At 70.8% G+C, this 56108-nt stretch carries 52 protein-coding genes (1 of these 52 running past the window's edge); 23 read left to right on the top strand and 29 right to left on the bottom strand.

Going from position 1 to position 56108, the window contains the following annotated elements; translation table 11 throughout:
* The 3 genes from CG719_RS30495 to CG719_RS30485 all read left to right on the top strand — a co-directional run.
* A protein-coding gene (locus tag CG719_RS30495) for a class II fumarate hydratase (RefSeq protein ID WP_100571955.1) crosses the window boundary here: on the top strand, positions 1-639 show its end. The gene continues 747 nt to the left of window position 1, outside the view; only the last 639 of its 1386 coding nucleotides appear in the window; the start codon falls outside the window, past its left edge; its stop codon occupies positions 637-639.
* Positions 640-711: 72 nt separating this feature from the next.
* A complete protein-coding gene (gene fomD, locus CG719_RS30490; protein ID WP_100571954.1) occupies positions 712-1404 on the top strand; it encodes a cytidylyl-2-hydroxypropylphosphonate hydrolase in 693 nt (230 codons plus the stop codon).
* 285 nt (positions 1405-1689) lie between these two features.
* The gene (locus CG719_RS30485) at positions 1690-3861 is read left to right on the top strand and encodes a SpoIIE family protein phosphatase (RefSeq protein WP_199836843.1); all 2172 of its coding nucleotides are present in this window, start codon (positions 1690-1692) and stop codon (positions 3859-3861) included.
* 140 nt (positions 3862-4001) lie between these two features.
* On the opposite strand, the gene CG719_RS30480 is transcribed toward CG719_RS30485, so the two are convergent.
* Positions 4002-6338, bottom strand: a complete 2337-nt coding sequence (locus tag CG719_RS30480) for a transglycosylase domain-containing protein (protein WP_100571952.1) — start codon at positions 6336-6338, stop codon at positions 4002-4004.
* A gap of 335 nt (positions 6339-6673) precedes the next feature.
* Here CG719_RS30480 and CG719_RS30475 point away from each other — a divergent pair, with 335 nt between their 5' ends.
* The 3 genes from CG719_RS30475 to CG719_RS30465 all read left to right on the top strand — a co-directional run bounded on the left by CG719_RS30475 (position 6674) and on the right by CG719_RS30465 (position 10256).
* Complete coding sequence (locus tag CG719_RS30475) at positions 6674-7198, top strand: PadR family transcriptional regulator (protein WP_100571951.1); 525 nt, start codon at positions 6674-6676, stop codon at positions 7196-7198.
* Positions 7195-7884, top strand: coding sequence for an ABC transporter ATP-binding protein (locus CG719_RS30470; protein ID WP_100571950.1), 690 nt, complete (start codon positions 7195-7197; stop codon positions 7882-7884). Before CG719_RS30475 ends, CG719_RS30470 begins: the two co-directional genes overlap by 4 nt.
* A gap of 68 nt (positions 7885-7952) precedes the next feature.
* Positions 7953-10256: an ABC transporter permease gene (locus tag CG719_RS30465; RefSeq protein ID WP_100571949.1), complete on the top strand. Its 2304-nt coding sequence runs from the start codon at positions 7953-7955 to the stop codon at positions 10254-10256.
* A gap of 42 nt (positions 10257-10298) precedes the next feature.
* On the opposite strand, the gene CG719_RS30460 is transcribed toward CG719_RS30465, so the two are convergent.
* The gene (locus CG719_RS30460; protein ID WP_100571948.1) at positions 10299-11258 is read right to left on the bottom strand and encodes a LysR substrate-binding domain-containing protein; all 960 of its coding nucleotides are present in this window, start codon (positions 11256-11258) and stop codon (positions 10299-10301) included.
* Between the two features lie 133 nt (positions 11259-11391).
* Here CG719_RS30460 and CG719_RS30455 point away from each other — a divergent pair, with 133 nt between their 5' ends.
* On the top strand, positions 11392-11946 hold the full coding sequence (locus CG719_RS30455; RefSeq protein WP_100571947.1) for a peroxiredoxin: 555 nt from the start codon (positions 11392-11394) through the stop codon (positions 11944-11946).
* 4 nt (positions 11947-11950) lie between these two features.
* The gene (locus CG719_RS30450) at positions 11951-12484 is read left to right on the top strand and encodes an alkyl hydroperoxide reductase (RefSeq protein ID WP_100571946.1); all 534 of its coding nucleotides are present in this window, start codon (positions 11951-11953) and stop codon (positions 12482-12484) included.
* A 57-nt stretch (positions 12485-12541) separates the two neighbouring features.
* Here CG719_RS30450 and CG719_RS30445 read toward each other — a convergent pair whose 3' ends face one another.
* From CG719_RS30445 to CG719_RS30420, 6 genes are all read right to left on the bottom strand, one after another.
* Positions 12542-13921: an AI-2E family transporter gene (locus tag CG719_RS30445; RefSeq protein ID WP_100571945.1), complete on the bottom strand. Its 1380-nt coding sequence runs from the start codon at positions 13919-13921 to the stop codon at positions 12542-12544.
* A gap of 132 nt (positions 13922-14053) precedes the next feature.
* Positions 14054-14767 (bottom strand): transglycosylase SLT domain-containing protein, encoded by a 714-nt coding sequence (locus CG719_RS30440; protein ID WP_100571944.1) that lies wholly within the window; start codon positions 14765-14767, stop codon positions 14054-14056.
* A gap of 433 nt (positions 14768-15200) precedes the next feature.
* Positions 15201-16526, bottom strand: coding sequence for a PhoH family protein (locus tag CG719_RS30435; RefSeq protein ID WP_100571943.1), 1326 nt, complete (start codon positions 16524-16526; stop codon positions 15201-15203).
* 340 nt (positions 16527-16866) lie between these two features.
* Positions 16867-17640, bottom strand: coding sequence for an isoprenyl transferase (locus CG719_RS30430; protein ID WP_100571942.1), 774 nt, complete (start codon positions 17638-17640; stop codon positions 16867-16869).
* Positions 17641-18388: 748 nt separating this feature from the next.
* Positions 18389-19183, bottom strand: a complete 795-nt coding sequence (locus tag CG719_RS30425; RefSeq protein WP_100571941.1) for a methyltransferase domain-containing protein — start codon at positions 19181-19183, stop codon at positions 18389-18391.
* A 91-nt stretch (positions 19184-19274) separates the two neighbouring features.
* A complete protein-coding gene (locus CG719_RS30420) occupies positions 19275-20021 on the bottom strand; it encodes a prepilin peptidase (protein ID WP_100571940.1) in 747 nt (248 codons plus the stop codon).
* A 137-nt stretch (positions 20022-20158) separates the two neighbouring features.
* Here CG719_RS30420 and CG719_RS30415 point away from each other — a divergent pair, with 137 nt between their 5' ends.
* Positions 20159-20542 carry a DUF192 domain-containing protein gene (locus CG719_RS30415; RefSeq protein ID WP_100571939.1) on the top strand — a complete coding sequence of 128 codons (384 nt, stop codon included), beginning with the start codon at positions 20159-20161 and terminating at the stop codon, positions 20540-20542.
* Between the two features lie 29 nt (positions 20543-20571).
* Here the strand turns inward: CG719_RS30415 and CG719_RS30410 are convergent, their stop codons facing one another.
* Positions 20572-21873, bottom strand: a complete 1302-nt coding sequence (locus CG719_RS30410; protein ID WP_100571938.1) for a hypothetical protein — start codon at positions 21871-21873, stop codon at positions 20572-20574.
* Complete coding sequence (locus tag CG719_RS30405) at positions 21863-24427, bottom strand: hypothetical protein (protein WP_159024984.1); 2565 nt, start codon at positions 24425-24427, stop codon at positions 21863-21865. The genes CG719_RS30410 and CG719_RS30405 overlap by 11 nt, the downstream gene beginning before the upstream one ends.
* Positions 24428-24621: 194 nt before the next feature.
* Here CG719_RS30405 and CG719_RS35555 point away from each other — a divergent pair, with 194 nt between their 5' ends.
* Positions 24622-25551, top strand: a complete 930-nt coding sequence (locus CG719_RS35555) for a type IV toxin-antitoxin system AbiEi family antitoxin domain-containing protein (protein ID WP_159024983.1) — start codon at positions 24622-24624, stop codon at positions 25549-25551.
* A 135-nt stretch (positions 25552-25686) separates the two neighbouring features.
* Here the strand turns inward: CG719_RS35555 and CG719_RS30390 are convergent, their stop codons facing one another.
* Positions 25687-26199 carry an ATP-binding protein gene (locus CG719_RS30390; protein WP_100571934.1) on the bottom strand — a complete coding sequence of 171 codons (513 nt, stop codon included), beginning with the start codon at positions 26197-26199 and terminating at the stop codon, positions 25687-25689.
* Positions 26200-26449: 250 nt separating this feature from the next.
* Between CG719_RS30390 and CG719_RS30385 the strand changes: the two genes are divergently transcribed.
* Positions 26450-27301, top strand: a complete 852-nt coding sequence (locus CG719_RS30385; protein ID WP_100571933.1) for a helix-turn-helix domain-containing protein — start codon at positions 26450-26452, stop codon at positions 27299-27301.
* A gap of 12 nt (positions 27302-27313) precedes the next feature.
* Positions 27314-27505: a hypothetical protein gene (locus CG719_RS30380; RefSeq protein ID WP_100571932.1), complete on the top strand. Its 192-nt coding sequence runs from the start codon at positions 27314-27316 to the stop codon at positions 27503-27505.
* A 71-nt stretch (positions 27506-27576) separates the two neighbouring features.
* Here CG719_RS30380 and CG719_RS30375 read toward each other — a convergent pair whose 3' ends face one another.
* The 14 genes from CG719_RS30375 to CG719_RS30315 form a co-directional block, all read right to left on the bottom strand.
* Entirely contained in the window at positions 27577-28203 is a 627-nt protein-coding gene (locus CG719_RS30375) for an OmpA family protein (protein ID WP_100571931.1), read from the bottom strand.
* Between the two features lie 7 nt (positions 28204-28210).
* Positions 28211-28783, bottom strand: coding sequence for a hypothetical protein (locus CG719_RS30370; protein ID WP_100571930.1), 573 nt, complete (start codon positions 28781-28783; stop codon positions 28211-28213).
* Positions 28784-28817: 34 nt separating this feature from the next.
* Complete coding sequence (locus CG719_RS36830) at positions 28818-29417, bottom strand: pilus assembly protein TadG-related protein (protein WP_234375833.1); 600 nt, start codon at positions 29415-29417, stop codon at positions 28818-28820.
* Complete coding sequence (locus CG719_RS36825; RefSeq protein ID WP_234375832.1) at positions 29414-29650, bottom strand: Flp family type IVb pilin; 237 nt, start codon at positions 29648-29650, stop codon at positions 29414-29416. Before CG719_RS36825 ends, CG719_RS36830 begins: the two co-directional genes overlap by 4 nt.
* 148 nt (positions 29651-29798) lie before the next feature.
* Positions 29799-30638 (bottom strand): response regulator, encoded by an 840-nt coding sequence (locus CG719_RS30360; RefSeq protein WP_234375831.1) that lies wholly within the window; start codon positions 30636-30638, stop codon positions 29799-29801.
* Positions 30639-30688: 50 nt separating this feature from the next.
* Positions 30689-32248, bottom strand: a complete 1560-nt coding sequence (locus CG719_RS30355) for a histidine kinase (RefSeq protein ID WP_100571928.1) — start codon at positions 32246-32248, stop codon at positions 30689-30691.
* A 16-nt stretch (positions 32249-32264) separates the two neighbouring features.
* Positions 32265-33158 carry a DUF5936 domain-containing protein gene (locus CG719_RS30350; RefSeq protein WP_100571927.1) on the bottom strand — a complete coding sequence of 298 codons (894 nt, stop codon included), beginning with the start codon at positions 33156-33158 and terminating at the stop codon, positions 32265-32267.
* A gap of 27 nt (positions 33159-33185) precedes the next feature.
* A complete protein-coding gene (locus tag CG719_RS30345; protein ID WP_100571926.1) occupies positions 33186-34127 on the bottom strand; it encodes a type II secretion system F family protein in 942 nt (313 codons plus the stop codon).
* A 19-nt stretch (positions 34128-34146) separates the two neighbouring features.
* Positions 34147-35484: a CpaF family protein gene (locus CG719_RS30340; RefSeq protein ID WP_100571925.1), complete on the bottom strand. Its 1338-nt coding sequence runs from the start codon at positions 35482-35484 to the stop codon at positions 34147-34149.
* Between the two features lie 117 nt (positions 35485-35601).
* Entirely contained in the window at positions 35602-35973 is a 372-nt protein-coding gene (locus CG719_RS30335) for a TadE/TadG family type IV pilus assembly protein (protein WP_100571924.1), read from the bottom strand.
* A 1-nt stretch (position 35974) separates the two neighbouring features.
* Positions 35975-36391, bottom strand: a complete 417-nt coding sequence (locus tag CG719_RS30330; protein WP_100571923.1) for a TadE/TadG family type IV pilus assembly protein — start codon at positions 36389-36391, stop codon at positions 35975-35977.
* The gene (locus CG719_RS30325; protein ID WP_100571922.1) at positions 36388-37641 is read right to left on the bottom strand and encodes an AAA family ATPase; all 1254 of its coding nucleotides are present in this window, start codon (positions 37639-37641) and stop codon (positions 36388-36390) included. Before CG719_RS30325 ends, CG719_RS30330 begins: the two co-directional genes overlap by 4 nt.
* 13 nt (positions 37642-37654) lie before the next feature.
* Entirely contained in the window at positions 37655-38362 is a 708-nt protein-coding gene (gene cpaB / locus CG719_RS30320; protein ID WP_100571921.1) for a Flp pilus assembly protein CpaB, read from the bottom strand.
* An 86-nt stretch (positions 38363-38448) separates the two neighbouring features.
* Entirely contained in the window at positions 38449-39258 is an 810-nt protein-coding gene (locus CG719_RS30315; protein WP_100572012.1) for a hypothetical protein, read from the bottom strand.
* 360 nt (positions 39259-39618) lie between these two features.
* On the opposite strand from CG719_RS30315, the gene CG719_RS30310 reads away from it, so the two are divergent.
* The 6 genes from CG719_RS30310 (at position 39619) to CG719_RS30285 (ending at position 46094) form a co-directional block, all read left to right on the top strand.
* Entirely contained in the window at positions 39619-41178 is a 1560-nt protein-coding gene (locus CG719_RS30310) for a hypothetical protein (protein ID WP_100571920.1), read from the top strand.
* Between the two features lie 28 nt (positions 41179-41206).
* Positions 41207-41770: a hypothetical protein gene (locus CG719_RS30305; RefSeq protein WP_100571919.1), complete on the top strand. Its 564-nt coding sequence runs from the start codon at positions 41207-41209 to the stop codon at positions 41768-41770.
* Positions 41771-41790: 20 nt separating this feature from the next.
* Positions 41791-42189: a hypothetical protein gene (locus tag CG719_RS30300; protein ID WP_234375830.1), complete on the top strand. Its 399-nt coding sequence runs from the start codon at positions 41791-41793 to the stop codon at positions 42187-42189.
* A 170-nt stretch (positions 42190-42359) separates the two neighbouring features.
* Positions 42360-44054, top strand: a complete 1695-nt coding sequence (locus CG719_RS30295) for a chitinase (protein WP_199836842.1) — start codon at positions 42360-42362, stop codon at positions 44052-44054.
* A 180-nt stretch (positions 44055-44234) separates the two neighbouring features.
* On the top strand, positions 44235-44759 hold the full coding sequence (locus tag CG719_RS30290) for a SigE family RNA polymerase sigma factor (RefSeq protein WP_100571917.1): 525 nt from the start codon (positions 44235-44237) through the stop codon (positions 44757-44759).
* A 54-nt stretch (positions 44760-44813) separates the two neighbouring features.
* On the top strand, positions 44814-46094 hold the full coding sequence (locus CG719_RS30285; RefSeq protein ID WP_100571916.1) for a hypothetical protein: 1281 nt from the start codon (positions 44814-44816) through the stop codon (positions 46092-46094).
* A gap of 66 nt (positions 46095-46160) precedes the next feature.
* Here the strand turns inward: CG719_RS30285 and CG719_RS30280 are convergent, their stop codons facing one another.
* The 3 genes from CG719_RS30280 to CG719_RS30270 form a co-directional block, all read right to left on the bottom strand.
* On the bottom strand, positions 46161-46844 hold the full coding sequence (locus tag CG719_RS30280; protein ID WP_100572010.1) for a hypothetical protein: 684 nt from the start codon (positions 46842-46844) through the stop codon (positions 46161-46163).
* A gap of 77 nt (positions 46845-46921) precedes the next feature.
* The gene (locus CG719_RS30275; protein ID WP_100571915.1) at positions 46922-47341 is read right to left on the bottom strand and encodes a RidA family protein; all 420 of its coding nucleotides are present in this window, start codon (positions 47339-47341) and stop codon (positions 46922-46924) included.
* Positions 47342-47374: 33 nt separating this feature from the next.
* A complete protein-coding gene (locus tag CG719_RS30270) occupies positions 47375-48136 on the bottom strand; it encodes an IclR family transcriptional regulator (protein WP_100571914.1) in 762 nt (253 codons plus the stop codon).
* Positions 48137-48327: 191 nt separating this feature from the next.
* On the opposite strand from CG719_RS30270, the gene CG719_RS30265 reads away from it, so the two are divergent.
* Positions 48328-49632: an amino acid deaminase gene (locus CG719_RS30265; RefSeq protein WP_100571913.1), complete on the top strand. Its 1305-nt coding sequence runs from the start codon at positions 48328-48330 to the stop codon at positions 49630-49632.
* 20 nt (positions 49633-49652) lie between these two features.
* Positions 49653-51296, top strand: coding sequence for an N-acyl-D-amino-acid deacylase family protein (locus CG719_RS30260; protein ID WP_100571912.1), 1644 nt, complete (start codon positions 49653-49655; stop codon positions 51294-51296).
* A gap of 46 nt (positions 51297-51342) precedes the next feature.
* On the opposite strand, the gene CG719_RS30255 is transcribed toward CG719_RS30260, so the two are convergent.
* Positions 51343-52188, bottom strand: a complete 846-nt coding sequence (locus tag CG719_RS30255) for a S1 family peptidase (protein WP_100571911.1) — start codon at positions 52186-52188, stop codon at positions 51343-51345.
* A 405-nt stretch (positions 52189-52593) separates the two neighbouring features.
* Here CG719_RS30255 and CG719_RS30250 point away from each other — a divergent pair, with 405 nt between their 5' ends.
* The 3 genes from CG719_RS30250 (at position 52594) to CG719_RS30240 (ending at position 55868) form a co-directional block, all read left to right on the top strand.
* Positions 52594-53976, top strand: a complete 1383-nt coding sequence (locus tag CG719_RS30250; RefSeq protein ID WP_234375829.1) for a DUF2079 domain-containing protein — start codon at positions 52594-52596, stop codon at positions 53974-53976.
* 140 nt (positions 53977-54116) lie between these two features.
* On the top strand, positions 54117-55328 hold the full coding sequence (locus CG719_RS30245; protein WP_100571909.1) for a pyridoxal phosphate-dependent aminotransferase: 1212 nt from the start codon (positions 54117-54119) through the stop codon (positions 55326-55328).
* A 102-nt stretch (positions 55329-55430) separates the two neighbouring features.
* Positions 55431-55868, top strand: a complete 438-nt coding sequence (locus tag CG719_RS30240; RefSeq protein ID WP_100571908.1) for an SCO4983 family protein — start codon at positions 55431-55433, stop codon at positions 55866-55868.
* The last annotated feature ends 240 nt before the right edge of the window (positions 55869-56108 follow it).

Genomic DNA, 56108 nt, shown 5'->3' with positions numbered 1-56108 from the left:
CTGCCGCTCACCGAGGCCCGCGACCACTTCGAGGCGCAGGGCGCCAGGGACGGCATCGTCGAGACCAGCGGCCAGCTGCGGACCATCGCCGTGGGGCTGACGAAGATCGCCAACGATCTGCGGTGGATGGCCTCCGGGCCCAGGACCGGGCTCGCCGAGATCTCTCTGCCCGACCTCCAGCCCGGCTCCTCGATCATGCCCGGCAAGGTCAACCCGGTCGTCCCCGAGGCCGTCCTCATGGTCTGCGCCCAGGTCGTCGGCAACGACGCCACCGTCGCCACCGCAGGCGCCGCCGGCAACTTCGAGCTCAACGTCATGCTCCCGGTCATCGCCAAGAACGTGCTGGAGTCGATCCGGCTGCTGGCCAACGTGTCCCGGCTGCTCGCCGACCGGACCGTCGACGGGATCGTCGCCCACCGCGAACGGGCCCGCGAGTACGCCGAGTCCTCGCCGTCCGTGGTCACCCCGCTCAACAAGTACCTGGGGTACGAGGAGGCGGCGAGGGTCGCCAAGAAGGCGCTGGCCGAGCAGAAGACGATCCGTCAGGTCGTCGTCGAGGGCGGCTACGTCGAGCGCGGACTGCTCACGACGGCACAACTCGACCAGGCGCTGGACGTCCTGCGGATGACGCACCCGTAACCACCTGCCACCCAAGCGTGAACGATGCCGTCCCGCACGGCGGAGGATGCCCCGGGCACCTAATATTTGGCCATGGCAGACGACGGAGCGACCGCACGCGCGACGACGGGCGGTGCGACGGCATCCTGGACCCCCGGCAGCCAGATCCTGTGGCGGTACCGGGAGAACGGCGGCGCGCGCTTCCACATCGTGCGGCCCGTGACCGTCGTGCGGGACGACCCGGAGCTGCTCGCCGTGTGGATGGCGCCCGGCACCGAATGTGTCAGACCCGTGCTCGCCGACGGCACACCCGTGCACCTGGAGCCGCTCGCGTCGCGCTACACCAAGCCGCGCACCGTGCGGCGCGACCGCTGGTCCGGCACGGGCGTGCTGAAGCTGGCCCGGCCCGGCGAGCCCTGGTCGGTGTGGCTGTTCTGGGAGCCCGGCTGGCGGTTCAAGAACTGGTACGTCAACCTGGAGGAACCGCTGGTCCGCTGGGTGGGCGGGGTCGACTCCGAGGACCACTTCCTTGACATCTCCGTCCACCCCGACCGCAGTTGGCGCTGGCTGGACGAGGACGAGTTCGCTCAGGCGCAGCAGGACGGGCTGGTGGACGCCGAACTCGCCGAGCGGATCCGGGCCTCGGGCCGCGAGGCCGTGGAGACGATCCGCGCCTGGCGGCCGCCGTTCAGCGAGTCCTGGCAGCAGTGGCGCCCGGATCCCGCCTGGGAGGTACCGTCACTGCCGGACGACTGGGACCGCACCCCCACGCGCGTGGCCTCATGAGACCCTTGATACGCCCCCGGGCGGGAACCGTAGGATCGTCCTCCGCAACAGGCGCAGGGCCGGTACCAACTCCCGGAGTGACAACCGGGACTGATCGAACGTCACCGAGGGGCGGCAGGACGTGAGCGAGGGGTACGAGGGCAACACCCGTGCGGGCCGCGGTCGGTCCGCCGGTGGCACAGCAACAGCCTCTGACCACGCCGGAAATCCGTTCCTGGGGCATGTATTCCGGGTATCGGGTCTTCGGCGGGACGAACTGCGCGCCCGGCGCGCAGCCCCGGACGGATGGATTCGACACGCGTGACGGAGCAGCCGACCTCCTTCGAACGCCCGCAGCCGGGCGCCGACCCCGCGGACGCCCGCGGGGCGCTTCTGCGTACCCCCTCCGCCCCGGCGGCCGCGGCCTTACCGCTTCAGTCCGGCCCGGCCGACGACGTGCCGCGTCCGGCCGCCGCGGCCGGGTCCGAGCACTCCCAGCCGGCGTCCGCCGAGCCCGACGCACACCGTCCGCGCCCCGCGCCGGACGGCATCCCCGCCCAGCCGGACGCGGCGGCCAGGGTCGCCGGGGGCAGGTCCGGCGACGGCGGCGCCCCCGACGGCGCCGGGTCCGGTCCGGCTGACGCCGAGGCGTCCCGCACGGCGGGCGGGCCCGGTGGCCAGGAGCGCCGGGCCGGGCGCGGTGCGCCTCCCGGCGGCCAGGAGCGCCGTACCGGGAAAGGGCTGCCGCCCGGGCGGACGCTGCCGATGCGGCGGGACGGGGACCGGCTGCGGTTCGTGGGTGCGGCCACCCGGCGCATCGCGCGCGGCCTGGACCTCGACGAGATCGTCCTCGGGTTGTGCCGGGCCACCGTGCCCACCTTCTCCGACGCCATCCTCGTGTATCTGCGCGAGCCTCTGCCGGTGGGCGACGAGCGGCCCGCCGGCCCGCTCGTCCTGCGGCTGCGCCGCACCGACCGGATACCGGCGGACCGCGACAACGAGCTGGGGTTCATGTCGGCGCCGGTTCCGGAGCAGCCGGCCGAGCTGTCGGCGGTGACCAACGAGCTGTGCGAGGTACGGCCCGGATCCGCGCTGGGCGAGGTGCTGCGCGGCGTGCGTCCGGTGTTCACGGACACCGCGGCCGCCCACCTGGCGCTGACGGAACTCCTCGGCGAGGACTCCGAGTTGGTCGTGCCCGACGGGCAGCGCACCATTCTCGCCCCGCTGCGCGGCCGGCGCCGGGTGATCGGCGCCGCGCTGTTCCTGCGCCGCCCGGAACGCCACGCGTTCCAGCCCGACGACCTGCTCGTCGCCGCGCAGCTCGCCACGCACAGCGCGCTGGGCATCGACAAGGCCGTGCTGTACGGCCGCGAGGCGTACATCGCCGACGAGTTGCAGCGCACCATGCTGCCGGAGACGCTGCCGCGCCCCACCGGCGTACGGCTGGCCTCCCGCTATCTGCCCGCCGCGGAGACCGCGCGGGTCGGCGGGGACTGGTACGACGCGATCCCGCTGCCCGGCAGCCGGGTCGCCCTCGTCGTCGGCGACGTCATGGGCCACTCCATGACCTCGGCCGCGATCATGGGCCAGCTGCGCACCACCGCGCAGACCCTGGCCGGGCTCGACCTGCCGCCGCAGGAGGTGCTGCACCACCTCGACGAGCAGGCACAGCGCCTGGGCTCCGACCGCATGGCGACCTGCCTGTACGCGGTCTACGACCCGGTCGCGCACCGCATCACCATCGCCAACGCCGGCCACCCGCCACCCGTCCTGCTGCACCTGGGCGGCCGGTCCGAGGTGCTGCGGGTGCCGCCGGGCGCGCCGATCGGCGTCGGCGGCGTCGACTTCGAGGCGGTGGAGCTGGACGCCCCGGCGGGCGCGACCCTGCTGCTCTACACCGACGGCCTCGTCGAGTCGCGGCTGCGGGACGTGTGGACGGGCATAGAGCAGCTGCGCGAGAAGCTCTCGGCGACCGCGCAGCTCACCGGCCCCGATCACCCGCCGCCGCTGGAGGCGCTGTGCGACGAGGTGCTCGACATGCTCGGCCCGGGCGACCGGGACGACGACATCGCGCTCCTCGCCGCCCGCTTCGACGGCATCGCGCCGAGCGACGTGGCGTACTGGACCCTGGACCCGGAGGTCGCCGCCCCCGGCCAGGCCCGCCGCCTGGCCCGCGGGGCGCTGTCCCGCTGGGGCCTGGAGGAGCTCACCGACTCCGTGGAGCTGCTGATCAGCGAGGTCGTCACCAACGCGGTGCGCTACGCCTCCCGCCCGGTCACCCTGCGCCTGCTGCGCACGGATGTGCTGCGCTGCGAGGTCGGCGACGACGTGCCGCAACTGCCGCGCCTGCGCCAGGCCCGCGCCACGGACGAGGGCGGACGCGGCCTGTACCTGGTGAACAAGCTGGCCCGACGCTGGGGCGCGACCCGGCTGAGCACGGGCAAGGTGGTCTGGTTCGAGGTCGCCACTCGGCCGTGAACGGCCAGGTCCGGAACCGGCGGCGGACACCGCGATGATCCGGGGCCGCTTTTCGGGGAAGCAACGAACAGCAAGGGGCGCCCGGCCTGGACCGGGCGCCCCTTCGTACTGCTCACCTCGCGGTGATCACCGCATGCCGCTCACTGATCGTTGGGAAGGAGCGGGTTGTCGCTGAGGTCGTCCGTCGGCTCTCTGCTCGACGACGTGTCGCTCGGCGACTGCGACGGTGTCTGGCTCGGCGTCTGCGACGGCGTCTCACTGGGCGTGTCGCTGGGCGACTCGGACACCGCCGGCGGGCTGCTCGAGGGCGTCTCGGACGGAGTCTCGCTCGGCGACTCGGAGACCGTCGGGGACGTGGACGGCTCCACGGCGGCACCCTGCTTGGTGTCCAGGTCGAACTTGCTGACGTCGCCCATCACGCCGAAGGTGTACTCGGCCCAGATCCTCGCGGGGGGCCCACCGCCGTTCACGCGCGGCTCGCCGATAGCCCCGTACAACGGAACGTGCTCGCCGTTCTTGGACACGTCCTCGCCGAACAGGCCGACCGAGGTGACCAGACCCGGCGTGTAACCGGTGAACCAGGCCGACTTGTTCTTGTCGGACGTACCCGTCTTGCCCGCGACCTGCTGGCCGTTGCGCTGCGGATTGTCCCGCACCGACGTCTTGGCCGTACCGTCGTCGACCACGCCGGTCAGCACGGAGGTGACCGTGTCGGCGGCCTCGCGGCTGATGACCTGCTCGCCGATCGGGTCGGCCATCTTGATCGTACGGTCCTTCTGCTCGGCCGACTTGACGATGGTCGGGGTGACCTTCCTGCCGTGGTTGTCGAGGGTGGCGTAGATCCCGGCCATCTCCAGCGGGCTGGCGCCCATGGAGCCCAGCGTCTGGGCCGGTACCGACTGCATGCCCTTGGTGTCCATGCCGAGCTTGCGGGCGACGTCCATCACGTTGTCCATGCCCACGTCGACGCCCATCTGCGCGAAGACGGAGTTGACGGACGCGTTCATGGCCCTCTGGACCGTGACGTTCCCGTAGTTCTGGTCGTCCTCGTTGGGCGGGCCGAAGCCGACCTTGGTGCCGTGGTCCACGACCTGGCGGCCGCTGGTGCCGTCGTAGACGGTGTTCGCAGCGATCGGCCGGCCGTCCTGGGTCCTGGAGTCCTCGTCCAGCGCCGCGGCCAGGATCACCGGCTTGAAGGTGGAGGCCGGCTGGTAGTCCCGCCGGGTCGCGTTGCTGAAGTAGTGCTTCAGGTAGTCCTCGCCGCCGTACAGGGCGACGACGTACCCGGTCTTCGGGTCGACGGAGACGGCGCCGGCCTGGACGTGCTTGTCCACCGACCGCTTCTTCGGTTCGAGCTTGCTGGTGAGCTGGGCCTTGACCGCCTCCTCCAGCGCGGCCTGCTTCTTCTTGTCGATGTTCAGGGTGATGTTCCAGCCCTGGCCCTCGACCAGTCGCTCCGCCTGGGCCTGCGTCAGGTCCTGGTCCTTCATCAGCTGCTGTTCGAGCTGGTGGTTGGCCAGCGCGATCAGGTAGCCCTTCTGGCCGTCCCGTCCGGGCGCGGGCCGGGGCTCCTTGGGGACGGGGAACTTCATGGCCTGCCGCTTGCCGGCGTTCAGCCAGTCCTGCTTGACCATGTTGTCCAGCACGTAGTTCCAGCGCTGCTGCGCGAGCCGCTTGCCGGTGTCGCTCGCGACGGCCCAGTCGTACTGGCTCGGCGCCTGCATCAGGGCGGCGAGGTAGGCCCCCTGCTGGACGGTGAGGTCCTTGGCGTCGACGCGGTAGTAGGCCTGTGCGGCGGCCTGGATGCCGTAGGCGCCCCGGCCGTAGTAGCTGGTGTTGATGTACCCGGCGAGGATGTCGTCCTTCGACATCCGCTGGTCCACCTTCAGCGAGATGACCAGTTCCTTCAGCTTGCGCGTGACGGTCTGGTCCTGGTTGAGGTAGAAGTTCTTGACGTACTGCTGGGTGATCGTCGATCCGCCCTGCGCGCCCTTGCCGCTCAGCGTGTTGAGCAGACCGCGGGCGGTGCCCCTCAGGTCCACGCCGTTGTCGCTGTAGAAGGTCTTGTTCTCGGCCGCGACGAAGCAGTGCTGGACGGCCTTGGGCACCTTGGACAGGTCCACCATCTCGCGGTTGACCTCGCCGGTACGGGCCAGGACCGAGCCGTCGCTGTACTTGTAGACGTTGCTCTGGAGCTGCGCGTCGGGGTTGCCCTCGGGTACGTCCACCACCAGGTACAGCACGATGAAGGAACCTATGCCCAGCAGGCAGACGCCGAGGAAGGCGCCGAGGATCTTCTTCCAGGTGAACAGGCGGCGTATGCCGCCCTTCCCCTTGGCGGGCCGGGCGGCCCTGCGTGCCGCGGCCCTGCCGCCGCCCTCGGGTCCTATGCCGGCCGCCGGTGTCCCGGACGGGCGCTGGGGCGCCGCGCGGCCGCCACCGCGCTGTCGCGCTCGTCTCTCTTCCGCTCGCCCCATGGGTCCGTACGCTCCGCTTCCGTCTCGGCTGTCACTCAGATGCGTGGTCCAGGTCAGCTCAGAAAACTAACACCGCTGCCTATGACAAAGGCCCGCTGATCCGCCCCATTACGGACGTGACAATCAGCACCTGTCCCACTGGATCCGACGTTCCAAGAGCGCCGAGGGTTGCCATCGGGCGATGAAGTGTTGCCACCCGGATGGACAGAGGCGGCCGACTGTCTCGTAGCAGAACCGTGACAAACGCCCCCCCACCTGCGCGATCGCCCCTTCCGTCACGCCGTGGACACGCGGTGTATACATCTCGCGTATACACACTGTGTACAGTCCTTGGCATGTCCATCGGTCACACCCTCCTGGGACTCCTTGAGTCCGGCCCGCGTCACGGTTACGACCTGAAGCGGGCCTTCGACGAGAAGTTCGGTCACGACCGGCCGCTGCACTACGGCCAGGTCTACTCGACGATGTCCCGCCTGCTGAAGAACGGACTCGTCGAGGTCGACGGAATCGAGGCGGGCGACGGCCCCGAGCGCAAGCGGTACGCGATCACCGAGGCCGGCGTCACCGACGTCGAGCAGTGGCTCGCCACTCCGGAGAAGCCGGAGCTGTACCTGCAGTCGACGCTCTACACCAAGGTCGTCCTTGCGCTGCTCACCCACCGCGATGCCGCCGACGTCCTCGACACCCAGCGCGCCGAGCACCTGCGCAGCATGCGGATCCTGACCGAGCGCAAGCGCAACGGGGATCTCGCCGACCAGCTCATCTGCGACCACGCCCTGTTCCACCTCGAGGCCGACCTGCGCTGGCTGGAGCTGACCGCGGCCCGTCTCGACAAGCTCCGTGAGGCGGTGGCCCGATGACCCCTCCCCCCGGCTCCCTGCTGACCGCCGAGAATCTGCACAAGGCCTACGGCCCGACCACCGCCCTGGACGGTGCCGGGTTCTCCATCCACGCCGGCGAGGTCGTCGCCGTGATGGGCCCCTCCGGCTCGGGCAAGTCCACGCTGCTGCACTGCCTCGCCGGGATCGTCACCCCCGACTCGGGTTCGATCACCTACGACGGCCGTGAGCTGTCGACCATGAACGACGCCCAGCGCAGTGCGCTCAGGCGCTCCGAGTTCGGCTTCGTCTTCCAGTTCGGCCAGCTGGTGCCCGAGCTGACCTGCGTGGAGAACGTGGCCCTGCCGCTCCGGCTGAACGGCACCTCCCGCAAGGAGGCCGAGCGGGCGGCACTGGAGTGGATGCGCCGACTGGAGGTCGACGACCTGCGCAAGAAACGCCCCGGCGAGGTCTCCGGCGGCCAGGGCCAGCGCGTCGCGGTGGCCCGGGCCCTGGTCACCGACCCGCGCGTCCTGTTCGCCGACGAACCGACCGGCGCACTGGACTCGCTCAACGGCGAGCGCGTGATGGAACTGCTCACGGAGGCCGCCCGGTCGTCCAACGCGGCCGTCGTCCTCGTCACGCACGAAGCACGGGTCGCCGCGTACTCCGACCGCGAGATCGTCGTACGGGACGGCAAGTCCCGGGACATGGAGCGCGTCGTATGAGCGTGCGATGGGGGCACCTCCCTGCTCGAGCGCAGTCGAGAGCTTGGGGGAGGGCTCGCGACCTGAGCATGGGGGCCAGGTTCGCGTTCACGGGGGGACGCGAGGGATGGCTCCGGGTCGTGCTCACGGCGGTCGGCGTCGGGCTCGGCGTGGCACTGCTGCTGCTCACGACCGCGATACCGAGCGCGCTGTCGGTACGGCACGAGCGGAGCGAGGCCCGCGAGGACTACACCTACATCCAGAACCCCCCGCCGAAGGCCGACGACACCCTGGTGATCGCGGACGTCGACACGACGTACCACGACAAGGAGGTGCGCGGACGTCTGGTGGAGCCCGAGGGGCCGCGGGCTCCGCTTCCCCCGGGAGTGGCCGCGTACCCGAAGCCGGGCGAGATGGTGGTCTCCCCCGCGCTCGAGGAACTGCTCGACTCCGGCTCCGCAAGGCTGCTGCGGGAGCGGCTGCCGTACCGAGTGACCGGCACGATCGCCGAGAGCGGACTCATCGGCTCCCGCGAACTGGCCTACTACGCGGGCGTGGAGAACCTGGCGGCGCGCATCAACGGCTGGCAGGTGGCCCGGATCACCGAGTTCGGCAGTCCGCAGCGGACGGAGCGCTCGGACCCGGTTCTGCTGCTGCTCGTGATGGTCGTCTTCGTGGCGCTGCTGATGCCGGTCGCCGTGTTCATCGCCGCGGCGGTGCGGTTCGGCGGCGAGCAGCGCGACCGCAGGCTCGCCGCGCTCCGGCTGGTCGGCTCCGACGGCCGGATGACCCGACGCATCGCGGCCGGCGAGGCGATGGCGGGCGCGTTGCTCGGGCTGGTCTTCGGTACGGTCTTCTTCCTGATCGGGCGCCAGGTGGCCGGGTCCGTCGAGGTCGTCGGCATCAGCGTCTTCCCCAGCTACCTCAACCCGTCCCCCTGGCTGGCCGCGCTGGTCGCGGTCGCGGTGCCGGCCGCGGCGGTGCTGGTCACCCTGCTGGCGCTGCGCGGAGTGGTCATCGAGCCGCTGGGCGTGGTGCGCACGGCGAAGCCCGCGCGGCGCAGGCTGTGGTGGCGGCTGTTGCTTCCCGTCGTGGGGCTGGGGATGCTCTACCCGATGTTCGGCCAGGGCCGCGGCAACGGGGACTTCAACCAGTATCTGGTGATCGGCGGCGTGACCCTGCTGCTGATCGGGGTGACCGCGCTGCTGCCGTGGGTCGTGGAGACGGTCGTCGCCCGGCTCGGCGGCGGTGGAGTGGCCTGGCAACTGGCGGTACGGCGGCTCCAGTTGAGCAGCGGCACGGCGGCACGGCTGGTCAGCGGCATCGCGGTCGCGGTGGCCGGGGCGATCGCGCTCCAGATGCTCTTCGCCGGGATCCAGGGCGACTACACCAAGGACTCCGGAAAGAACCTCTACCGGGCCCAGATGGAGGTGAGCGCGCCGCAGGGCATCTCGCTCACCGGGGCCGGCGAGAAGTTCTCGGCCACGAAGGGCGTGCGGAAGGCCACGGTGCTGTCCCAGGGATCGGTCGGTGACAAGTCCTGGAAGAGCGAGGAGGAGGATCGTGTCTCGGCCACGGCGACGATCGGCGACTGCGCCTCCCTGCGCGAGCTGGCGCGCATGTCCTCCTGCCGCGACGGGGACGTCTTCGCCCTCAGCGGCAGTGAGTTCGACGCCGACACCGTGAAGCTGGCCAAGCCCGGCCGCGAGCTGTACTTCGACATGTCCTACCGTGCGGAGCAGGACGAAGTTCCGTGGACCGTCCCGGCCACCGTGAAGCCCGCCCGCTCGATCGAGGACCCCAGGGGAGAAAGGCACAGCGGCCTGCTGATGACGCCGGCCGCGGCGCCCCCGGGGACGGCCACGAAGGTCTGGGGACAGATCTACCTGTCGATCGACCAGTCGGTCCCGAACGTGCACGAGTACGTGCGCAACACGGCGGCGGCGATCGACCCGATGACGGGCGCGCACGTGTGGGCCGCCGCCGAGGAGTCGAAGAAGTTCGCCTCCATCCGCACCGGCCTGTTCGTCGGCGCGACCTGTGTGCTGCTGCTGATCGGGGCGAGTCTGCTGGTGTCGCAGCTGGAGCAACTGCGGGAGCGGAAGAAGCTGCTGTCGGCGCTGGTCGCCTTCGGCACGCGGCGGCGCACGCTGAGCCTGTCGGTGCTGTGGCAGACGGCGATCCCGGTCATGCTCGGACTGCTGCTGGCCGCGGCGGTGGGGATGACGCTGGGAGCGGTGCTGCTGAAGATGACGGGCACGACGGTGGCCGTGCACTGGCCGAGCGTGCTGGCGATGACCGGCATGGGCGCGGGTGTCGTTCTCACGGTCACCCTGCTCAGCCTTCCGCCGCTGCTGCGCCTGATGCGCCCCGAGGGCCTGCGCACGGAGTGATCAAGCGGGGGTGATCCGGGATCGGGCCCCCGCACCCGGGGCTCAGTCCCGGTCGCCGTCCAGCACCCGCACCGGGAGGAGTCGCAGGTCCGCGCGCAGGGCGGCGGCCAGTTCCCGGTACTCGGCGGCGCGGGCCGCGCCGCCGCGCATGGCCAGGGCGATGCGGCGGGAGGGGGCGGGGTCGGCGAAGCGGCCGGTGAGGAGCCGGCTGTTGCGGGAGGTCTCGACCGTGAGGGCGGTGCGGGGCAGCAGGGTGCAGCCGAGACCGCCGGCGACGAGCTGGACGAGGGTGGACAGGCCCGCGGCGGTCGTCGACACCGGCGCGTTCTCGCGCCCGGCCTCGCGGCAGATGTCGAGCGCCTGGTCGCGCAGGCAGTGCCCCTCGTCGAGCAGCAGCAGATTGAGCTCCTTCAGGGCTTCGCGCGGTATGCCCGCTCGGCCGCCGAGCCGGTGGCCGAGCGGGGTCACCAGGACGAAGTCCTCGTCGAACAGGGGGAGTTCGACGACGCCGGGCACGGCGAGAGGTACGGCGAGGAGCAGCAGGTCGAGCCGCCCGGCGGCGAGCCCGTCCAGCAGGCTGGCGGTCTGCTCCTCGTGGACCTGGAGGTCGAGGTCGGGGTAGCGGTCGTGGACGAGCCGCAGCACGGTGGGCAGCAGATAGGGCGCGACGGTGGGGATCACACCGAGCCGCAGCACGCCGGTGAAGGGCGCCCGGACGGCCTCGGCCTCCTCCAGCAGGGCGCCGATGCCGTCGAGCACGACCCTGGTCCGCACGGCGAGCCGCTCTCCGGCCGGTGAGAGCAGCACCTTGCGCGTCGTACGCTCCAGCAGCGTGACACCGAGTGCCTCCTCCAGCGAGGAGACGGCCCCGGAGAGGGCCGGCTGGCTCATGCCGATCGCCGCGGCGGCGTCCCGGAAGTGCAGATGCTCCGCGACGGCGGCGAAGGCGCGCAACTGGGAGAGGGTAGGCTGCCTGCGCTTTCCGGGATTACCCACGGTCACTGATAACTACCTCCGATCAACCCGACCGAGTGTAGCTATTTCTGTAATCAATGCACCGTGTGCCAACATCAGCATCGTCCAACCCATGGGAAACGCCAGCAAGACCGGTGTTTCCTCGCTGCAAGGAGAGCACGTGCTCACTGTCGGTGACAAGTTCCCCGAGTTCGAACTGGCTGCCTGCGTCTCGCTGGAGAAGGGCAAGGAGTTCGAGACGATCGACCACAAGACCTATGAGGGCAAGTGGAAGGTCGTCTTCGCCTGGCCCAAGGACTTCACCTTCGTGTGCCCCACCGAGATCGCCGCCTTCGGGAAGCTGAACGACGAGTTCGCCGACCGTGACGCCCAGGTCCTCGGCTTCTCCGGCGACTCCGAGTTCGTGCACCACGCCTGGCGCAAGGACCACGACGACCTGCGTGACCTGCCGTTCCCGATGATGGCGGACTCCAAGCACGAGCTGATGCGCGACCTCGGCATCGAGGGTGAGGACGGCTTCGCCAAGCGCGCGGTCTTCATCGTCGACCAGAACAACGAGATCCAGTTCTCCATGGTGACGGCGGGCTCGGTCGGCCGTAACCCCAAGGAGGTCCTGCGGGTCCTGGACGCCCTCCAGACGGACGAGCTGTGCCCCTGCAACTGGACCAAGGGCGACGAGACCCTCGACCCGGTCGCTCTGCTGGCGGGTGAGTGACCCCATGTCCCTGGACTCCCTGAAGTCCGCCGTCCCGGACTACGCCAAGGACCTGAAGCTCAACCTGGGCTCGGTCATCGGCAACAGCGACCTGCCCGCGCAGCAGCTGTGGGGCACGGTGCTGGCGACGGCGATCGCCTCGCGCTCGCCGATCGTCCTGCGTGAGCTGGAGCCGGAGGCGAAGGCGAACCTGTCGCCGGAGGCGTACACCGCGGCGAAGGCCGCGGCGGCCGTCATGGCGATGAACAACGTCTTCTACCGCACCCGCCACCTCCTGTCCGACCAGGAGTACGGCACCCTGCGGGCCGGTCTGCGGATGAACGTCATCGGCAACCCCGGCGTCGACAAGGTCGACTTCGAGCTGTGGTCCTTCGCCGTCTCCGCCATCAACGGCTGCGGCATGTGCCTCGACTCCCACGAGCAGGTCCTGCGCAAGGCCGGCGTGGAGCGCGAGGTCGTCCAGGAGGCGTTCAAGATCGCCGCGGTGGTCCAGGCCGTCGCGACGACCCTCGACGCGGAAGCGGCCCTCGCGCAGTAACGGGCACCGCACGGCCGAACCCCGTCCACCCCTGAGGGTGGACGGGGTTCGCCTGTTTCAGCTCGGTTCGGAACCGCCCGGATCGTGACTCCCCGAGCCGGACGCCACGGTGGCCGGCTGCGCGGGAGCCGCCGCGGGCACCCGTGCCTGACGCCGCTCCTGTTCCCGCGCGTAGGCCCGCAGATACCCGACCACCGTGTTCGTCACCGCGACCAGCGGCACCGCCACCACCGCGCCGCCGATCCCTGCGATCAGCCCACCCGCGGCGACCGAGAGGACCACCGCCAGCGGGTGGACCCGCACGGCGCGGCCGAGGATGAACGGCTGCAGCACATGGCCCTCGAGCTGCTGCACCAGCAGCACCACCACCAGGACCATCACCGCGGTGAAGACCCCCTGGGTGACCAGGGCCACGACCACCGCCAGCGCGCCCGACATCACGGCGCCCACCAGCGGGATGAAGGCGAACAGGAAGATGAAGACGGCCAGCGGCACCGCCATCGGCACATTGAGGAAGTAGATCCCGAGGCCGATGAAGATCGCGTCGATCAGCGCCACGATCACCGTGCCGCGCACGTACGCGGTCAGTGTGCGCCAGGCCTGCGGGCCGGCACCGGCCACGCCCGGACGCGCCGCCGCCGGCACCAGCTTCAGCGTCCACTCCCAGATGCGCCTGCCGTCGTACAGCAGGAACAGTGTGGAGAAGACCGTCAGCAGGATCCCGGTCAGCGCCTCCACGATCACCGTCACGCCCTGGAGGCCGGCCGAGGTGATCTGGTCGGTGTTGGCACCGACCGCGTCCCGCAGGTTCTTCGCTATCTGGTTGATCTGCTTGTCGGTGACATGGAAGGGGCTGTCCAGCAGCCACTTGCGGAGCTGGTCGATGCCGTCCTGGATCTGGTTGGAGAGCGTGTCGATGTTCTCCATGACCTGCCAGGTCACGAACCACCCGATCAGCCCCATGATGACGAAGCCGAGGATCGCGGTGAGCGCGGTGGCCGGCCCGCGCGGCAGTCCGTGCCGCCTCAGCCAGGCCACCGCCGGCTGGAGCAGCGCCGTGATGAGCAGTGCGGTCACGAACGCCAGCACCACCAACTGGATGGCGCTGATAGCGCGCATCAGCACCCACACGGTGCCCGCGAGCACCAGCACCCGCCAGCCGGCCTCCGCGGCCACCCGCACGCCCCACGGCACCGCCTGGGCGGGATCGGGCCGGGCGGCGCCGGCGGTCGTCGTGTCCGGCACGGGCTGGACGTCCACGTCCATGCCCACGTCCACGCCCACGTCCGGCTCCGGCCGGGCGTGATCGGTGGCGTCCATGGGGTCGGGGGGGCCGGCGTGGACCTTCTCCACCTCGGCGCGGCGTTCGTCCAACCGCTCACCCATTTCGGTGAGTCCGGCGCCCAGCCTGCCGAGCCACCCTGGCACTCGCGACATGATCCGTCCTCTTCCCCCGTCTCTCCCCACCACTCCCCCCTGGAGTCGTCCGGTCCGACCGTACAGGGCAACAGCCCCTCCCCCTAAGACGGGGAGGGGCTGCGCGGAGGTTGAGTGCGGCGGTGATCCGGCTCAGTACCAGTGGTTGGCCTGCCAGAAGTTCCACGCGTCGCAGGGGCTGCCGTAGCGGCCGTCCATGTAGCTGAGGCCCCACTTGATCTGGGTGGCCGGGTTGGTCTGCCAGTCGGCGCCCACGGAGGACATCTTGGAGCCGGGCAGCGCCTGGAACAGGCCGTACGCGCCGGAGGAGGGGTTGACCGCCCGGTAGTTCCAGCTCGACTCGTGGTTCACGATGTTGCTGAAGCACTGGAACTGGCCGGCGGGCACCATGGAGCTCGCCATCGCCTGGATCTGCGCGACCGTGTACGAGCTCTGCACCGCGAAGCTGGAGGCGTCACGGGTCGCGGCACGGCTGGCCGCCGCCTTGAGCTCCTCACGCTCCTTGGCTTCCTTCTCGGCCTTCTCCGCCTCCGCCTTCTTGGCGATCGCCGTCTGGGCGGCGGCCTTGCGGGCGGCCTGCTCGGCCTCCTTCTTGGCGCTCGCGTCCGCGGCGATGGCCTGGGCGTCGGCCTGCTGCACCAGGGAGGCGGTCTGTACCTGGGCCTGCTGGCCTACGGGTATGTCCGCGAGAAGCGTCGCGTCGGCTGCCATCGCCTCGGCGTCGTTGTTCTGCGCGGTGCTGCCCGTGGCAACGCCGACGACGCTTCCGACAGCGGTGACCGCGGTGGCGGAGGCCACTGCGAATCCCCGGACCGAGATCCGGCTCACACGGTTTCCTTCCAGCATCGCCCGCTTCGGTGACCCTGGCGGACGCAATCGTGCCCCTGGCACTGGCCTCCCAACTGCGGGGTCACGGGAGGCACGGGCCCGGTGGGCAACTCCCGCGAGGGGAGCGCCGCGTGGTGCTCGGGCGGCATACGACGACGCTATGGAGTTGAAAGCGTGTTGTTTCAGGTGTCCCATACCTCCCCCAGGGCTTGACGCCTTGGCGGTTCCCCCAGGGGGTACGGATGTGTCGTATGCGGGGCCTGACAGGAGTGAGACTCTGCCGTAATCCAACGCCGCAGGGCAATTCCGAGTTGCGTGTGAAAGCTCACACCTCGTTCGGCTCAGGGGATTTCCCCGAACGCCCGCGAACGCGGACGCCGCCCGGCTAGGCTCAGGCCTTTGCCGGACGGCGCCAACTCCCGCACCACCCCTCCTGAGTGGGCGAATTGGATCAGATGTGCCCGTCCTCCAGCATTTCGGTCACAAGGGCCGCAATCTGGGACCTCTCGGACCGGGTCAGCGTCACGTGCGCGAAGAGCGGATGACCCTTCAGCTTCTCCACGACGGCGACGACACCGTCGTAGCGGCCGACCCGCAGATTGTCCCGCTGCGCCACGTCATGGGTCAGAACCACCCGCGAATTGGCCCCGATCCGGGACAGAACGGTCAGCAGGACGTTCCGTTCCAGCGACTGCGCCTCGTCCACGATCACGAACGCGTCGTGCAGCGAGCGGCCGCGGATGTGGGTGAGCGGCAGCACCTCCAGCATCCCGCGCGCGGTGACCTCCTCGATGACGTCCCGGGACGTGACCGCCGACAGCGTGTCGAAGACCGCCTGCGCCCACGGGCTCATCTTCTCCGCCTCGGTGCCCGGCAGATAGCCGAGCTCCTGGCCGCCGACGGCGTACAGCGGACGGAAGACCATCACCTTCTGGTGCTGACGGCGCTCCAGGACCGCCTCCAGACCCGCGCACAGCGCCAGCGCCGACTTGCCGGTACCGGCCCGGCCGCCCATCGACACGATCCCGACGTCCGGGTCGAGCAGCAGGTCCAGGGCGATCCGCTGCTCCGCGCTGCGCCCCTTGATGCCGAACGCCTCCCGGTCGCCGCGCACCAGGCGCACCCCGCCCTCGGGCGTGACGCGGCCGAGGGCCCTGCCCCGCTCGGACTGGATCGTCAGTCCGGTGTGCACGGGCAGTTCGGCCGCCTCCGGCACGTGGAGGTGCCCCTCCTCGAAGAGAACGTCCACCTGCTCACCCGGCAGGGTGAGTTCGGACATTCCGGTCCAGCCGGAGGAGTCGGTGATGGCGAGTTCCGCGCGGTACTCCTCGGCCAGCAGGCCCACGGAGGACGCCTTGATGCGCAGCGGCAGGTCCTTCGAGACGACGGTGACGTCGTAGCCCTCCGCCTGGAGATTGCGGGCGACCGCGAGGATGCGGGAGTCGTTGTCCCCCAGGCGGTAGCCGGTGGGCAGCACGCTGGGGTCCGAGTGGTTGAGCTCGACCCGGATCGTTCCGCCGAGGTCCCCGATCGGGATGGGGGCGTCGAGGCGGCCGTGCCGGACCCGGTAGTCGTCCAGCAGGCGCAGGGCCTGCCGGGCGAAGTAGCCGAGTTCGGGATGGTGCCGCTTGGCCTCCAGTTCCGTGACCACGACGATGGGGAGCACGACCTCGTGCTCGTCGAAACGGGTCAGGGCGTTCGGGTCCGCCAGCAGGACGCTGGTGTCGAGGACGTAGGTGCGCCGGTCTGGCTTGTGGCGCTTTGTGCTGGTCACCACGGAAGGACGTACCCCCTCGGATGAGGTCGGGGAGCGACGAGGTGGAGGCCCTGCTGGGCGGGCGGGAACAAGCCGGCCGGCCGGCGGCCCCCGCACACGACGGGCCGTGAACCGGCCCTCCAGGTCTTCGTCCGTGCTGTGACCATACGGTCGGGCTCGTACAAAGGGCCTCCCGGGCGGACGGCCCCGAGCCGCCCGCTGAGATCCGACACCCGTGGTTCGGGTGTCGACCTGTTTGCCTTATGCCCTCGAAGATGCGCCGCCATGCAAATAAGCGGAACGACGCACGAATGAACTCCTCGTGAAGAGGGGGCACCCGGGCGACCGGAGAGGTGTGTCCTCAGCCGCCGTAGCGGCGGCCCCGGGCCGCGTAGTCGCGCAGCGCGCGCAGGAAGTCGACCTTGCGGAAGGCCGGCCAGAAGACGTCGCAGAAGTAGTACTCGGAGTGGGCCGTCTGCCAGATCATGAATCCGGACAGCCGCTGCTCCCCGCTGGTGCGGATCACCAGGTCCGGGTCGGGCTGGGCCTTGGTGTACAGGTGGCGGCCGATCATGTCGATGTCGACGGATTCGGCGAGGTCCTCCATGGAGGTGCCCCGGTCCTGGGCGTCGAGGATCATGGAGCGCACGGCGTCGGCGATCTCCTGCCGGCCGCCGTAGCCGATGGCGACGTTGACGACTATTCCGTCGACGTGCGCGGTGGCCTCCGCGGCCTCCTTGAGAGTGGCCTGCATGACCGGCGGCAACAGGTCCATGGTGCCCACGTGATGGACGCGCCAGCGGCCGTCGGAGGCCAGGGTGCGCACGACGTCCTCGATGATGCCGAGGAGCGGGACGAGCTCTTCCTGGGGCCGGTCGAAGTTGTCCGTGGAGAGCAGCCAGAGCGTGACGACCCCGACGTCCGTCTCACTGCACCAGCCGAGGAACTCCTCGATCTTGTCCGCCCCGGCCCGGTGGCCCTGGGCGGTGGTCGAGCCGGCGGCCTTCGCCCAGCGCCGGTTGCCGTCCATGATGACGCCGATGTGCTTGGGCACCTGAGCGGGGTCCAGGTGGCCCTCCACCCGGCGTGCGTACAGCCTGACCAGCAGGCCACGCAGCTTGTCGCGCAGGTTCACGTGTTCGTCAGCCCCTCCGTATGGACGGACAGGCGCGGCCGGGGGCGTTCCCTGTCCGTGCGGCGGCCTGGTCCGTATGGCGGTCCCCGGGGGCGAAGCCTACCCCCGGCGATCCCAGCGTCCCTCAACAGGGCGCTGTGCGCGCCCTGGTGCGTCGGACACGCCACAGCGGGCGCGTGCGCGGGACGCGCGCATCGGACGCGGCGGACGCGGTGGACGCTGGGGGCAAAGAAAACGGGCCGGTCCGTGGGGGGGAGACGGACCGGCCCGAGGGGGGGTTTCCACCATAACCCTTCGTAAGGGCTGCCGTGTGCCCAGACGCGACAAAACTACTCTCCGAAGTCATGCGGCGACGCATGGAGAGCGTGCGGGAACCCTGGAATCCGTCATTCCGCCCCTGGTCATGACCGGATCCCGACGGAATCGACGACAAAAAGGTCAGGCTCCGATGAGAAGCGAAGAAGCTCCGCCCTTCGGGGGCCGCACGGCGTGTTGCCCCGAATCCCTCCCAGGGGCGACCCGCCCGCGAACGCCCGCTTGACGCCGGCGGCACCGCCCCGCACCGACCCCCCGGGCCGGGCGGATACCGCCATCAGGGGCCGCGCGCCGCGCAGTCCCCTCCACCACGCGGCACCGACCGCGTGACTTTGCTCACGCGAATTCCCTTGGTCTGAACTTTACGTGCGCTGAAAGGGTGACGCGAGGGGCAGGCGGTAACGATGTGAAAACAGGCGCCCCGGTCGCGCGTTCACCCCAACCTGCGGGCCTCGAAGAGGTGACGCGTGCTGTGTGCCACGAACGGTCCGCGCGACTCGATCCGTTCGTGCAGCGCCCGCAACCGGGGCTCGTACGCCTCGACCGTGAACCCGGGGACCATCCAGACCACTTTGCGCAGGAAATGCACGACGGCGCCGATGTCGTGGAACTCCACGCGGAGCCGTTCGGCGCGCAGGTCGACGACCTCAAGACCGGCCGCCCGCGCGTCGGCGCGCTCGTGGTCGGGGTGGCGGCCCTCGCGCGACTTTTCCGGTTGGGGCCCGAGGAAGTACTCGACGAGTTCGAAGACGCTGCCGGGTCCGACGTGCTGCGCGAAGTAGGTCCCGCCGGGTTTGAGGACGCGGGCGAGCTCGCCCCAGTGGGGGCGTACGGGGTGCCGGCTGACGACGAGGTCGAAGGCCGCGTCGGCGAACGGCAGCGGCGCGTCCTCCGGCGAGTCGACGACCACGACGCCACGCGGGCGGAGCAGTGCGGTCGCCCCGGCCACGTTCGGCAGCCAGCCCTCGGTGGCGGCGAGCAAAGCGGGCGCGGCCGCGGCCCGTCCGAGCGCGAAGTCGAGGACCTCCCCACCGCCGGTCTGCACGTCGAGCACGGCGCGGGCCCCGGCCAGCCGGGCGGCCATCGAGACGGCGTACCCCCAGGAGGGCCGCTGTTCCGTGGCCCGGCCCGCGAACCACGAGAAGTCCCAGCCCTCGGTGGGAACGGCGGCACCCTCGGCGACGAGTTCCTCGAAGGAACGGCCGGAACGGTGCGGATGGTCCGTCATGCGGGTGATCCTGCCGGAAGACGGTCATCCGCCGCCTCCCCATTACGGGCCGGGCCGGTCCGGCCGGCTGAAGGACCGTCCCTCCCTGCCCTCACGTCGCCGCGAACGCGCCCAGCAGTACCCCCGTCAGGGCCCCGGCGAGCATGAACGGCCCCAGTGCGATGGACGACTTGCGGCCGGCCCGGCGCAGTACCACCAGACCCAGGCCGTAGCCGGCGCCGTAGAGCAGACCGGCGAAGGCGCCGACGACGAGGACCGGCCAGCCGTACCAGCCGAGGGCCGCGCCGAGCGCCAGGGCGAGCTTGACGTCGCCGAAGCCCATGCCGGCCGGGTTGACCAGGAACAGCACGAAGTACGCGGCGCCCAGGGCGAGTCCGCCGAGCAGGGCGGTGGGCCAGGAGCCCGCGGCGGCGGGCAGTACGGCGGCGGCTCCGAGCAGGGCGGCGGTCGCGGCGGCCAGCGGCAGCGTCAGCACGTCCGGGAGCCGGTGCACACGGAGGTCGACGAGCGCCAGCAGCACGCCGACCGGCGCGGCGAGCAGCCAGACCGCCACCTCGGGGCGGGGCCCGGTGGCGGCGGCGAGCGCGGCGCAGACGAGCGCGGTCACGGCGGCGGTCACCCGGGCGCTCGGCCCGTACGCTCCACATCCGGCCTCCGCGCCCGTGCAGCGGGCCCGGCCCACCCAGCCGCCGAACGCGCCGGTGATCGGATGCCCGCCCGGGCACCGGGCGCTCCACGGCTCCCCGGCGCCGACCGACAGCCGGTGGGCGGCCCGGGGCAGCAGCAGCCCGGTCCCCGCGCCCCACAGCGCGGCCACGACGGTCACAAGTACGCGCACCCCGGGACCCTAACCGCGGCGGGCGCGCGGGGCATGGGTCCGTGGACCCATGCGGGGCCCACCGCCCCGCCGATACGGTCGGTCGGCAGCGCGCAGGACGCACGGGACGTAGAGGACTCAGGGGAGGGCGGCTCGGCATGGGACGACGCTGGCGCGACGGGCGGGGCAGGCTGATCGTGCACGGTGCGGCGCCGGTGACGGTCCCGCTGGAGCTGGCGACCTCCTACCGGGCCCGCACCAAGGGCCTGCTGGGCCGTGACGCGGTTGACGGCGCGATCCTGCTCTCCCCCGCCAACAACGTGCACACCTTCCGCATGCGCATCCCGATCGACGTCGCCTACCTCGACCGCGACCTGCGCGTCCTCACCGTCGTCACCATGAGTCCGAACCGGCTCGGCCTGCTCCGCCCGCGCTCCCGCCATGTACTGGAGGCGGAGGCCGGGGCGATGGCGGGGTGGGGGGTGCGGGCGGGGGTGCTGGTGACGGTGGAGGCCGAACAGAGGCCGATGGAGGGCGAGTAGGGGCGGCATCCGGGGCGTGGCGCGAGTGGTCACCGTGCGGCCTGGCGCCGCACCCTCCCCGGCAGCGTCTCGTCGGCCGCCGTGCGGTCGAGTGCCTCGCGGGCGTACGCCACGGCGCCGTGCCGGTGCAGCAACGCCATGGCCGGGTCCACGGCGACACCGCACCGGGCGTACCGCTCGGCGAGCTCGAACGCCCACGGGGTGAGGAGGGCGTTGTCGTCGACGTACGTGCCCAGCCAGGCGAAGACCGCGTCGGCGACCAAGCCGCCGATCCAGGTCACCCATCGCGTCAGGAACCGCGCCGCCTCCTCGCCGCCCGGATCCCGCGGTACGCCGGGGATGCCCAGCAGCGCGCACTCGCGCATCGCCTCGGTCATCCGTTCCCTGGTGACCAGACGCGCGTAGGGCATCAGGTCCGCCATGACCTGCCGGACGTCCAGCCAGGCGGGCCGCTCCTCGTCCGCGTCGCCGGTCCAGGCCGGGCCGGGGACGGGTTCGGGCACCGGCCCGGTCGGCGCGCAGGCCAGGAGAACCGCCCGCGCGCGGGCGGTGTTCTCCGCGTCCCGCGGAAGGCCGGCCGGCCACTGGAAGCCCGCGCCCCAGCTGTACGGCAGCTCCCGCACGGCAGAGGGCAGCAAGGGTTCCTCTCCGCGCGCCGGCTGCCTTCCCCGGGCTTCGTAGCCGGGGCGGCGCAGCACCAGGAGCCGGGAGCGGACGTAGGGACGGAAGTCCCGGACCTCGTCGTCGGTCACGAGTTCCAGCAGTGCCGCCTCCCCGCGCGGCCGGCCGAGGGCCAGGAGCAGGCGGACGGCCGGTTCCACCGCCAGACCGACGCGGACGTAGGCCTGGGCGAGCCGGACCGTGTCGTCCTCGTGCCCGGCGGGGGCGCCGCGTTCGAGGAGGAGGGCGAAGGCGTCGGAGGCCAGGTCCTGCCGTACCGTGGTCGCCCATTCCGCGGCCGTGGTGCGGATCTGTTCCGGCGTCGGCGGCGCGGACACCGTGGGGATGCCAAGGCGGGACCACTCCGCCAGGACCCGCGCCACGCCTTCCCGGGTGACGTCGGCGGTGGCCGGCATCAGCCGGGTCAGCCAGGCGTCCGCCTCGTCCAGGGTGTGGTCGTCCCGGTCGTCGTAGGCCTCCCGCAGCGCCTCGTCCCAGTCGTGCACGCTGTGCCGGTGCGGGGGCAGGGCCGCCCGCAGGACCTCCAGCGCCTGCTCCGCGCCGGAGGCCGGGAGTTCCGCCAGCGCGAGGGCCCGGCGGTGGGTCAGGTCGTTCCAGGGCGGCGGCAGCTCCCGCATCGCGGCGGGCAGCAGGTGATCGTCACGAGACACCCAGGTACTCCATCGCTTCCTTCGGGGTCGCCATCCTCGACCATTCCATCGTGCCCGCCGCCCTGCGCGCGTCGATCTCGGCCTGCATCCTGGCGAGCTGGCCCGGGGAGATGTCCTGTCCGGCGATCCGGACCGGAACGTTGTTCTTGGCCAGTGTGCTCGCCGGAGTGCCAGGCGGCCTGTATTTCACACCGTCGCGCTTGCCGCTCTTGTAACCGCTGAAGATGTTGCTCCACTTCTCGTCGGTGGCGATGTCGACCCGGACCGCGCGGCCCGCGCCGTCCTTGCCCTGCCACCTGGCCATGTCCTCGACCTGCCGCTCGAAGTCGGCCTTGATGGTGGCGTTGCCGGTGTTCTTGACCTCCACGACGTGGACCTTGCCGTCCTTCCCCTTGTAGAGCGTGTCGGCGTCATGGACGTCGGAGATGTCGACGCTCTCGCCGTTGCCGAGGTCGACCTCGGTCTTGCCGAAGTCCTTGCCGACCGCGGTGTGGACCGTGGTACCGGCCGCGGCCTCGGCGTCGGCCGCGTGCTGGACGGCGTTGAGTTCGGCCCGGGCCTGGGCGAGTTCGTCCGTGTTCTTCGCGTTGAGGATCTTGCTGGTGAGCGTCGACCTCGCCTCCTTGGAGACGTTCGGCGTCTTCGCCAGCTTCTCGATCTCGTCCAGCGCCCTGGTCGCGTCCTTGGTGCCGATCTCCTTCTTGTCCGGATCGGGGTTGTCCTTGGCACGGTCGGCGAAGTCGTCGGCGTTCTTCTTCGAGTACGGCACGCCCTCGTCGTCGAGGGCCTTCTTCGCGGCGTCCTTGCTGTGCGCCAGGTCGGCGCCGTTCGCCGCCTGATCCGCCTCGTCCGCCTTCTTACGGGCCTCGGCGGCCTCCTTCTTCGCGTCCTCGTCACAGCCTTCCTGGGCGAGGACCACGTAGCGGGGGCCGCCCGCGGCGAGGACGGTGGTTCCGGTGCCGGCGCCGCCCCCGGGTCCGCCGCCGCCCCCGTACGGGATCCGGCGGGCGGGCGCGGCGATGGAGCAGCCGGACTCGCGCGCCTTCTTCTCGGCCTCGTCGGCCGCCTCGTCCGCCTTCTTCGCGGCCCGCTCGGCGCCCTCGACGTCACCCGCCTTGGCCGCCTTCTTGGCGTCCTCGGCCGCCTCGGTGGCCTTCTCCGCGAGCTTGCCCAGCTTGCCGATCTTCCCGATCTTGCCGAGGTCGCCCACCTTCTCGGCGACCTTGCCGACGTCGTAGCCGGGGATGAAGAGGGAGCCGATGTTCCAGACGACGTGGGAGACGGCGCGGGTCTTCTCGCCGTTCTTCCAGTCCTCGGCCACGTCGTCGCCGATGAACATGTCCCACAGGACCGTCCCGCCGGTGTCGAGAGAGGCCCCTCCCCAGTCCCAGAGGGCCCCGAAGTAGTCGCCGTCCGACCACTTCTTCCCGGCGTCCTTGGAGTCCTCCATCCAGTCGTGCCCGAGTTGCTTGCCGTAGTCGGCGATCCCGCTGAGGGTGTCTCCCGGGTTCGTGACCATGTCCCAGATCCCGGTGACGTCCCCCCAGATCCCGTCGACGAAGACGCCCTCACCGACCTGCTTGAGCTGATCACCGGCACACCCGAAGAAGGCACCGAACCCGGAGAAACAGCCGTCGTCCTTCTTCTCGTCGGGGGCGGCGGTGTTGTCGGTGTCGGTGTCGTTGTCGTCGGATTCGGTGGTGGGAGTGTCTTCGGTGGTCTGGTCGCCGCTGTCGGTGGTGGTGCCGCCGGCCGCGGTACCACCGGTCGTACTGCCGCCGGTCGCGGAGCCACCACCAGTGCTGTCCGCGCCGCCACCGGACGTGCCACCACCGGTGCTGTCACCGCCACCGCTGGTGCCGCCACTGCTGTCGGTACCGCCGACGGTCGTGCCGCCACCACTGTCGGTACCGCCACCGCTCGTGGCGCCGCTGGTGTCGCCGGAGGCGTGGGTGTCGGTCCCGTCCCCGTTGCCCGTCGGCGCGGCGCAGCCCATCCCCGCGACCTTGCAGACCTGGGCCTCGATGCTCGTGAGGATCTGCGTGCCGAGACCGCTGACCACCAGCGCGAGCACGATGGCGACGACGATCGCGACCAGGCCGGCGTACTCGACCGCGGTCTGCCCCTCGTCCCTCCCCCGCCACCGGATCATCCGGGCGAGCGAGAAGGGACGGCGCTCGGCCCGTGCCGGCACGGGGAGTTCGAACCACTGCCGCGTCTCGGACTGGAGCAGGAAGTAGAGGATGAGAACCGGCAGGAAGAGCTGGATGCCGCCACGGGCCGAACCCGCGGTGAGGTTGGCGAGTCCCCCGAGGATCAGCCACACCTGCACGCCGACCAGCGCCCACCGGATCCGGCCCCCGCCCTGCCAGCTCCGCCGGGCGAGCCACCAGCCGAGCACTCCGGGCGCGGCGGCGTAGGCGACGAGGGCGACGACACCGCCGTCGAGGGCGCCGTACGACCCGGCCGTCAGCAGCAGACCGATCCCACCGAGCACGGTGGCGACGAACAGTGTGTGCACGAGCACCAACGCCGCCGACAACGACCGTGGCATGTGCCCTCCCCCCGGTTGGCGCACGACTCCAACCGAGGTTAGGAAACAGCCGGCCGCCCAGGATGGGTCCGCGGGCCCAAAACCGCACCCAGTTCCCGGAAGGCGGGAAGAGCGGGAACCGGAGCGGGAGCAGGGGGCGGGTGAGTTTTCCACAGCCCCGGACGCCCCATCAGGGCCCTGCGTCATAGTGCGGCATGACGATCAGTAGCGAGATCCTCCGACGGGTCCGCGCCACTGCCTCGCTGCAGGACTGGGTGGTGACGGCCCCGCAACTCAGGGCTGCCGGCGCCGACTGGAACACCGTGCGGCGAATGACCAGGTCCGGCCAGTGGGTTCCGCTGACCCGGGGCAGCTACTGGGTGGGGCGGGACGACCATGGACCGTCACTGCGTTCCCGGGTACGCGGCGCCCTCCTCACCTGCGGCCCACACGTGGTGGCCGCAGGCCCCACAGCCGCACGCCTCCTGGGTATCCAGGGCCTCCCCAGGGACGACGGCACCCTGCATCTGGCCACCCCACCCGGCGGGGAGATCCGCAGCCGCCCAGGCATCCGCGTCCACCGGACCCCCCTCTGCCCCACCGCCCGCACGGCACTGCACGGCATCCCCCTGACCACCCCAACCCGCACCTGCGCGGACCTCCTGCTCCAACTGCCGCGCGTGGAGGCGGTGAGCGTGCTGGACTCGGCCCTCCACCAGGGCCTGCTGTCCCAGGGCGACCTCCTCGCCATCCCGGCCCACCTGTCCGGCCGCCCCCACGCACCCAGGGCCCGGGCCTGGCTGCGCCTGGCCGATGGCCGGGCCGAATCCCCCCTGGAGACCCGGGTACGCCTCATCTGCCTGGACGACGGCCTCCCCCCGCCCCTCCTCCAGTGGCACATCCCGGACCCGCAGCAAGGCCGCTCCTACCGCATCGACCTGGGCTGGCCCACCCACCTGGTGGGCGTGGAGGCGGACGGCAAAGCCCCCCACAGCCTGCCCCAGGCCCTCTACCAGGACCGCCTGCGCCAGAACCGCCTGACCACCCTCCTCCCCGGCCTGACCCTCCTCCGCTTCACCTGGTCCGACACCCACCACCCCCCGTCCATCCTCCGCCCGCTCCGCCAGGCCCTGGGGTGCCCATGATCCCGACGGGTGCGACGCCAGGACCACTTTCGGCACCTTGAGACGGCCACAGCGTCACAGCGAACTGGGCAGGAACCGTCACCGAACTGCTTTGGCGGGCGAGGCCGCTCCGCCCGGCCGGCTTTCGGGCTGCCCTCACTCATTCGTGTGGCCATCGGTGATGTACGCGCTGGCACCCTCCCTCGGCAGGACCGCCCACATCCGCGTACCGCCGCCGGGCTCGCGGGCGTCACCGAAGCCCCAGTCACCGCCGCACGCCCGGACCACACAGGCTGGCAGGCGCAGCGCCGAGCGGCGGCGGGCGTCGCAGGCGGCGGCGAGGCGGGGGTGCTGGTGCCGGGGGTGCGCGTCGTAGAGGACCACGCGGAGCGCGTCCTCGCCGTAGCGGAGGCATACGTACACCTCAGGAGAGGTGGTGAAACGGCAGGCACAGGCGACGAGTTCGCTCGCCACCTGTACGACCGCGTCGGCCATGTCGGCGAGGCCGTGTGCGTCGAGGACCGTGCGGATCGTCGCCCTGACGATCGCCGGGCTCTGCGGTGCGGCCGGGAGGGTGAGGCTGTACGTGAGGGATTCCAGGGCGGGCGGGACGGGCGGCAGGTCCGTGGGCGTGTAGGGCAGGCAGGCGGAGGTCGTAGCGACAGGCATGACAACTCCTTTGATCGGTGGAGTGGTTGTTCCTCGCCTCGCGCACGGTGGCCTGTCACCCGGGCCTGGCATGGCATAGGCGATGCACTTCCGCGCGGCAGCGGGGGGTCGTGGTCGACCTGTCACAGACGGTAGAACATCGCGGAGTACACGTACTACCAACTTGCCGAAATCGACCCCCATCGAGTGGACCGGCCGCCGATCCCGGGGGCAGACTGACTCCCGTCAGGCAACGGGGCAGGAGGGGAGCATGGCGCCCAGAAGCGCACCAACGGCACGTCAACGGCGCTTGGGCCTGGAGCTTCGCAAACTGCGGGTCGCGGCTGGGATGACGACCGAGGCCGCCGCCGGGTTGCTGAGCGTCCCGCGAACGAACGTGCCCAACATGGAGTCCGGCCGCTCAGGCATCAGCCCTGAACGCGTACGCACGCTGGCGAGCAACTACGGGTGTTCGGATCAAGCCCTTGTCGAGGCTCTGGCCGCCATGGCCGCCGACAGAGACAAGGGGTGGTGGGAGTCCTATCGCGGTCAACTGCCCAATGCCTTCCTGGACATCGCCGAGATGGAGTGGCACGCCGTACGCGTACGCATGTCAGTAAGCGTGCACCTGCCGGGACTGCTGCAGACCGAGGAACACGCCCGCGCTGTCTTCCAAGCGGTGATCCCCGCCTTGTCACCGGCGGATGTAGAGGTCCGCGTCTCGCAACGCCTGGACCGGCAGCAGGTGCTCGACCACCCGACGCCACCCGAACTTGACGTCATCCTCCACGAGGCAGCTCTGCGCATGGCGTTCGGAGGATCTGCCGTGGCCCGGCAGCAGCTGGCGCACCTGCTGACCATGTCCGAGCGCGAGGCCGTAACGCTGTGGGTCATTCCCTTCAAAGCGGGTGGCTTCCCCGGAGCGGGCCAGTCGGTCCTGTACGCCGAGTCGTCCGTGCCTCAACTCGACACCGTGGAACTCGACAGCACTCACGGGCCGGAGTTCATCGACTCGGAGACCCAACTCGCCAAGTACCGGGCCATGCTCGCCGCCGCAAAGGCAGCGGCACTCGCCCCAGGGCCCTCACGCGACTTCATTCGCGGCCTTGTCAGCGAACTCTAAGGAGCCACCACCATGCCGGCCATCACCTGGGAAGATCCCTTCTGCGGAGAAGGCGCCAACTGCTTCCGCATAGGGACCGACGTCGAAGGCAACGCCTACATCGCCGTCGCCGGGCAGGAGGACCACCCCCTGACCGACAGCCGCGAAGCCCTCCGCACCCTTATCCGGGAGATCAAGGCGGGGAGGGCCGATCACCTGCTGTAGAGCCGGCCGATCGGCGTTACACCGGCACGGGCCAAGCTGTGCGGCGAGAAGGTCCACGCTGTGGTCGCAAGTCAGTTCTGGGTGCGGGGGAACGTGACCTCCACTCGGCGGTTCTTCTTGCGGCCGTCCTCCGTGGAGTTGTCCGCGATGGGGTACTGCTCGGCGTAACCGCGCACGTCGAAGGTGATGTTCGAGTCGTTCAACTCCTGGGAGAGGATGTCCTGGACGGCGTTGGCGCGCTGCTTGGACAGGACCACGCCGTGCGCGTGGGTGCCGAGGTTGTCCGTGAAGCCGAAGACACGGACCTGGTCCGGCTTCTGCTTCTTGATCTCCTGCGCGATCCTGTCGATGCGGGCCTTCGCCTGACTGCTCAGTTTCGCACTGTCCTTGGCGAACAGCACCTCGGCCTGGAGGGCGAACGTCACGTCCGTGTTGGTGTCCTCACGGCGTTCCTCACCGCCCTGCTCCTCGACCACCGACTTGATGTCCAGCACCTTGGGCTCGGCGAGGGTGGCCCCCTCGGGCAGCTTGAGGTCGGGATCGCTCGGGTCGACCTTCACGGGGGCGGAGGCGGACGGCTCGGTGCCTGGGGGCACGCTGGGACCACTGTCGGCACGGGCGGCCACAGCACCGTAGAGGTTCGCGGCGACCATGACACCGGCGGCGGTGAGGGCCAGGGTGAGACGGGTGGGGGTCATCGGGGCCTCACCCGGAGATCTTGATGGTGGCTTCGGCGAACGTCGGGAGCTGGAAGCTGACCTCGTCCGTGCTGGCTGGCGGCGCCGGGAACTGCAGGAAGATGGGGATGGTGTCGCCGGACTTGATCGTCTGCACACCGGTCGTGGTGAGCGGTCGCCCATCGGTGTCCCGCAGCACGTAGTAGCGCTTCTTCTCCTTGGAGTCCACGAGAGTGGCACCGCCGAAGGACCTACCGTTCTTCATAATCTCGGTCTCATTGCCCGTGAGCTGGGATGAGAGCACCGCCGTCTTGCTCCCGTCGTTCTTGAGATCGGCGTTGATCGTGACGAACCCCCCAGAGTCACGTTTGGCAGCTGTGATTTTCAGGATCAGGCCGCTCGGTCCCCTGAGTTCGGCAAGGGGCGCGTCGTCCTGTCCTTCCTGAGTACTCGGCTTGGATCCACCACCTTTGGTGGCGGATGCCGACGCATCCGGCTTCTTGTCGTCGCCGCCGCAACCGGCCGCACCGAGGGCCAAGCCGGCCGCCACGGTCAAAGCGACCAACCCCCTACGGGCCTTCGCAGTGAACCGAATGCTCATCACTCTGCTTCCTTCGTCACTCGTCGTTCGCTTGTCAGTCGGCCAGGTGGACGTCGAAGAGGTCCTCGGGGCGCGGCAGGTCCGTGAGATGGTGCGGATCGAGGTCCCAGTACCTGTTGTTCTTGCAGGTGAGTCGCGGGAGTACGTCCTTGTCCTCGGAATCACCAAGGGGAGGGTTGAACGAGCAGAGCGGCTCGATGACGGCTCTGGCATGCGCCTTGGAGTGCTCGCCCTCGGTGCCGGGGACAATCGACTCCCCTACCGACTTGTCGGCCTGGACGAACACCGTGTACCTCAACAACGACGGCTGACAGCGGTCCACATGGGCTTCGTTCTGCTGCGCGAGCTGGTACGCACGCCAGCAACCGTCCATGTGCGCCGCCCTGCCATCAAGGAGGTCCTGCCACTTGGTGGGATCGAGCACGATGTCGGCCCACTTGCCCGCCAGCTGGTCCCGGGTGTCCTGTGCCGCCGCCAGGGCCGCCGCGTCGGCCGCCGTCTGCGCCCCGTTTCGGTTGGCCGCCGCCTGGCCGACCGCCAGGTATGCGAACGCGAGAAAGAGCAGGCCCCCCACCACCGTGATGTAGATGGGGAAGGCCTGCCCTGCGTCGCCGTACCTGCGCGGCCGCGTCACCCGCCGGTGACCTCGGAGATCTTGGTCGTAATCGCATCGAAGATCGACTTTCCGATGTCCGTCCCCGTGATCGCCAGCACGATCGCCACCACCACCGCGATGATGCCCAGGTACTCGACCGCGGTCTGCCCCCGGTCGTCGGCGCGGCGGCGCAGCGACTCGGCCGTGGTGTTCTTCCAGCCGTTCACGCGGACCTTGGTCGCGACCGCGGTCTTCAGCATCAGGTCGGTCATGGTGTTCCCCTCCGGGTTCGGTCTCGGTGCCGCTTGCGACACCGGAAACGTATGCCGGAACACCCCGTCCGTCAGAGGGTCCCCGGACCCAATCCCGGGCCCAAAGCAGGACCCGGGCCCGCCTCCCCCGCACCGTCGTCATCACGCCTCACCCCAGCCCTCGTGACGAACCCGGTGCCGTGCCGAGCCACTTGGCGGCGGCCTCGGAGCGGCTGGTGCTGTGGAGCTTGGCGAAGATGCGGTTGATGTGGTTCTTGACGGTCTTCTCGCTGATGAAGCAGGTGGCGGCGATCTGCTGGTTGGTCATGCCGGACGCGATGAGGTCCATGATCTCCGCCTCCCTCGCGCTGAGTTGGAACCTCGACCTGTCGACGGCGGCCGGACGGCCACCTGTCCATCCAGACGAAGACTGTCCCACAGATGGTTGCAGATGCGAAAGAGTTTTCGCAGGAAGTCCTGTTTCTTGCGACGTTAGGAAAGTGTGATCGTGTGCAATCGCATCTTCTGGCGGCTGGTCGCGGCGTAGTCGGGCCACCAGCGCACCCGCCGCCGTAGGGGTGAAGTGGGCCCTGCCCTCCTTGACGTCACGTACGGCGGTGACGAGTTGGCCGGCCGTGAACTCGCCGTGGACCAGGTAGCCGCCCGCGCCCAGGCGCAGGGCCTCCTGGACGATTTCCGACTCGCTGCTGTAGGTCAGCATCATCACCGGGGCGATCCGGACCAGGTACGGCAGGGCGGAGAGGCCGTCCACGCCGGGCATGCGGACGTCGAGCAGGACGACGTCGGGGCGGTGCTGCTGGGCGGCCTCCCAGGCGGCGCGGCCGTCGGCGGCCTCCGCGACCACCGTGATGTCCGCGCGGCCGGAGAGCAGCGCCGTCAGGCCGGCGCGGACCACGGGGTTGTCGTCGGCCACGACGACGCGCAGGGGCACGGCCTGCGCGGGTTGCGGAAAACCCTCGAAGGGGTTGGGAGTCGTCTGGTCCGGCACGGCGGCGGCCTCCTCTCTGGGTCGTGGAGCAGGGATGGTTCGTCGGACGGTCATACGGTCGGTGTCGTCAGGGCTCCCAGGGGCAGTTCGAGGCGGACCTCCGTTCCCTTGGGGTGGGCGCCGCGGCCGATACGGATGCGGGCGCCGACCGAGGCCGCCCGCTCGACCATGCCGACCAGGCCGAAGTGGCCTGCCCGGCGGAGCTGTTCGAGGCTGGTGCCGGGCGGCAGGCCGCGGCCGTCGTCGTACACGCTGATCCGCAGCAGGTCGCCGTGGACTCCCGCGCACACCTCCACGTGCGTGGGCGCCGCGTGCCGGTGGGCGTTCTCCATCGCCTCCGACGCGATGGTCAGGAGCTGACGGGCCACGGCCGGCGGCACCGGCGGCACGCCCGGCTCGCCGATCGGACGGTAGGCGGCGGTCAGTCCGGTTCGGGAGGCGAAGTCACGGGTGCGGGCGACGAGTTCGGCGAGTACGTCGGTGCCGTGGTCCGGGTCGTTCTCGCGGCGCAGGTCGGTCAGCAGCTCGCGCGCCTCGGCGGCCGCCCGGCGGGCCGAGCGGGCCACCAGTTCCGCCTGCTGCTTCACCAGAGCCGCGTCCATGCGGTCGGCGCCCGCCGAGCCCGCGAGACCGTCGGCGGCCATGGCCACGCCGTGCAGGGTCTTCGCCACCGAGTCGTGCATCTCGCGGGCCAGGCGGGCCCGTTCGGCACCGACCGCCTCCGTGACGGCGAGACGGGCCTGGACCGTGGTCAGCGCCCGGGTGGCCTCGCCGAAGCGGAGGAGCAGGTTGCGCACGGTGACTCCGGCCGCGCCCGCGATGACGCACAGGCCGGGGAGGAGGGCGGCCTGGGCCAGGTCCGGGGACAGTTCCCTGGAGCTGGTGGAGACGACGAGCAGGATCAGCGACTGGAGCGAGGCGAACAGGGCCGCGCCGCGCCAGCCGTACACGAGTCCGGCGAGGAGCGGGGTGCAGACGCTGACGTAGGCCAGCGTGCTGTCCGGGCCCGCCGCGATCAGGAGGAGGGCGCCGAAGAGGGTGTCCAGGGCGAGGAGCGTGGGGTGCCGCAGGAGCAGGGGGCCGAAGCGTTCCCAGTCCCTGAACAGGACGTAGGAGCCCATGAAGGTGACGACCACCGCGGCGCTGACCAGGCGGGTGGCCAGTCCGGGGGCCGCGTTCACCAGGGCCACGGGGGCGGCGAGAGCGATCATCGCGAGGCGGAAGGCGAAGACGTGGCGGCACATCGCCTGCAGTGCGCTGATCTGCAGTTTTTCTGGCTCGGGTGCCGATGGCTCCGCGGGTGCGGGTCGCGTGGTGGGCACCCGGTCCTCGGGCGGGTCCGGGTTCCCGCCCACGCCACTCGTGCGGCCGTCGTCGCCGGTCGCGGGTGGCCCCTGTGGGGCCCGTTCGCCGTCGGCGGCGGAAGGTCCCTGCGACGGCTTCACCGGCTCCCACCCCGGCGGCAGCTCCGGCGTCACCGACGTCACTGGGATGTCCGGCGCGCCCGTGCGGACGTGGGCCGGCAGGACCGTGCCCGCCGGAGGGGTGGTGATCTCGGGGATTCTCGGGCGGCGGCGCAGCAGCCCGGTGCGTTCCTCCGTCGTCGCCATGTCCTCGCCCGCCCCCCTACTTGCCCGTACCCGTGAGGGAGCCGAAGTCCACGCCCGAGCCGAGGATCAGACCCGCGCCCAGGAGGATCATCGTGGCCGGGACCATGAACGTGGTGATCATCATGGTGGCCTTGGGCACCGCGCGGGCGGCCTTGCGGCGGGCGTTCTGCGCGTCGGTGCGGCGCATGTCCTTGGCCAGGGCCACCAGTGTGTCGACGATGGGCGCGCCCAGTTCCTCGCCCTGCTGGAGCGCGGTGACGAACATGGCGACCTGTTCGGAGTCGTTCCTGCGGCGCAGCTCCGCGAAGGCCTGTCGGCGGCTCATGCCGAGGTCCATCTGGCGCAGGGTGATGCGCAGTTCGTCCGCCCAGGGGCCCGCGTACTTGTCGGCGACGCGGTCCAGGGCCTGGCGGAAGCCGAGGCCCGCGCTCACCACGACCGCGAGCACGTCGAGGAAGTCCGGCAGCGTCCGCTCGATCACGTCCTTGCGGATGCGGATCGCCGACCAGATGCCGACCTCGGTCCAGAAGGCGCCGAAGGCGAACAGGAGCAGGGCCATGAAGAGCTGGCCCCGCAGGAGGAACACGAGTCCGCCGAGGCCCCCCAGGCACCCGTAGACCGCGCGCCGGGCCGCGTAGCGGTCGATCGTGAGGCCGCCGGGGTTGCCCGCCAGGTCGATCCTGCGGCGGTACTTCGCCACCCTCTTGGGGCCCATCAGACGCAGCACGGCGGGGGCGTAGCGCATGCCGAGGCGGTCGACGAGGGAGTCGACCGCGCCGGTGCGGGTGGCGCCGACCTCCAGGGCCAGTGCCAGGTCGCCGGGCAGCCGGGCCTCGGCGCGGTACATGCGGATGCCGGCGAAGACACCCCAGACGCCGAGGCCCATCACGAGTGCGAGCAGCAGTGCCATCCCTCTTCCCTCCTTCCGGGAACCCGGCTAGACGTCGATGCGGGACATGCGGCGGATGAGGACGAAGCCGACGGCGTAGAGCGCGAAGGCGACGATCACCGCGCCCTGGCCGATCGGGGAGGCGGTCATGCGCTCCAGGGCGCCGGCCTTGACACCGTTCATGAGGAACAGCGCGCCGATCCCCAGTACCGGGACCGCGTAGGAGGTCATGTTGACCTGGGAGAGCTGGGTGCGGACCTCGCGGCGGGTCTCCTTGCGCTCCTCCAGGGTCTCGGTGAGGTTGCGCAGGGCGCTCACCACCTGACCGCCGGCCCGGTTGGACAGGACCAGGGTGGTGACGAGGACGACCAGTTCCCGTGAGGGGAGCCGGTCCGCGAGCTCGGCCAGCGCGTCGTCCATCGAGGCGCCCAGCGCCAACTGGTGTGCGACTTTGGCCAGTTCCTCGCCCGCCGGGGCCTCCAGCTCCTCCGCCGCCATGCCGATCGCGGTGCGCAGGGCGAGGCCCGCCTGGGTGGCGTTGGCCAGGATGCGGGCCAGTTCGGGGAGCTGGTTGATGAACTTCTCGATCCGCTTCTGGCGCTGCCAGTTGAGGAACTGGAGCGCCGCCCAGATGCCGAGCAGACCGGCCAGCGGGCCGAAGAAGGGGGCCAGGGCGGCCTGACCGATCAGCCAGAGGGCGGCCACGGTGGCGAGCATGTAGACGAAGAACTCGCCCGGGGTGACGTCCAGGCCGGTCGCGGCGAGCCTCAGCTCCAGCCCGCGGCCGAGTTTCGTACGGCGCAGGCGGCGGTCGAGGCCGGGGAAGCGGCGCCGGCGGCCGACGGGGATCTGGCCAATCTGGGAGAGCCGGTCGACGAGGGCCTCCCGCTGGGCCTTGCCGGAGCTGTAGGCGTGCAGGCCCGCGACGGCCAGCACACAGGTCAGCAGGGTGACTCCGGTGGTGAGGGTGACGAGGGTGCTCAGATCCATGGGGAGGGTTCCTACCTGCCTACCTGGCTTCTCGGGTGGCCAGTTGGTCTGCGGACTGGGCGACGCCGAAGGCCTGGGGAATGGGCTGGCTCGCCATGTAGAGGCGGTCGGCGGTGCGGCGTGGCAGCGGGTGGTACTCGAAAGCGCCGTAGATCCGGCCGTCGGACGCCATGGGCTGGGCGGCGAAGCGGGCCACGGTGGCCAGCCGGTACGGCTCGCCGCCGTGGCTGTCGAGCACGGCGATCTCGGTGATGCGGCGGGCGCCGTCGGCGAACCGGGTGAGCTGGACGATCACGTCGACGGCGCTGTTGATCTGGTCGTGCAGGGCGACGAAGGGGATCTCCACGTCGGACATGGAGGCGAGGGTCTGCAGGCGTGTCAGCGCGTCCTCGGCGCTGTTGGCGTGCACGGTGGCGAGCGAGCCGTCGTGGCCGGTCGACATCGCCTGGAGCATGTCGAGCGACTCACCGCCGCGGACCTCACCGACGACGATGCGGTCGGGGCGCATACGCAGGGAGTTGCGCACCAGGTCGCGGATGGTGACGTGGCCGCGGCCCTCCACGTTCGGCGGCCTGGACTCCAGCCGGATCACATGAGCCTGCTGGAGCTGGAGTTCGGCGGAGTCCTCGATGGTGATGATGCGCTCGTCCTGGGGGATCAGCCCGGACAGGGCGTTGAGGAGGGTCGTCTTCCCGGTGCCGGTGGCTCCGGAGACGATGACGTTGAACTTCGCCTGCACCAGTCCGGCCAGCAGGTACAGCATGTGCTCGTCGAGCGAGCCGAAGCCGATCAGCTCCTGGAGGGTGAAGGAGCGGGGGAAGCGGCGGATGGTGAGGGTGGGACCGGTCAGCGACAGCGGCGGGATGATGACGTTGACGCGCTCGCCGGAGGGCAGACGGGCGTCGACCATCGGGTTGGACTCGTCCACGCGGCGGTTGACCGTGGAGACGATCCGCTCGATCGTCTGCATCAACTGGTCGTCGGAGGCGAAGCGGAGGGGCAGTTGCTCGACCCGGCCGCCGCGCTCGACGAAGATCGCGTCGGGTCCGTTCACCATGATCTCGGTGATGGAGGCGTCCTCCAGGAGGGGTTCGAGGATGCCGAGGCCCAGGGCCTCGTCGACGACCCGGCGGATCAGCTGCGAGCGCTCCACGGTCGAAAGGACCGGGCCCTCCCGGCTGATGATGTGCCCGAGCACGCGCTCAAGGCGCACCCGGCGCTCGGCGGCGGCCAGCGAACTCATCTCCGCGAGGTCGATCTCCTCCAGGAGCTTGGCCCGGTACGAGGCGACGAGGTGGCCGTCCTCGCCCCGGCTGCCTTGCTCCTCGGGGGAGTTGATGCGTGCGCGGAGGCTCATGGCTCCGGTGCTCCTCGCTCCTGGTCGGCGGTGTCGTGGTCGGTCCTGGTCGGTGGTCGGGCGGTCTGAGTCGTCGAGCGGTCTCAGTGGTCCAGTGGTCTCAGTGGTCGGGCGGTCTCAGTGGTCGAGCGGCATCGTCGCGGTCTTGTGGGCCTTGCCGAAGTGCCAGCCGGGCACGATCGAGGGGATCTCGACGCCCGCGGTGACGGTGACCTCCTTGCCGCCGTACGAGGGCAGGCAGCTGGTGCGGCCCGCCAGCCAGTCGCTGACCGCGTTCGCGCAGGCCTGCCCGGCTCCCTGCCGGAGCGACGCCGCGCGCGCCCCGGCGCGGGCCGCCGTGCCGGCCTGCTGGGCGGTGTAGGCGATCAGGCCGATCTGGATGACGGCCACGGCGAGCAGCATGAGGATCGGGATGAATCCCAGGTACTCGATGGCGGCCTGGCCCCGGTCGCGGCGACGGCGGTCGCGGCGTACGCGCTGGTACGGCATGTCAGTTCGTCGCCTCCTCTACGGCACCGGCCTGGCCCGTGACCGTGAAGGGGAAGCCGATCGCGCCGGGGAAGAGGACGGGCACCTTGAGGTGCACGTGCGCCCGTACGTAGCCGTCGCTCGTCTCGCAGCCCACCTCGGCCCCCCTTCGCCACGCCGCCGACAGCTTGTCGAGCCCGGCCCGGCTGCAGGCGGCGTTCCTGGCGCCGCGATCGGCCGCCGTGCCCGCCCGTACCGCCTCGTCGGCAGCATTCCCCGCAAGCGTGTACGTGTACCCCAGCAGCACGCACTGCCACAGCAGCACCAGCGTGATGAGGATCGTGGGCGTCATGCCCAGCAACTCGACGGCGACCTGCCCGCTGTCCGAGCGCAGCCGACCGGCCGACAGCCTCTTCCCTCTGCCTGCCCGCACGTTCATCCACCTGCCTCCCTGCGCCGCCGGAAACTCACCGACCCCCGGTCGCCCCGCAGCCGTCCGCCCTTGCGGTCGGCCTCGGGCGCCTTGACGATCCCGAGTTCACCGGCGAGTCCCCACAGCGCCTGCTTGACCGTGCTCTTGCTGTCCAGTTCGTGGATGCGGCCGGCGTCCACCGAGCCCTGGAGCTCCTTGAAGCCGGCGGGGACCGCCGTGCCCGCCACCGGCGTACCGGTGATCTTCTGGATGAGCGGCGGCTGGATCTCGGTCGCCCGGGTGTGGCGGTTGACGACGACCGTCGTCTCCTCGGCCTTGCGGATCTGCAGCCGGTCCCACATCCGTACGGTCCGCTTGGCCGCGCGCACCGCGACCACGTCCGGAGTGGTCAGGAGCAGCGCGGTGTCCGCCATCTCGACGGCCGCCGCGCTCGCCCCGCTCATCTGGGCGCCGCAGTCCAGGACGACGATCTCGTAGCGGGAGCGCAGCGCGCTGACGATCTGGCGGGCGGCCCGGTCGGTGACCTCCTCGCCGCGCTCGCCCTCGCCGGGGGCGAGCAGCAGCGCGAGCCCGCTGTCGTGGCGGAAGATCGCGTCGGCCAGGACGCGCGGGGAGATGTCGGTGATGGCCGCGAGGTCGACGACGGAGCGGCGGAACTGGACGTCCAGGAAGGAGGCGACGTCACCGGACTGGAGGTCCATGTCGACCAGGGCCGTGGCGCGCCCGGACGCCTGTGCGGCGAGAGCGAGTTGTATCGCTGTGAGGGTGGCGCCCACCCCGCCCTTGGCCCCGCTCACCGTCACCACCCGGCCGCCGGCCCCGGTGAACACCTCGCCGCCGTGGCCCAGATGGCGCCGTACGCCCACCGACCACTGGGCCACCGCCTGTACCCGGCTGACCAGTTCCTCGTAGCTCAGCGGGAGGGCCACAAGGCCCCGCGCACCCGAGTCCATCGCGGCCGGGAACAGGCCGGGACTGGCGTCGGAGGTGACGAGGATGACACCGACCGCCGGGAAGCGCAGGGCCACTTCGCGGATCAGTTCCAGGGCCGGTACCGGGCCGATCCGCTCGTGCACCACCACGATCTCGGGCAGTTCGTCGACGGACTCGGCGGCCAGGCGCGCCAGGGTGTCGATGAGCTGGGTGGAGTCGGCGACCGGTGCCACCGGCTCGGCGTCGGGGAGCTGGCTGAGCAGGGTGGTGATGGACCGGGCCGCGTCGGCGTCGCCGACGGCCGGAAGGATCCTGGTGGTCATGCCTGCCGGCCTCTCACTTGTCGTTCGCGAGTTCGTAGGTCCGGTCCTTGGCCGGGACGCTGGTGTCGCTGCCGGGGGCGACCAGCGCGAGCCTGACCCGCTGGGCGAACGACTCGGCGTAGGTGATGCGCTGGGCGTCGATGGTGGAGAGCGCGAAGGTGATCGGGACGGCGTCGGTGGGCTGCTGGGCCCGGTTGTCGGCGTTCGGCTGGAGCGCGGTGATCCGCCCGACGTCGAGGACCTTGGCGTTGGTCACGATGATCTTCGACTGGGCGGGGTCGCCCTGCCGCTGTCCGCCGAAGGTGGCGTAGACGTTGACCGTGGAGCCCGGTGTGATCTTGCCGGCCACGCCGGTCGCCGCGTCGATCATGATGGCGACCTCCTGCTGGCCCGGTTGCAGGGCGGGCTGGTTCACGATCATGTCGTTCTGCAGCAGGGAACCCTTGCGCAGGGTGGTGACCGCGATCTTGCCCTGGATCTGCGCGAGGTCGGTGACGGCGTTCGGCGACAGCCACCGTTTTGGCATCTTGACCTTCTCGAACTGTCCCGTGCTCAGCGTCGTGTACGGCGCGACGTCCGTGCGCAGCTGGTAGGCGGCGACCTCGGGGCCGACCTTGGACTTGACGTCGCTGATGACGGAGAGCACGCCCGCGAACGCGGCGAGGGCGCAGATGACGGACAGGATCAGGAGTATCACGCCGCGGCGCTGACGGGAGTTCATGAACCGTGCAACCTCATTGGGATATCGGTCGGCGAAGTCGAGCGGAATCGAATGACGGTGGTGCCGGTGGTTCAGGGTTCAGGGACTCATCCGGTGGGTGCCCGGTTCTCGGGCAGCGGCGGGGTGGCCGAGCAGAAGACGCAGCGGTCCCCGATGACGTCGATGCCGCACCAGTGGCACACACCCTGGCGGACCGAGGTGACCAGCTGGTAAAGCACCGACAGGTCGGGCAGGTAGGTGCAGAACTCGATCAGCTTGCCTGTGCCCCACCAGGTGGCGGACTCGGCCGGCAGGTCGGCCTCGCGCAGCCCGAGCGCGTTCCACGCGGGGGCGAGGGTGGAGCCGACCCAGTCGGACTGGAGCTGGCCCTTGGCGAGCAGCATCCAGCTGCCGAAGTCCGGTCCGTCCAGGGTGGCTTCGGGGCCGATCCGGACGAGCTGGGGTTCGGGGTGGGCGATCACGCCGAACTGGCTGCCCGGGACCCAGGACTTGGCGTGCGCCCTGAGACCGACGGGGACGCGGTCGAGGCGGGCGACCGAGGACAGGACGGCGCCCGCGTGGATGTAGTGGGTCAGCAGCCGGCCGGCCGAGGCGAGCACGCCGGGGCTGAGGTCGCAGGAGGCGAGCTGACGCAACTGGCGGGCGAGGACGGCGAGTCCGAGCGGCGGCAGATCGGGCCGGAACAGTGCGATGCGGTCGCTCTCCAGCAGCGACCGGACGGTGTGCAGCCGCCGTTCCACAGCGCTCGGCACGGCGTGCGAGCACACCACGACGACATACCCGTGCTGGTCGACCAGGGCCTTCATCGCGTCGAGCGTCTGCTCCAGCGGCTGCCGGTCCAGGTCCTTCAGGACGACGGCGGGCACGGTCCGCTCGTCCTGCGCGGGCAGCGCCATGTCGGCGCTTGTCACAGCAATGGCAGTTGACACGCGCAGCTCCCCGTTAGACGCCTGTCGGCCCGCCGGCGGTCATCCGGCACGCCGAGTTGACCTCACTGCGTGACTACCTCAGCACTGTATCCACGCCTCTGTGGCCGGAGAACAGCGATTTCGTACCTGGCCGGCAACTCTCCTCTCACAAGTCATTTCAAACCGGGGCAGGGTGAGCATCCTGAACCGACCCGAAAGCATGGGCCGGACGCAACTCGTTGACTGTGGGCCCTCGTTTGGGTCCGCGGACCCACGCCGCCCGGCACCGCCCGCACCTACGCTCGCCGCCCGGAACGGCGCTTGCCGGTGTGCGAGGAGGGGTGCCGCATGGCTCGCGGGGGCGGCAGACGGACATGCCGGAGGACGTACGGGTACGACGACTCGGGCGCGACCGCCACCGAGTACCTCGGCATGGTCGTGGTCGTCGTCGCCGTCGTGCTCGGCATCGGTGCCACCGGCGTCGGCCGGACCGTCCACGACCGGATCGCCGCCGAGATCTGCAAGGTCACCGGCGGCTCGGACTGCGGCGCGAGCACGCGGGAAGGCGACCGGGCCCTGGCCGACGCGGACTTCGAGCCGGCGCTGTGCCAGGTCTCGACGGTCAGCGACAAGGCGGGCTCCAAGGCGAAGATCCTGTTCTGGGAGATCGGCAAGGAGTACGGCTTCCAGGAGCAGCACCTCAAGGCGCACACGGACGTCAACCACGACGGCAAGGTCGACGACCAGGACGAGCTGGTCTACCTGACCTTCACGGACGCGGCCTCCGTCAGCGCCAAGAAGGACTTCAAGCCCGGGCTGAAGGTGGGGAAGGCCGGCACCGACAAGGTGGAGCTGGGCGCCGGGATCAAGGTGACCAACGGCGACACCTGGGTGTTCGAGAGCCCCGAGGAGGCACGCCGGTTCCGCGACGACGTCGAGAAGCTCCAGATGTACCGGATGCGGCGCCAGTCGCCGGGCGGCGCGGACGCGAGCCTCGGCGACAGCATCCTCTACCTGTTCGGCACCGGCCCCCTCAAGGACGAGGAGGACACGGAGAACCGGGTGAAGAAGGCGCTGGGCGACAACCGGAGGATCACCTACGGGAAGGTGGGCCTCGAGGCCTCCGCGGCGGCGGGCCTGAAGATCTCGGCGGGCGACGAGAAGAAGCTGAGCGCGGTGCTCGGTGGCAACTTCCGGTACGCCCCCGAGGTCACCTGGACCGACAACGCCTACAAGAACACCAAGTCGTACACGTACTCCTCGTCGATCGAGTACGGCGCCAAGGCGAGCTACGAGGGCGGCCCGCTCAAGGGGGACGCCTCGGCCTCCACGACCCGGACCGGCACCATCACCGTCACCTACGACAAGACCACCGGCAAGCTGGTCGGCGTCAACATGACCCGCACCGTCGAGCGGGGCGGCCCGAAGGGCGGCGCCAGGCTCGGCACGGGCAACGGCAAGTCGGGCAAGGACGAGCGCGGCGGCGGGGTGAGCGGGAGGGGCACCGCCAGCTCCACCGGCATCGAGATCGTCACGACCGCCCTGAGTTTCGACCCCGGTCCCGCCGGGGACCAGGACCGGGCCGTCGCCGAGCAGTGGCTCAGCAGCACCAACGAGCAGCTGGTGACGCCGTTCCAGTACATGTTCGACGACCACGCGCCGACCCGACGGCCGGGCGCCGACGACCCCTTCGGCCGACTGGTCTTCGACAAGGGCCGCTCCAGCAGGATGACGTACACGGGCCAGGTGAACGCCGCCGAGTACGGCTTCGAACTGAACCTCGGACTCAGCCTCGGTCTGTCGGTCAGCACCGAACAGAAGTCGGAGACGCTCACGGACGCCCGGTTCCTCGGTGCTCCGGACGGAGACCGCCGCTCCTACGTCCCCTACAGCTACTGTGCCAAGTGATCTCGCCGACTGGAGGGCTGGTACGCCGATGAGGACACGACTGCTGATCGCGGGCCTGCTCGCCGCCGCGGCCGCCCTCACGGGCTGCGGCAGGGGCGGCGCGGACTCCGCCTCCGTGCCGGACGGCTGGAAGACGCTGAACACGAAGGGTGTCTCGCTGTCGTATCCCGCGGGCCCCGAGGGATACGTCGAGCAGAGCGCCGCCGAGCGCAGCAAGTACAACGCGGCGGCGGCCGTGCGCGAGGAGTCCGGGCGGACGGTCTCGGTCATCACCGTGCAACTGGACTTCACCCGGGCCGACTCCGCCGAGCAGGCCGCCATCGCCGCGGAGGCCGGGATCCGGATGGGCGCGAAGGTGGAGGGCGAGAAGGACGTGAAGCCGGCCGGCACGGACCGGGCCAGGCGGATCGACTTCTCCTTCGACTCGACCGGCGAGGCCGGCAACCCGCCCAAGGGCACGCCGGTCCGGGGCGTGATCCTGACGGGCCTGGACTCGGCCGACCGGACCTTCGCGGTCCGGATCGACGCGGCGCGGGGCGTGCTGTCGGCGGCGGACCTGCGCGGGATCATCGACTCGGTGCGGGTGCACTAGCGGTGGGGGGTACGGCTCCCGTGCTGCCGCTGGTCCGGGCCTGGGCGGTGGGCGTGGTGGTGCTCGTCGCCACCGAGTACGTGCAGATGACACTGCTGTACGGGAATCTGGTCGGCCCGCGGGGCGTGGGCTCCTTCGGCGCGGCGCTGGCCCTGGTCCATCTGCCGAACCTGGTCTGCGTCGTGCTGGCGACCTGGGCGGCCGCGCGGGCCCATCCGGCCCCCTGGCGGGAGATCCCGGCGCGGCACGTGGTGGCGGCGTGCGCGGTGCCGGTGGCGGCGCAGCTGCTGACGCTGTCGCTGCGCCGGGAGCGGACCGGGCTGTCGTCTCCGGCGCTGTGGATGTCGACGGGGGTGCTGCTGGCGGGGTGCGCGCTGGGCCTGCTCCTTGAGCGGTGGCGGGAGGAGACCCAGGCGTAACGGGAGTGCGCCGCAAGGAGGTTGAGCCGCAGACGACTTTGGTCTGGACCTCTTGACAAGCCAAATGGTCTGGACCAACTTGTACGACCAGGGCGGTGGCCACCGCTCGTCCTGCCCTCCCCCCTCCCCCCTCACCCCCACCGGAGGCCCCAGTGGACCGCGTACCAGGCATGCCCAGACCCACAGGACGACGGCTGCGCCTGTGGTCGGGAGCCGTCACCGCCGCCCTCGCCCTCTCCTTCGCCGGGGCCGGCCAGGCGTCGGCGGCGGACGTCAACAACGCCAAGAACGCCGGCTTCGAGTCGGGCCTGAGCAACTGGACCTGCTCGGCCGGCAGCGGTACGACCGTCTCCTCCCCCGTGCACGGCGGCTCCGCCGCGCTGAAGGGCACCCCGGCCGGGCAGGACAACGCCCAGTGCACCCAGAAGGTCGCGGTCAAGCCCAACTCGACGTACACGCTGAGCGCCTGGGTGCAGGGCGGGTACACCTACCTGGGCGCGACCGGCACGGGCACCACGGACGTCTCCACCTGGACGCCGGACTCGACGGGCTGGAAGCAGCTCTCGACCACCTTCACCACCGGCTCCTCGACGACCTCGGTGTCGGTGTACCTGCACGGCTGGTACGGGCAGGCGGCGTACTACGCCGACGACGTCTCGGTCTTCGGCCCCGACGGAGGCGGCGGCGGTGACCCGGCCCCGACCGTGCCGTCCGCGCCGGGCGGCCTTGCGGTGACCGGCACGACGTCGTCGTCGGTGTCGCTGTCCTGGAACGCCGTCTCGGGCGCGACGGGCTACAACATCTACCGCGACGGCGCGAAGGTGACCGCGGTGAGCGGGACCTCGGCGACGGTGACCGGCCTCGCGGCCGCCACCTCCTACTCCTTCCAGGTGACGGCGACGAACACGGCGGGCGAGTCCGCGAGGTCGGCCACCGTGACGGGCACGACGGCGTCCACCGGCGGAGGCGGGGGCGGCACCCTCGCGAAGCACGCGGTGACCGGCTACTGGCAGAACTTCAACAACGGCGCCACGGTCCAGAGGATCTCGGACGTGCCGTCGCAGTACGACATCATCGCGGTCGCCTTCGCCGACGCCACGGCCACCCGGGGCGCGGTGAGCTTCACCCTCGACTCGGCCGGACTGAACGGCTACACGGTCGACCAGTTCAAGGCGGACATCAAGGCCAAGCAGGCCGCCGGCAAGAAGGTCGTCATCTCGGTCGGCGGTGAGACGGGCACGGTCTCGGTGAGCGACTCGGCCTCCGCGACGAACTTCGCCAACTCCGTCTACTCGCTGATGCAGACGTACGGCTTCGACGGCGTCGACATCGACCTGGAGAACGGCCTGAACGCCACCTACATGAGCCAGGCCCTGCGCGCCCTGTCCGGCAAGGCGGGACCGTCGCTGATCCTCACGATGGCCCCGCAGACCATCGACATGCAGTCCACGTCGGCCGGCTACTTCCAGACCGCGCTGAACGTCAAGGACATCCTCACGGTCGTCAACACCCAGTACTACAACAGCGGTTCCATGCTGGGCTGCGACGGCAAGGTCTACAGCCAGGGCTCGGTGGACTTCCTCACCGCCCTCGCCTGCATCCAGCTGGAAGGCGGCCTCGCCCCGTCCCAGGTCGGCCTGGGCGTCCCCGCCTCCACGAGGGGCGCCGGCAGCGGCTACGTCTCGCCGACGGTGGTGAACAACGCCCTGGACTGCCTGGCCAAGGGCACCAACTGCGGTTCCTTCAAGCCCTCGAAGACCTACCCGGCCCTGCGCGGCGCCATGACCTGGTCCACCAACTGGGACGCGACGGCGGGCAACGCCTGGTCGAACACCGTGGGCCCGCACGTCCACGCCCTGCCCTGACACCCGGCAGGCCCCGTCCACGGCTGTCGCCACGCCCCCGCCCGGGGGCGCGGCGGCAGCCGTTCGGCGTTCCCGCCCCACCGCCGAAGTCGCGTGAAACATTCCGGTGGGTCCACCGCATCAATGAGGTGGGGGCGCGACCGGGGGACCACGGAGCGCCCGGGGACACAAGGAGGGCACATGAGGCAGGGCCGGAACAACTGGACTGAGAAGTACCAGGAGTTCGCGGTGACACGCGCCGGGCATCTGTACCGGTCGGCCTGTCTCCTCACCGGAGGTGACACCCATCTCGCCGAGGACCTCGTCCAGGAGACCCTCGGCCGGATCTACCTCCGCTGGGGCCGGATCTCCCGCGCCGACAACCCGGCCGCGTACGCCCAGACCGTCCTCACCCGCGTGTTCCTCGCCCACCGGCGCCGCCACAGCAGCCGCAGGGAACGCGCCACCGACGTCCTCCCGGAAGTGCCCGAGCCGCGGACGGGCGGCGACGCGCCGCTGCGGCTCACCCTCCTGGAGGCGCTCGGACAACTGCCGCCCAAGGACCGGGCGGTGGTCGTCCTGCGCTACTGGGAGGACCGCAGCGTCGAGGAGACGGCGACCGCGTTGAACACCAGCTCGGCCGCCGTCCGGACCCGCTGCGTCCGCGCGCTGGCCCGGCTGCGCGTGCTGCTCGGCGACTCGCTCGCCGAGTACGCGGGCCGCTGACCTGCCCCGCCCCGACCGGACCAACAACCACCCTTGCGGAAAAGGCGGTTCGCCATGCCTGATGCAGACCACGACCCCTTCGAGGAACGGCTCGCCGACGTCCTGCGGGACACCGGCACCGAGTTCGGAACCGACCAGCAGATGCTGGCCGCCCGCGGCGAAACACACGGGCGGCGGCTGCGCTCACGGCGACGGGCCGCCGCCGTCGTGGGCGGTGCCGCCGCGGTGGCGCTCGTCGGACTGGGCGGGACCCTGCTCCTTCCCGCCGGCCAGGGGGACGGCGTACGACAGCGGTCCGCGGCCGCCGCCCCGGTGGCGCCGGCCACCCCCAGCCCCAGCCCCACCCACACCCCCGCCGAGACCGCCTCGAAGGTCGTGTCCGGCGAAGAACTCCTCCGCATTCTCGAAAAACTGCTGCCCGAGGGGCGGATCAGCGACAACAAGGACGAGGGCGACACGGCTGACAGGCCCCGGGCCAAGGTCCTGTACGACGACGGCGGAGGCAAGGCCGCCGTCACCGTGTCCCTCAACCGTGTGAAGCCCGGGAGCATGGAGGCCCGCCAGGCAACCCAGTGCCCCGACACGATGTTCATCGTCTACGACACCTGCACCTCCACGAAGCTCTCCGACGGCTCCGCCCTCATGCTCCTGAAGAGGTACGAGTCTCCGAAGAGCCGCACCGACAGGAAGCTGTGGACCGCCGACCTCATGACCCCGGCGGGCGGGTACGTCGGCGTGCAGGAGTGGAACAGCACCGGTGGGCTGGGCGCGCCCGCCACCCGGGAACAACCGCCCCTCGACCTGGACCGGTTGAAGGCACTCGCCACCGCTCCCGAGTTGCGCGCGGCCGCCGACGCCATGCCCGTCGACGCCCGTTCGGCGGCCGAGCCGGACACCGGGCCGGTCACCCCCGGCGGCTCGATCTCGGCGACTCTCAGCCGTCTTGTACCGCACGGGATCAAGATCGTCCGCAAGAGCGGTCCGGACGACGACGACTTCGGTTACGTCGTCCTGGACGACGGCAGGGGCGCGAGCCTGGTGCAGGTCAACGTCCAGCCGGACATGCGGGACGTGGAGAAGCAGCTGTTCGGTCCGGACGCCAAGGTCCTGCCCGACGGCACCAAGGTCGCCACACACCAGCAGCCCGGCGAGAAGGGCATTCCCGGGATCGTCTGGTGGAGCGTGGACACCATCCGGCCCGACGGCCGGCGCGTGGTGATCAGCGCCTTCAACTCCGGGGCGCAGGATTCCCCGGCGACCCGCAAGACCCCCGTGCTCACCATGAAGCAACTGGAGGCGATCGCCACCGACCCGAGGTGGCATCCGCAGGACTGATCACCGGCTGGGTACCGGGCCCGGCACTACTTGGTACCACTGGGCCCGGTACCGCCGGGGTCGGGATCAGGCGTCGTCGGCGGGCGGCTCGTCCGCCGTGTCCTTGCTGGTGGCGTCCTTCCCGGCGGCGGCGTCCTTCTCAGGGACGGCGCCCTTGCCGGCGTCGTCCTCGTCGGCGGCGTCGGCGGCGGCGGTGTCGTCCTCGGACGCCGCGCCGTCCTCGAAGTACGCGTCCAGGACCGCGTCCAGTCGCGTCTCCCACTCGGTGAAGCTCGCCCTGGACGGGGCCTCGATCTCGATGGGGTACCAGCGCCGTTCGGGGGTGTGCACGGTGATGGTGAACAGCTTGCCGAAACGGGAGGTCTCCGTCTCGACGGCGCCGATCTCGTCCCAGCGGAACTCGCACTCCTGGTCGTCCAGACAGAGGCGCACGCCGTTGTGATCGGCGACGATGCGGGCCCGGCGGTCGGCGGCCTCGAAGACGGGACCGTCGACGACCTCCTCCCGCTTCTCCTCCGGACTCTTCTCCTCCGGACTCTTCTCCTCCGGCCGTTCCGCCTTCCCGGCGGTCCCGGCGTCGTCCGCGACCGTCTCCGCGGCCGGCGGCTGCCCGGCCTGCGGCGGCCTGGCGTCCTCCGGTTCCGCCGTCGCGGGTGCGGTGAGCCCGGGGATGTGGGCCGGGTCGAACCCGGCACCCTTCACGGGCTCGGCCTTCAGGGGCTGGCTGCTCGAACCTATGCGCTGCTCCACAGCGGGCAGTATGGTCGACGAACCTGTGCCGGACACAACCAGCCCCGACTTCGTTATACGAAGATGGCCAAGACGCCTCAGCCGAGCACGGCGAGCGCGTCGATCTCGATGAGCAGACCCGCGGGCAGGCCGACGTAGACGGTGGTGCGGGCAGCGGGCGGCTGGGTGAGGCCCTGCTCCTCGAAGTACGTGTTGTACAGGTCGTTCATCTCGGCGAAGTGGGCCACGTCCGTGAGGTAGACGCGGATCATCATCACGTCGTCCCAGGTCGCGCCGCCCTCCTCCAGGATCGCCTTGACGTTGGCGAGGGTCTGGAGGGTCTGCTCGCGCAGGGTCGGACCGGCCGGTGTGGGCGCCTTGCCCTCCGCGGCGGGCAGGAAGCCGACCTGGCCGGCGACCTGGAGGATGTTGCCCTTGCGCACCCCGTGGGAGAACTTCGCGGGCGGGGTGGTGTGGGTCGCGGGGGTGAGGGCGGTCTTGGCCGTCGTGTCGCTCATACGAGGTCCTTCATCTCCTTCATACGGGGTACTTCATACGGGGTCCTTCACCGGGTTTCTGCCGGAGAACTCGTCGCTGACGGCGTCCGCGGCACGGCGCACCAGCGGGAGCAGGGCGAGGAGTTCGTCGGCGGTGACGACGACGTTCGGCGCGGAGACCGACATCGCCGCGGCCACCCGGCCGTCGGCGCCGCGGATGGGCGCGGCGACGCAGTTGATGGACTCCTCGTGGCCGCCGAGGTCTGCGGCCCAGCCCTGTTCGCGCACCGTCGCCAGCTCCGTCAGGAAGGCGGCGGCGTTCGGTGTCGAACGGGCCGTGTACAGCGGGTATTCGAGTCTCTGGGCGACCGCGCGCCGCTCGGCCCCGGGCAGGTCGGCGAGCAGCAGCTTGGCCACGGCCGCGACGGTGATGGCGACGGGTCTGCCGATCCGGGAGTACATGCGCACCGGGTAGCGGCTGTCCACCTTGTCGATGTAGAGCACCTCGCCGTCCTCGAGGACGGCGAGGTGCACGGTGTGCCCGCACTGCTCGTTCAGGCGCAGGAGGTGGGGATGGGCGATCTCGCGCACGTCCAGGCTCTCCATCGCCTCCTGGGCGAGGGCGAAGAGCCGGGCGCCGAGGCGGTAGCGCTGGTCGGACTGGCGGTGGACGAGCCCGTGCTGGTGGAGGGTGCGCAGCAGCCGCAGCGCGGTGGACTTGTGGACGCCGAGGCGCTCGGCCACCCGCCCGAGGTCGGCGGGGCCCTCGGCGAGCAGCGGCAGGATACTCAGCGCCCGGTCGACGGTCTGGCTCACGGCGTGCGTACCTCCTTCTCGGCCTCCTGGGCCCTGCCCGGTGCCCGTCGTCCGGCCGGAAGGGGCGGCTCCCGGTCCCCCCTCGGTTCCGAGGCTCTGGCATTGACCCGGCTCCGGCGGGATGCTAGACACCGGTGAGCACTGCACGCAATGACCATTGCACATTTTGCAACGGTCTCGAAGGAGGCTCGATGAGCACGGAAGCCCTCGCCCGGCTGGCCGAGGAACGGGTCGACCACCGTTTCAAGGGCCTCCCGCCGGACGCGGACGGTCTGACCGTCGGCGAGCTGACCGCCCAGCGCCGCAACCTCTTCACCGACGGCTTCGCCACGCCCGTGCTCGCCCTCTCCGCCGAGCGCCTGGAGCACAACCTGCGGCTGATGGAGACCTACGCGACCCGCCACGGCCTCGCCTTCGCCCCGCACGGCAAGACCTCCATGGCGCCGCAGCTCTTCCATCGCCAACTGGAGCACGGCGCCTGGGGCATCACCCTGGCGATGCCGCACCAGGTGCGCGTGGCCCGGGCGTTCGGCATCCGCCGGGTCTTCCTCGCCAACGAGCTGGTGGACCCGGCGGCCCTGCGCTGGGTCGCCGCCGAGCTGGCCGCCGATCCGTCCTTCCGTTTCATCTGCTACGTCGACTCCGTGCGCGGCGTGCAGCTGATGGACGCGGCTCTGGAGGGGGCCGCCCGCCCGGTGGACGTGGTCGTCGAACTGGGAGCCGGTGAGGGTGCGCGGACCGGCGTGCGCACGGAGGCCGAGTGCCTGGCGGTCGCCGACGCGGTGGCGGCCACGGACACCCTGCGTCTGGTCGGGGTCGCCGGTTACGAGGGCGAGGTGCCGCAGGCGGACCCGGAGCGGGTGCGGGCGTGGCTGACCCGGCTCGTCGCCCTGGCCGTGGACCTCGACAAGGCCGGGAAGTTCGCGCATGGGGGTACCCCCTGCTCGAGCGGAGCCGAGAGCTTGGGGGAAGAGGAGATCGTGGTGAGCGCGGGCGGCAGCGCCTGGTTCGACTCGGTGGCCGAGGTGTTCGCCGGCATCCCCGAACTCTCCCTGCCCGTGCTGAAGTTGCTGCGCTCGGGCGCGTACGTCTCGCACGACGACGGGCACTACCGCAGGATCACACCCTTCAACCGCGTCCCCGAGGAGGGCGCCCTGGAGCCCGCCTTCCGCCTCTGGTCCCAGGTGGTCTCCCGCCCCAGCCCCGGACAGGCCTTCGTCAACGCGGGCAAGCGGGACGCGGCCCATGACCTCGACCTGCCCTCCGCCCAGGTGGTGCGCCGGGACGGAGTCGAACGCCCGGCGACGGGGATCGAGGTCACCCGCCTGTCCGACCAGCACGCCTGGCTGAGCACCGCGCCCGGCGCGGAGCTGGAGGTCGGCGACTGGGTCGGCCTGGGGCTCTCCCACCCGTGCACGTCCTTCGACAAGTGGCCGCTCATCCCGGTGGCCGAGGCGGACGGTACCGTCGTCGACTACGTCCGCACGTTCTTCTAGGAGCTTCGAAAGGCACCGCCATGGATCCGGTGGAGCTCGCCGACTACGCCGATCTGGCCATCCGGGACGCGGACGTCGCCGATGGCACCGGGGCCCCTTCCTACCGCGCCGACGTGGCCGTCAAGGACGGCAGGATCGTCTCGGTCGTGAAGGAGGCCGCGGCGGCCGGCTGCCAGCGGCCGCGGGCGCGGCGGGAGCTGGAGGCGGAGGGCCTGGTGCTCGCCCCGGGCTTCATCGACATGCACGCCCACAGCGACCTCGCCCTCCTGCGCGACCCCGACCACAGCGCGAAGGCCGCGCAGGGCGTCACGCTGGAGGTCGTCGGGCAGGACGGGCTGTCCTACGCGCCGGTCGACGACCGCACCCTCGCCGAGGTGCGCCGGGCGATCAGCGGCTGGAACGGCGACGGCGACGACATCGACTTCAGCTGGCGTTCGGTGGGCGAGTACCTGGACCGGCTCGACCACGGCTTCGGCGGCGAGGGCATCGCCGTCAACGCCGCCTACCTGGTCCCGCAGGGCACGGTCCGCGCGCTCGCCGTCGGCTGGGAGGACCGCGCGGCCACGCCCGGGGAGCTGGACCGTATGCGGCAGTTGGTCGCCGAGGGCCTGCGGCAGGGCGCGGTCGGCATGTCCTCCGGGCTGACCTACACCCCCGGGATGTACGCGGAGGACGCCGAACTGACCGAGCTGTGCCGGGTGGTGGCGGCGCACGGCGGCTACTACTGCCCGCACCACCGCAGTTACGGCGCCGGAGCCCTCGACGCGTACGCGGAGATGGTGCGGGTCGCGCGCGAGGCGGACTGCCCGCTGCACCTGGCGCACGCCACCATGAACTTCGGCCCGAACAAGGGCCGCGCCGGCGAACTGCTGGCCCTCCTGGACGAGGCGCTCGACGCCGGCGCCGACATCACCCTGGACACCTACCCCTACACCCCCGGGTGCACCACCCTGGTGGCCCTGCTGCCGAGCTGGGCGGGCGAGGGCGGCCCGGAGGCGGTCCTCGGCCGGCTGTCCGACGAGGGCACCGCGGAGCGGATCCGCCACGACCTGGAGGTGACGGGCTCGGACGGCTGCCACGGAGTCCCGGTGGAGTGGGAGACGGTCGAGATCTCCGGGGTCACCGTCCCGGCGCTCACCGAGTACACCGGCCTGACGGTCCGGGAGGCGGCGGCCCGGCGCGGCGAGGAGCCCTGGACCACCGCCCGGCGGCTGCTGGTGGAGGACCGGCTGGGCACGACGGTCCTGCAGCACGTCGGCCACGAGGAGAACGTCCGGGCGATCATGCGCCACCGCGTGCACACCGGCGGTTCCGACGGCATCCTGCGGGGCACCAAGCCGCATCCGCGGGCCTACGGCACCTTCCCGCGGTATCTCGGCCGGTACGTGAGGGAGTTGGGGGTGCTGTCGCTGGAGGAGTGCGTCGCGCACCTCACCGGGCGGCCGGCGGCCCGGCTGCGGCTGCCGGACCGGGGCGTGGTCCGTGAGGGGTACCGGGCCGACCTGGTCCTGTTCGACCCGGCCACGGTCGCCCCTGGCGCCACCTTCGAACGGCCTCGCGCACTGCCGACGGGGATTCCGTACGTCCTGATCGACGGCCGCTTCGTGATCGAGGACGGACGGCGCACGGACGTACTGGCGGGACGGACGGTCCGCCGGACCTGAGCCACGACCGCCCGCCCCGCGCTGTGCCTTCCCGGTGCCTTCCCGGTCAGGGCTTGGGCAGGACGCAGCCGCTCCTGTTCAGGTCGAGCTGGTTGCCGGTGCCGAAGCAGGCGGGGATCTGGTAGGTCTGCTCGGCGTAGTTGATGCCCTGCCTGACGGTGACGGTGCCGTTCGCGTCGACCTCGCACGGGTTGTTCACGGTGCAGCGGCCGCCGCTCTCGTTGCCGGTGTTGTTGACGGCGACGACCTTGCCGGTGGCGGTGTCGACGACGGGTGAACCGGACGTGCCGCCGATCGTGTCGCAGGCGGAGGTGTAGCGGACCGAGTCCTTCCAGGTCCAGTCGCCCTCCTTCAGGCGGTAGACGAAGCCGTCGATGTTGCAGCTGTAGATCCGCTTCCAGTAGCCGGAGACCACCTTGATGGCGGTGCCGGCGACCGGGTGGGTGTCGCTCAGGGTCAGCGCGTTGATGCCGTAGGAGTTCTTGATCTGCGCGTAGGTGCTGGTGAGCTGGTAGATCGTGACGTCCGTGTCGGTCATGGTCGAGTAGACGACCTTGTTCGCCCGGAGCGTCGCGACCTGGGTGCCGGCCGAGTTCAGCAGGCCGAAGGTGCGGCTGGACGACTGGCCCACGACGACCTTGCCGGGCGCCGGGAAGCCGGTCTCCAGGCAGTGGCCGTTGCTGAGCACGAGCGCCGGGTCGCTGTCCGCGGAGGCGGGGAGGCGCACGACCGAACCGGAGCAGTTGCTCAGCGCGACGGTGCCGGCGAAGTCGACGGCCGCCAGCGCGGGGGCCGGCGCCGCGCCGGGGGTCTGCGTGGCGGCGGCCGCGGGTGCCATGCCCGCCCCGGTGATCACCAGGGTCGCGAGCGCGGCAAGGAGAGGCTTGTTCATCTGTGGGGGTCCCCTCTTCAGACGTGAGCGACCGGAGATCTTCCGGTCGCCCGTCTTGTCATGTGCATTGTGATGGCGCGAGGGGTGGGCCACAAGAAGACGTAGGCACCGGGCCGGGGGCGGTGCTGCGACCGGAGCGGGCCGGGGAGGACAACGCACCGCCCTCCGTGCGGCCATTCGGCGGATTCTGACCACACGGGAGTTTGGCCGACGCCGCGTCACAGTCGAATGCCGCACACGACTGGCCTTTTGATGGCTGCCAATCCCGGCTTTCCTGAAGGGCTCTCGATGCAAGCACAGTCCACCAAAAGCGCAGCGGTCCCCACACAGTCGCCGTCCAAGAAATGGGAGGCGGCCGAATCACCGTACTCAGGCCGCTTCGCCGGCATCTGGTGGATCTGGGTCATGGCGGGAACGCTCTTCGTGATGTACGCGGCGCTGTCGCTGCACTTCCACCATCGGATGATCACCAGCAGCTATGACCTGGGAATCTTCGAGCAGGTCGTCCGCTCCTACGCGGAAGGGCACTTGCCGGTCTCCGAAGTGAAGGGACAGGGCTTTCCCGTCCTGGGAGATCACTTCTCTCCCATCCTGGCGCTGATCGCGCCTCTCTACTGGGTGTGGCAGGGAGCGGAAACGCTCCTCGTCGTGCAGGCCGCTCTGATCGCCGTGAGCGTGGTCCCGCTGGCCCTCTGGGCACGTCGAACCCTTGGCATTCCGGCCGCCGCGGTCATCGGTGCCTGCTACGGACTGTCCTGGGGAATCGCCAGCGCGGTCGGCTACGACTTCCACGAAGTCGCCTTCGCCGTACCGCTCCTGACCCTCTCGCTCACCGCCCTGGGCAACGACCGGCTCGTCGCCGCGGGGTGCTGGGCCCTCCCCCTCCTGCTCGTGAAGGAGGACCTCGGGCTCACGGTTCTCGCCATCGGTCTCGTCATCGCCCGGCGCGGCAACCGCAGGCTCGGACTGTCCGCGGCCGCGCTCGGTCTCGTCGGGGCGGCACTCGCGATCTTCGTGATCCTGCCGGCGTTCAGCCCGAACGGGTCCTTCGCCTACTGGTCCCTGGTGGATGGCTCCTCCGGCGGCCCGGGAACGGCCGGAAGCGGTGGGGGCGGCCTGCTGGACCTGCTCCACCGGGGCACGATCGGTCTCGTCACCCCGCAGACCAAGGTGACGACCCTCTTCCTGGTGCTGGCTCCCACCCTCTTCCTGGCGCTGCGGTCCCCCCTGTTGTGGGTCGCCGTGCCGACCCTGGTGTGGCGCTTCGCGTCCAACAACGGCCTGCACTGGGGGACCGGCTTCCACTACTCGCTCGTCCTGATGCCGATCGTGTTCGCGGCGTTCGTCGACGCCCTGGTGCGGCGCGGAACGAGCGGGCCCAGTCTTCGACGCTACCTCGTGGGCTCCGCCGCGATCACCCTCGCCATCCTTCCGAGCTTCCCGTTGTTCCAGCTGTTCCAGCCGGACACCTGGCGGACCGATCCCCGTGTCGCCGTCGCCCACCGCCTGATGAACTTCATCCCCGACGGCGCCACGGTCCAGGCGTCCGACCATCTGGTGCCCCAGCTGACCAACCGCACGAGCGTCAGCATCTACGGCGCCGAAGGCGGCCGTCCCAACCCCCAGTGGATCATGGTGGACACCTGGGCTCCGGACGGATCACGAGGCTGGCTGGGCGCCCCGCTGAGCGCCGAAGCCGAACGGCAGCGTCTGACGGCCGACCGCCAGCGCGGATACGACCTGATGGCACTGCAGGACGGTTTCGCACTGCTGCACCACCGCGACTGAGTCGACCACGCCCGCATACCGGCTGAAACGCGGCGAGATCCGATGAACAGCGCCACTGATGCCAAAAGAGATCAAATCCTCCGTCTCACGTGATGGAAAACTCCCCACAATCGGTGCCATGTGGCCGTAAGCTCACGGGCATGCAGGTGATCCAGTCCACGAAGCTCGCCAACGTCTGTTACGAGATCCGGGGCCCCGTACTCGAGGAGGCGATGCGGCTGGAGGCGGCGGGTCACCGCATCCTGAAGCTGAACACGGGCAACCCGGCCGCGTTCGGCTTCGAGTGCCCGCCGGAGATCCTGGAGGACATCCTCCGCAACGTCTCCACGGCCCATGGCTACGGCGACGCCAAGGGCCTGCTGGCCGCCCGGCGCGCGGTCGTCATGCACAACCAGACTCTCGGCATCGAGACGGACGTCGAGCACGTCTTCATCGGCAACGGCGTCTCCGAGCTGATCGTGATGGCCATGCAGGGGCTGCTCGACGACGGCGACGAGGTCCTCGTGCCGGCGCCGGACTACCCCCTGTGGACGGCCGCGGTCTCCCTGTCCGGCGGCACCGCCGTCCACTACCGCTGCGACGAGCAGTCCGACTGGATGCCCGACCTCGCCGACGTGGAGCGCAAGGTCACCGACCGCACCAAGGCGATCGTCATCATCAACCCCAACAACCCCACCGGCGCGGTCTACGACCGGGCGGTGCTCAAGGGCCTGACCGACATCGCCCGCCGGCACAACCTGCTGGTCTGCTCCGACGAGATCTACGACAAGATCCTCTACGACGGCGCCACGCACACCCCGACCGCGTCGGTCGCGCCGGACCTGCTGACCCTGACGTTCAACGGCATGTCCAAGGCGTACCGGGTGGCCGGCTACCGGGTGGGCTGGATGTCCGTCTCCGGCCCCCGCGCGCACGCCGACTCCTACCTCGAGGGCCTGACGATCCTGGCGAACATGCGCCTGTGCGCGAACATGCCGGGTCAGCACGGCGTGGTGGCCGCGCTCAGCGGGCGGCAGAGCATCGGCGACCTGCTCCTGCCGGGCGGACGGCTGAAGGAACAGATGGACGTCGCCTACGAGCTGCTCACGCAGATCCCGGGCGTGAGCTGCGTACGGCCGAAGGGGGCGCTGTACCTGTTCCCGCGCCTGGACCCCGCGGTCTTCAAGATCAGGGACGACCGGCAGATGGTCCTGGACCTGCTGCGCCGAGAGAAGATCATGGTCGTCCAGGGCACGGGCTTCAACTGGCCCGAGCCGGATCACTTCCGGGTCGTCACGCTGCCCTCGGTCGACGACCTGCGGGACGCGGTGGGCCGGATCGGCACTTTCCTGGACGGCTACGGCCAGTCCTGACGTTCACGTTCGGTGCCCGTACGGACCAGTTCCGCGAACGGCCTCAACTTTAGACGCGTTCTAAGCTAGGATGTCTTCTGTCAGAGCACAGGAGGCCATCCCATGTACGAACCGATCCGCACCGGGCCCTCCGGCAGGTCCGTCCACAGCCCGATGGCCGGCACCACCTCCGACTTCCCCCACCGCTCCCGCGAGGAGGAGCTGGACATCCAGCTCGCGGGCCATCTCGCGGCGCTGCTCGCCGTCACGGACGAGCTGCGCGCACTGGCCCCCTCCGCCGACCTGGACAACGCGGCCGGGCGGCTGACCGAACAGGTGGCCCGGCTGGGTGGCGGTCACGGTGCGGCCCGCACGTCGGTGGCCGCCGTCCGCGAACCGTCGGCGCTGCACCAGCGGGCGCACGCGCTCGCCGGCCGCACGCTCGTCGTCGCCGCCTCCCGGGCGGACACGACGGTGGCGATCCTGGCGGCCGAGCGGATGGACGCCCATGCCGCTGCCGCGCGGAGTGAATCGCAGAAGTTCAGCGGTGCCGCCCACTAGGGCGTGTTTCGAAAGTGCCGTCTGCCCCGCGACGCCTGGCACGCACGCTCGCTGCGTTGTCGGGATCGCCCACGTACACCCAGTACGAGGGCGACCCTCCGCCTTGCGATCGCACGCACCAGACGCCGCGGGACCCGCCCTCCGGGCGAACGACGCCACTTTCGAAACACGCCCTAGCCCCAATACCGGTGATTTAGGTTGTTTTCCGGCTGGTTGAGGTGGCTCTGGTTGGCCCGACCA

This window comes from Streptomyces sp. CB01373 (assembly GCF_002803075.1).
In the GTDB taxonomy this organism is placed as follows: domain Bacteria; phylum Actinomycetota; class Actinomycetes; order Streptomycetales; family Streptomycetaceae; genus Streptomyces.
Note: the sequence above shows the minus strand (reverse complement) of the source record. Positions and strands in the feature narration are given on the sequence as shown.

Excerpts from the sequence above, each read along its gene's own strand:
- fomD (WP_100571954.1), top strand. The coding sequence starts at position 712 with ATGGCAGACGACGGAGCGACCGCACGCGCGACGACGGGCGGTGCGACG.
- CG719_RS30485 (WP_199836843.1), top strand. The coding sequence starts at position 1,690 with ATGGATTCGACACGCGTGACGGAGCAGCCGACCTCCTTCGAACGCCCG.
- CG719_RS30480 (WP_100571952.1), bottom strand. The coding sequence starts at position 6,338 with ATGGGGCGAGCGGAAGAGAGACGAGCGCGACAGCGCGGTGGCGGCCGC.
- CG719_RS30475 (WP_100571951.1), top strand. The coding sequence starts at position 6,674 with ATGTCCATCGGTCACACCCTCCTGGGACTCCTTGAGTCCGGCCCGCGT.
- CG719_RS30470 (WP_100571950.1), top strand. The coding sequence starts at position 7,195 with ATGACCCCTCCCCCCGGCTCCCTGCTGACCGCCGAGAATCTGCACAAG.
- CG719_RS30465 (WP_100571949.1), top strand. The coding sequence starts at position 7,953 with ATGGGGGCCAGGTTCGCGTTCACGGGGGGACGCGAGGGATGGCTCCGG.
- CG719_RS30450 (WP_100571946.1), top strand. The coding sequence starts at position 11,951 with ATGTCCCTGGACTCCCTGAAGTCCGCCGTCCCGGACTACGCCAAGGAC.
- CG719_RS30445 (WP_100571945.1), bottom strand. The coding sequence starts at position 13,921 with ATGTCGCGAGTGCCAGGGTGGCTCGGCAGGCTGGGCGCCGGACTCACC.
- CG719_RS30440 (WP_100571944.1), bottom strand. The coding sequence starts at position 14,767 with ATGCTGGAAGGAAACCGTGTGAGCCGGATCTCGGTCCGGGGATTCGCA.
- CG719_RS30425 (WP_100571941.1), bottom strand. The coding sequence starts at position 19,183 with ATGACGGACCATCCGCACCGTTCCGGCCGTTCCTTCGAGGAACTCGTC.
- CG719_RS30415 (WP_100571939.1), top strand. The coding sequence starts at position 20,159 with ATGGGACGACGCTGGCGCGACGGGCGGGGCAGGCTGATCGTGCACGGT.
- CG719_RS30405 (WP_159024984.1), bottom strand. The coding sequence starts at position 24,427 with ATGCCACGGTCGTTGTCGGCGGCGTTGGTGCTCGTGCACACACTGTTC.
- CG719_RS35555 (WP_159024983.1), top strand. The coding sequence starts at position 24,622 with ATGACGATCAGTAGCGAGATCCTCCGACGGGTCCGCGCCACTGCCTCG.
- CG719_RS30390 (WP_100571934.1), bottom strand. The coding sequence starts at position 26,199 with ATGCCTGTCGCTACGACCTCCGCCTGCCTGCCCTACACGCCCACGGAC.
- CG719_RS30385 (WP_100571933.1), top strand. The coding sequence starts at position 26,450 with ATGGCGCCCAGAAGCGCACCAACGGCACGTCAACGGCGCTTGGGCCTG.
- CG719_RS30380 (WP_100571932.1), top strand. The coding sequence starts at position 27,314 with ATGCCGGCCATCACCTGGGAAGATCCCTTCTGCGGAGAAGGCGCCAAC.
- CG719_RS30375 (WP_100571931.1), bottom strand. The coding sequence starts at position 28,203 with ATGACCCCCACCCGTCTCACCCTGGCCCTCACCGCCGCCGGTGTCATG.
- CG719_RS30370 (WP_100571930.1), bottom strand. The coding sequence starts at position 28,783 with ATGAGCATTCGGTTCACTGCGAAGGCCCGTAGGGGGTTGGTCGCTTTG.
- CG719_RS36825 (WP_234375832.1), bottom strand. The coding sequence starts at position 29,650 with ATGACCGACCTGATGCTGAAGACCGCGGTCGCGACCAAGGTCCGCGTG.
- CG719_RS30355 (WP_100571928.1), bottom strand. The coding sequence starts at position 32,248 with ATGGCGACGACGGAGGAACGCACCGGGCTGCTGCGCCGCCGCCCGAGA.
- CG719_RS30350 (WP_100571927.1), bottom strand. The coding sequence starts at position 33,158 with ATGGCACTGCTGCTCGCACTCGTGATGGGCCTCGGCGTCTGGGGTGTC.
- CG719_RS30345 (WP_100571926.1), bottom strand. The coding sequence starts at position 34,127 with ATGGATCTGAGCACCCTCGTCACCCTCACCACCGGAGTCACCCTGCTG.
- CG719_RS30340 (WP_100571925.1), bottom strand. The coding sequence starts at position 35,484 with ATGAGCCTCCGCGCACGCATCAACTCCCCCGAGGAGCAAGGCAGCCGG.
- CG719_RS30335 (WP_100571924.1), bottom strand. The coding sequence starts at position 35,973 with ATGCCGTACCAGCGCGTACGCCGCGACCGCCGTCGCCGCGACCGGGGC.
- CG719_RS30330 (WP_100571923.1), bottom strand. The coding sequence starts at position 36,391 with ATGAACGTGCGGGCAGGCAGAGGGAAGAGGCTGTCGGCCGGTCGGCTG.
- CG719_RS30325 (WP_100571922.1), bottom strand. The coding sequence starts at position 37,641 with ATGACCACCAGGATCCTTCCGGCCGTCGGCGACGCCGACGCGGCCCGG.
- cpaB (WP_100571921.1), bottom strand. The coding sequence starts at position 38,362 with ATGAACTCCCGTCAGCGCCGCGGCGTGATACTCCTGATCCTGTCCGTC.
- CG719_RS30315 (WP_100572012.1), bottom strand. The coding sequence starts at position 39,258 with ATGGCGCTGCCCGCGCAGGACGAGCGGACCGTGCCCGCCGTCGTCCTG.
- CG719_RS30310 (WP_100571920.1), top strand. The coding sequence starts at position 39,619 with ATGGCTCGCGGGGGCGGCAGACGGACATGCCGGAGGACGTACGGGTAC.
- CG719_RS30305 (WP_100571919.1), top strand. The coding sequence starts at position 41,207 with ATGAGGACACGACTGCTGATCGCGGGCCTGCTCGCCGCCGCGGCCGCC.
- CG719_RS30295 (WP_199836842.1), top strand. The coding sequence starts at position 42,360 with ATGCCCAGACCCACAGGACGACGGCTGCGCCTGTGGTCGGGAGCCGTC.
- CG719_RS30290 (WP_100571917.1), top strand. The coding sequence starts at position 44,235 with ATGAGGCAGGGCCGGAACAACTGGACTGAGAAGTACCAGGAGTTCGCG.
- CG719_RS30285 (WP_100571916.1), top strand. The coding sequence starts at position 44,814 with ATGCCTGATGCAGACCACGACCCCTTCGAGGAACGGCTCGCCGACGTC.
- CG719_RS30275 (WP_100571915.1), bottom strand. The coding sequence starts at position 47,341 with ATGAGCGACACGACGGCCAAGACCGCCCTCACCCCCGCGACCCACACC.
- CG719_RS30265 (WP_100571913.1), top strand. The coding sequence starts at position 48,328 with ATGAGCACGGAAGCCCTCGCCCGGCTGGCCGAGGAACGGGTCGACCAC.
- CG719_RS30260 (WP_100571912.1), top strand. The coding sequence starts at position 49,653 with ATGGATCCGGTGGAGCTCGCCGACTACGCCGATCTGGCCATCCGGGAC.
- CG719_RS30255 (WP_100571911.1), bottom strand. The coding sequence starts at position 52,188 with ATGAACAAGCCTCTCCTTGCCGCGCTCGCGACCCTGGTGATCACCGGG.
- CG719_RS30250 (WP_234375829.1), top strand. The coding sequence starts at position 52,594 with ATGGCGGGAACGCTCTTCGTGATGTACGCGGCGCTGTCGCTGCACTTC.
- CG719_RS30245 (WP_100571909.1), top strand. The coding sequence starts at position 54,117 with ATGCAGGTGATCCAGTCCACGAAGCTCGCCAACGTCTGTTACGAGATC.
- CG719_RS30240 (WP_100571908.1), top strand. The coding sequence starts at position 55,431 with ATGTACGAACCGATCCGCACCGGGCCCTCCGGCAGGTCCGTCCACAGC.